The 56,248-nt window shown below is 70.1% G+C and carries 54 protein-coding genes and 1 pseudogene (1 of these 55 cut by a window edge); 39 read left to right on the top strand and 16 right to left on the bottom strand.

The features are described 5' to 3' along the window. From AB0I98_RS28155 to AB0I98_RS28145, 3 genes and pseudogenes are all read left to right on the top strand, one after another. A protein-coding gene (locus AB0I98_RS28155) for a sensor histidine kinase (protein WP_362946648.1) crosses the window boundary here: on the top strand, window positions 1–94 show its final stretch. Its footprint begins 1,121 nt before the window's first position; 94 of the gene's 1,215 nt are visible here — the last part of the coding sequence; its start codon lies beyond the left edge, outside the window; its stop codon occupies window positions 92–94. Between the two features lie 102 nt (window positions 95–196). Continuing rightward, window positions 197–871, top strand: a complete 675-nt coding sequence (locus AB0I98_RS28150; protein ID WP_328359579.1) for a response regulator transcription factor — start codon at window positions 197–199, stop codon at window positions 869–871. 1 nt (window position 872) lies between these two features. After that, window positions 873–1,212, top strand: a pseudogene (locus AB0I98_RS28145) (ATP-binding protein); the annotation flags it as partial. A gap of 12 nt (window positions 1,213–1,224) precedes the next feature. Here AB0I98_RS28145 and AB0I98_RS28140 read toward each other — a convergent pair. Continuing rightward, complete coding sequence (locus tag AB0I98_RS28140; protein ID WP_362946646.1) at window positions 1,225–2,325, bottom strand: DUF5937 family protein; 1,101 nt, start codon at window positions 2,323–2,325, stop codon at window positions 1,225–1,227. A gap of 157 nt (window positions 2,326–2,482) precedes the next feature. Here AB0I98_RS28140 and AB0I98_RS28135 point away from each other — a divergent pair, with 157 nt between their 5' ends. Then, a complete protein-coding gene (locus AB0I98_RS28135) occupies window positions 2,483–2,695 on the top strand; it encodes a hypothetical protein (RefSeq protein ID WP_362946643.1) in 213 nt (70 codons plus the stop codon). Here the strand turns inward: AB0I98_RS28135 and AB0I98_RS28130 are convergent. Then, complete coding sequence (locus AB0I98_RS28130; RefSeq protein WP_362946640.1) at window positions 2,688–3,881, bottom strand: beta-eliminating lyase-related protein; 1,194 nt, start codon at window positions 3,879–3,881, stop codon at window positions 2,688–2,690. The two genes, AB0I98_RS28135 and AB0I98_RS28130, sit on opposite strands and share 8 nt — an antisense overlap. A 207-nt stretch (window positions 3,882–4,088) precedes the next feature. Here AB0I98_RS28130 and AB0I98_RS28125 point away from each other — a divergent pair, with 207 nt between their 5' ends. From AB0I98_RS28125 to AB0I98_RS28080, 10 genes are all read left to right on the top strand, one after another. Beyond that, a complete protein-coding gene (locus AB0I98_RS28125) occupies window positions 4,089–5,018 on the top strand; it encodes a DUF2520 domain-containing protein (protein WP_362946637.1) in 930 nt (309 codons plus the stop codon). Beyond that, entirely contained in the window at window positions 5,015–6,043 is a 1,029-nt protein-coding gene (gene panC / locus AB0I98_RS28120; protein ID WP_362946634.1) for a pantoate--beta-alanine ligase, read from the top strand. The genes AB0I98_RS28125 and panC overlap by 4 nt, the downstream gene beginning before the upstream one ends. Then, the gene (locus tag AB0I98_RS28115) at window positions 6,040–7,770 is read left to right on the top strand and encodes an L-aspartate oxidase (RefSeq protein WP_362946631.1); all 1,731 of its coding nucleotides are present in this window, start codon (window positions 6,040–6,042) and stop codon (window positions 7,768–7,770) included. Before panC ends, AB0I98_RS28115 begins: the two co-directional genes overlap by 4 nt. Before the next feature lie 5 nt (window positions 7,771–7,775). After that, entirely contained in the window at window positions 7,776–8,753 is a 978-nt protein-coding gene (gene nadC, locus AB0I98_RS28110) for a carboxylating nicotinate-nucleotide diphosphorylase (RefSeq protein ID WP_362946781.1), read from the top strand. Between the two features lie 3 nt (window positions 8,754–8,756). Then, complete coding sequence (locus AB0I98_RS28105) at window positions 8,757–9,554, top strand: type III pantothenate kinase (RefSeq protein WP_362946629.1); 798 nt, start codon at window positions 8,757–8,759, stop codon at window positions 9,552–9,554. Between the two features lie 486 nt (window positions 9,555–10,040). Beyond that, on the top strand, window positions 10,041–10,739 hold the full coding sequence (locus AB0I98_RS28100; RefSeq protein WP_362946779.1) for a hypothetical protein: 699 nt from the start codon (window positions 10,041–10,043) through the stop codon (window positions 10,737–10,739). A 79-nt stretch (window positions 10,740–10,818) separates the two neighbouring features. Further along, a complete protein-coding gene (locus tag AB0I98_RS28095) occupies window positions 10,819–10,998 on the top strand; it encodes a hypothetical protein (protein ID WP_362946626.1) in 180 nt (59 codons plus the stop codon). 137 nt (window positions 10,999–11,135) lie between these two features. Beyond that, window positions 11,136–11,588 (top strand): BlaI/MecI/CopY family transcriptional regulator, encoded by a 453-nt coding sequence (locus AB0I98_RS28090; RefSeq protein ID WP_362946623.1) that lies wholly within the window; start codon window positions 11,136–11,138, stop codon window positions 11,586–11,588. Window positions 11,589–11,597: 9 nt separating this feature from the next. After that, window positions 11,598–12,131 carry an amino-acid N-acetyltransferase gene (locus AB0I98_RS28085; RefSeq protein WP_301983040.1) on the top strand — a complete coding sequence of 178 codons (534 nt, stop codon included), beginning with the start codon at window positions 11,598–11,600 and terminating at the stop codon, window positions 12,129–12,131. Between the two features lie 225 nt (window positions 12,132–12,356). After that, entirely contained in the window at window positions 12,357–12,692 is a 336-nt protein-coding gene (locus AB0I98_RS28080; RefSeq protein WP_210577987.1) for an Lsr2 family protein, read from the top strand. A 21-nt stretch (window positions 12,693–12,713) separates the two neighbouring features. Here AB0I98_RS28080 and AB0I98_RS28075 read toward each other — a convergent pair whose 3' ends face one another. Continuing rightward, a complete protein-coding gene (locus AB0I98_RS28075; protein WP_362946620.1) occupies window positions 12,714–13,358 on the bottom strand; it encodes an SCO3374 family protein in 645 nt (214 codons plus the stop codon). A 432-nt stretch (window positions 13,359–13,790) separates the two neighbouring features. On the opposite strand from AB0I98_RS28075, the gene AB0I98_RS28070 reads away from it, so the two are divergent. Further along, window positions 13,791–16,316, top strand: a complete 2,526-nt coding sequence (locus AB0I98_RS28070; RefSeq protein WP_328359543.1) for an ATP-dependent Clp protease ATP-binding subunit — start codon at window positions 13,791–13,793, stop codon at window positions 16,314–16,316. On the opposite strand, the gene AB0I98_RS28065 is transcribed toward AB0I98_RS28070, so the two are convergent. Then, the gene (locus AB0I98_RS28065) at window positions 16,219–19,509 is read right to left on the bottom strand and encodes an NACHT domain-containing protein (RefSeq protein ID WP_362946617.1); all 3,291 of its coding nucleotides are present in this window, start codon (window positions 19,507–19,509) and stop codon (window positions 16,219–16,221) included. The genes AB0I98_RS28070 and AB0I98_RS28065 overlap by 98 nt on opposite strands. Before the next feature lie 80 nt (window positions 19,510–19,589). Continuing rightward, window positions 19,590–20,219, bottom strand: a complete 630-nt coding sequence (locus tag AB0I98_RS28060; protein WP_362946614.1) for an HAD family acid phosphatase — start codon at window positions 20,217–20,219, stop codon at window positions 19,590–19,592. Between the two features lie 433 nt (window positions 20,220–20,652). Between AB0I98_RS28060 and AB0I98_RS28055 the strand changes: the two genes are divergently transcribed. Then, window positions 20,653–21,240 carry a M23 family metallopeptidase gene (locus AB0I98_RS28055; protein WP_362946612.1) on the top strand — a complete coding sequence of 196 codons (588 nt, stop codon included), beginning with the start codon at window positions 20,653–20,655 and terminating at the stop codon, window positions 21,238–21,240. Here the strand turns inward: AB0I98_RS28055 and AB0I98_RS28050 are convergent. Continuing rightward, window positions 21,237–21,833: a TetR/AcrR family transcriptional regulator gene (locus AB0I98_RS28050; protein WP_362946610.1), complete on the bottom strand. Its 597-nt coding sequence runs from the start codon at window positions 21,831–21,833 to the stop codon at window positions 21,237–21,239. The genes AB0I98_RS28055 and AB0I98_RS28050 overlap by 4 nt on opposite strands. Before the next feature lie 122 nt (window positions 21,834–21,955). On the opposite strand from AB0I98_RS28050, the gene AB0I98_RS28045 reads away from it, so the two are divergent. The 3 genes from AB0I98_RS28045 (at window position 21,956) to AB0I98_RS28035 (ending at window position 24,567) form a co-directional block, all read left to right on the top strand. Continuing rightward, window positions 21,956–23,530 carry an MDR family MFS transporter gene (locus tag AB0I98_RS28045; protein ID WP_362946608.1) on the top strand — a complete coding sequence of 525 codons (1,575 nt, stop codon included), beginning with the start codon at window positions 21,956–21,958 and terminating at the stop codon, window positions 23,528–23,530. 74 nt (window positions 23,531–23,604) lie between these two features. Further along, window positions 23,605–24,036 (top strand): helix-turn-helix transcriptional regulator, encoded by a 432-nt coding sequence (locus AB0I98_RS28040; protein ID WP_362946605.1) that lies wholly within the window; start codon window positions 23,605–23,607, stop codon window positions 24,034–24,036. A gap of 57 nt (window positions 24,037–24,093) precedes the next feature. Further along, the gene (locus tag AB0I98_RS28035; protein WP_362946603.1) at window positions 24,094–24,567 is read left to right on the top strand and encodes a VOC family protein; all 474 of its coding nucleotides are present in this window, start codon (window positions 24,094–24,096) and stop codon (window positions 24,565–24,567) included. Here AB0I98_RS28035 and cseC read toward each other — a convergent pair. The 5 genes from cseC to AB0I98_RS28010 form a co-directional block, all read right to left on the bottom strand. Further along, window positions 24,549–25,892 carry a two-component system sensor histidine kinase CseC gene (gene cseC, locus AB0I98_RS28030; protein WP_210577996.1) on the bottom strand — a complete coding sequence of 448 codons (1,344 nt, stop codon included), beginning with the start codon at window positions 25,890–25,892 and terminating at the stop codon, window positions 24,549–24,551. The two genes, AB0I98_RS28035 and cseC, sit on opposite strands and share 19 nt — an antisense overlap. 8 nt (window positions 25,893–25,900) lie before the next feature. Continuing rightward, a complete protein-coding gene (gene cseB / locus AB0I98_RS28025; RefSeq protein WP_362946600.1) occupies window positions 25,901–26,605 on the bottom strand; it encodes a two-component system response regulator CseB in 705 nt (234 codons plus the stop codon). A 162-nt stretch (window positions 26,606–26,767) separates the two neighbouring features. After that, entirely contained in the window at window positions 26,768–27,331 is a 564-nt protein-coding gene (locus AB0I98_RS28020; RefSeq protein WP_362946776.1) for a hypothetical protein, read from the bottom strand. Window positions 27,332–27,432: 101 nt separating this feature from the next. Beyond that, window positions 27,433–27,990, bottom strand: a complete 558-nt coding sequence (locus tag AB0I98_RS28015) for a SigE family RNA polymerase sigma factor (RefSeq protein ID WP_362946597.1) — start codon at window positions 27,988–27,990, stop codon at window positions 27,433–27,435. 244 nt (window positions 27,991–28,234) lie between these two features. Beyond that, the gene (locus AB0I98_RS28010) at window positions 28,235–29,170 is read right to left on the bottom strand and encodes an A/G-specific adenine glycosylase (protein WP_362946595.1); all 936 of its coding nucleotides are present in this window, start codon (window positions 29,168–29,170) and stop codon (window positions 28,235–28,237) included. Window positions 29,171–29,374: 204 nt separating this feature from the next. Between AB0I98_RS28010 and AB0I98_RS28005 the strand changes: the two genes are divergently transcribed. After that, complete coding sequence (locus AB0I98_RS28005; protein ID WP_362946592.1) at window positions 29,375–30,217, top strand: hypothetical protein; 843 nt, start codon at window positions 29,375–29,377, stop codon at window positions 30,215–30,217. 106 nt (window positions 30,218–30,323) lie between these two features. Here the strand turns inward: AB0I98_RS28005 and disA are convergent, their stop codons facing one another. Then, the gene (gene disA, locus AB0I98_RS28000) at window positions 30,324–31,448 is read right to left on the bottom strand and encodes a DNA integrity scanning diadenylate cyclase DisA (protein ID WP_362946588.1); all 1,125 of its coding nucleotides are present in this window, start codon (window positions 31,446–31,448) and stop codon (window positions 30,324–30,326) included. Between the two features lie 82 nt (window positions 31,449–31,530). Further along, window positions 31,531–32,940 carry a DNA repair protein RadA gene (radA, locus tag AB0I98_RS27995; RefSeq protein WP_362946586.1) on the bottom strand — a complete coding sequence of 470 codons (1,410 nt, stop codon included), beginning with the start codon at window positions 32,938–32,940 and terminating at the stop codon, window positions 31,531–31,533. Window positions 32,941–33,136: 196 nt separating this feature from the next. On the opposite strand from radA, the gene AB0I98_RS27990 reads away from it, so the two are divergent. Further along, a complete protein-coding gene (locus tag AB0I98_RS27990) occupies window positions 33,137–34,870 on the top strand; it encodes a hypothetical protein (RefSeq protein ID WP_362946583.1) in 1,734 nt (577 codons plus the stop codon). A 45-nt stretch (window positions 34,871–34,915) separates the two neighbouring features. On the opposite strand, the gene AB0I98_RS27985 is transcribed toward AB0I98_RS27990, so the two are convergent. Next, on the bottom strand, window positions 34,916–35,773 hold the full coding sequence (locus tag AB0I98_RS27985; protein ID WP_362946581.1) for a hypothetical protein: 858 nt from the start codon (window positions 35,771–35,773) through the stop codon (window positions 34,916–34,918). An 83-nt stretch (window positions 35,774–35,856) separates the two neighbouring features. On the opposite strand from AB0I98_RS27985, the gene AB0I98_RS27980 reads away from it, so the two are divergent. The 4 genes from AB0I98_RS27980 (at window position 35,857) to ilvD (ending at window position 40,372) form a co-directional block, all read left to right on the top strand. Beyond that, on the top strand, window positions 35,857–36,789 hold the full coding sequence (locus AB0I98_RS27980; RefSeq protein WP_362946579.1) for a Ppx/GppA phosphatase family protein: 933 nt from the start codon (window positions 35,857–35,859) through the stop codon (window positions 36,787–36,789). A 135-nt stretch (window positions 36,790–36,924) separates the two neighbouring features. After that, on the top strand, window positions 36,925–37,749 hold the full coding sequence (locus AB0I98_RS27975) for a sugar phosphate isomerase/epimerase (RefSeq protein WP_362946576.1): 825 nt from the start codon (window positions 36,925–36,927) through the stop codon (window positions 37,747–37,749). Further along, window positions 37,746–38,351 carry a TetR family transcriptional regulator gene (locus AB0I98_RS27970; protein WP_362946573.1) on the top strand — a complete coding sequence of 202 codons (606 nt, stop codon included), beginning with the start codon at window positions 37,746–37,748 and terminating at the stop codon, window positions 38,349–38,351. The genes AB0I98_RS27975 and AB0I98_RS27970 overlap by 4 nt, the downstream gene beginning before the upstream one ends. Window positions 38,352–38,518: 167 nt before the next feature. Continuing rightward, window positions 38,519–40,372: a dihydroxy-acid dehydratase gene (ilvD, locus tag AB0I98_RS27965; RefSeq protein WP_362946571.1), complete on the top strand. Its 1,854-nt coding sequence runs from the start codon at window positions 38,519–38,521 to the stop codon at window positions 40,370–40,372. Window positions 40,373–40,486: 114 nt separating this feature from the next. On the opposite strand, the gene AB0I98_RS27960 is transcribed toward ilvD, so the two are convergent. After that, on the bottom strand, window positions 40,487–42,580 hold the full coding sequence (locus AB0I98_RS27960; protein WP_362946568.1) for a serine/threonine-protein kinase: 2,094 nt from the start codon (window positions 42,578–42,580) through the stop codon (window positions 40,487–40,489). A gap of 180 nt (window positions 42,581–42,760) precedes the next feature. On the opposite strand from AB0I98_RS27960, the gene AB0I98_RS27955 reads away from it, so the two are divergent. The 14 genes from AB0I98_RS27955 (at window position 42,761) to AB0I98_RS27890 (ending at window position 54,551) form a co-directional block, all read left to right on the top strand. Beyond that, window positions 42,761–43,081, top strand: a complete 321-nt coding sequence (locus AB0I98_RS27955) for an SH3 domain-containing protein (RefSeq protein WP_362946566.1) — start codon at window positions 42,761–42,763, stop codon at window positions 43,079–43,081. Window positions 43,082–43,158: 77 nt separating this feature from the next. Beyond that, complete coding sequence (locus AB0I98_RS27950) at window positions 43,159–43,440, top strand: SH3 domain-containing protein (RefSeq protein ID WP_362946774.1); 282 nt, start codon at window positions 43,159–43,161, stop codon at window positions 43,438–43,440. Between the two features lie 43 nt (window positions 43,441–43,483). After that, window positions 43,484–44,011: an EamA/RhaT family transporter gene (locus tag AB0I98_RS27945; protein ID WP_362946563.1), complete on the top strand. Its 528-nt coding sequence runs from the start codon at window positions 43,484–43,486 to the stop codon at window positions 44,009–44,011. Window positions 44,012–44,140: 129 nt separating this feature from the next. Further along, a complete protein-coding gene (locus tag AB0I98_RS27940; protein ID WP_362946560.1) occupies window positions 44,141–44,905 on the top strand; it encodes a class I SAM-dependent methyltransferase in 765 nt (254 codons plus the stop codon). 340 nt (window positions 44,906–45,245) lie between these two features. Then, window positions 45,246–46,055 (top strand): ABC transporter ATP-binding protein, encoded by an 810-nt coding sequence (locus tag AB0I98_RS27935; protein WP_362946557.1) that lies wholly within the window; start codon window positions 45,246–45,248, stop codon window positions 46,053–46,055. Continuing rightward, window positions 46,052–46,840 (top strand): ABC transporter permease, encoded by a 789-nt coding sequence (locus AB0I98_RS27930; RefSeq protein ID WP_362946555.1) that lies wholly within the window; start codon window positions 46,052–46,054, stop codon window positions 46,838–46,840. Before AB0I98_RS27935 ends, AB0I98_RS27930 begins: the two co-directional genes overlap by 4 nt. A gap of 112 nt (window positions 46,841–46,952) precedes the next feature. After that, complete coding sequence (gene proC / locus AB0I98_RS27925; protein WP_362946552.1) at window positions 46,953–47,765, top strand: pyrroline-5-carboxylate reductase; 813 nt, start codon at window positions 46,953–46,955, stop codon at window positions 47,763–47,765. A 215-nt stretch (window positions 47,766–47,980) separates the two neighbouring features. Next, window positions 47,981–49,075, top strand: coding sequence for a Gfo/Idh/MocA family oxidoreductase (locus AB0I98_RS27920; protein ID WP_362946549.1), 1,095 nt, complete (start codon window positions 47,981–47,983; stop codon window positions 49,073–49,075). Then, on the top strand, window positions 49,072–50,025 hold the full coding sequence (locus AB0I98_RS27915; RefSeq protein WP_362946547.1) for a PmoA family protein: 954 nt from the start codon (window positions 49,072–49,074) through the stop codon (window positions 50,023–50,025). Before AB0I98_RS27920 ends, AB0I98_RS27915 begins: the two co-directional genes overlap by 4 nt. Further along, a complete protein-coding gene (locus AB0I98_RS27910) occupies window positions 50,019–50,753 on the top strand; it encodes a cupin (RefSeq protein ID WP_362946771.1) in 735 nt (244 codons plus the stop codon). The genes AB0I98_RS27915 and AB0I98_RS27910 overlap by 7 nt, the downstream gene beginning before the upstream one ends. Window positions 50,754–50,843: 90 nt before the next feature. Then, window positions 50,844–52,124, top strand: coding sequence for an ABC transporter substrate-binding protein (locus tag AB0I98_RS27905; RefSeq protein ID WP_362946544.1), 1,281 nt, complete (start codon window positions 50,844–50,846; stop codon window positions 52,122–52,124). Next, a complete protein-coding gene (locus AB0I98_RS27900; protein ID WP_362946541.1) occupies window positions 52,121–53,071 on the top strand; it encodes a sugar ABC transporter permease in 951 nt (316 codons plus the stop codon). Before AB0I98_RS27905 ends, AB0I98_RS27900 begins: the two co-directional genes overlap by 4 nt. Window positions 53,072–53,181: 110 nt before the next feature. Beyond that, entirely contained in the window at window positions 53,182–53,958 is a 777-nt protein-coding gene (locus AB0I98_RS27895) for a carbohydrate ABC transporter permease (protein ID WP_362946768.1), read from the top strand. Then, window positions 53,955–54,551 (top strand): hypothetical protein, encoded by a 597-nt coding sequence (locus tag AB0I98_RS27890; protein WP_362946538.1) that lies wholly within the window; start codon window positions 53,955–53,957, stop codon window positions 54,549–54,551. Before AB0I98_RS27895 ends, AB0I98_RS27890 begins: the two co-directional genes overlap by 4 nt. A 48-nt stretch (window positions 54,552–54,599) precedes the next feature. On the opposite strand, the gene trpS is transcribed toward AB0I98_RS27890, so the two are convergent. Next, window positions 54,600–55,598 (bottom strand): tryptophan--tRNA ligase, encoded by a 999-nt coding sequence (gene trpS / locus AB0I98_RS27885; protein ID WP_362946535.1) that lies wholly within the window; start codon window positions 55,596–55,598, stop codon window positions 54,600–54,602. Window positions 55,599–56,248 lie beyond the last annotated feature (650 nt).

Raw genomic sequence — 56,248 nt, 5'->3', positions numbered from 1 at the left:
GGTCGGTATGGTCGGCGGCACCCTGGACGCGGGCCCGCGCCCGGGCGGCGGCTTCCGCATCAGTGTGCTGCTCCCGCTCAAACCAGCGCACTGACACCGACGCACGCCCCCTGTTGACACCTGTCACGCCCTGGCAGACGCAGACACAGACCCGACGAGACTTCAGACGAGACAGACGAGAACGGAAGAGGCCCCGATGACGACGATCCGCGTGATGCTCGTCGACGACCAGGTGCTGCTGCGCACCGGGTTCCGGATGGTGCTGGCCGCCCAGCCGGACATGGAGGTCGTCGCGGAGGCGGGCGACGGTGTCGAGGCGCTTCAGGTGGTGCGTTCGACCCCCGTCGACGTGGTGCTGATGGACGTACGCATGCCGAAGCTCGACGGCGTCGAGGCCACGCGCCGCATCTGCGCCGAGCCCGATCCGCCGAAGGTGCTGATCCTGACCACCTTCGACCTCGACGAGTACGCCTTCTCGGGGCTGAAGGCGGGCGCGTCCGGCTTCATGCTCAAGGACGTGCCGCCCGGGGAGTTGCTGACCGCCATCCGGTCGGTGCACAGCGGCGACGCCGTCGTGGCCCCCTCGACGACCCGGCGCCTGCTCGACCGGTTCGCGCCGATGCTGCCCAGCGCCGGCAAAGAGCCGCAGCACAAGGCGCTGGAGCGGCTCACCGACCGCGAGCGCGAGGTCATGGTGCTGGTCGCGCAGGGGCTCTCCAACGGGGAGATCGCGGCCCGGTTGGTGCTGTCCGAGGCGACCGTCAAGACCCATGTGGGCCGCATCCTGACCAAGCTGGGGCTGCGGGACCGGGTCCAGGTGGTGGTCCTGGCGTACGAGACGGGGCTGGTGCGGGCCGGCGGACACGGCTGACCGGGGGGACTTCCAGGACTTGACGTCCTGGTGGTAGGGCGTCGTCGAGACCCTGGATCTCGCTCTCACCAAGCACGACGGCGTGGTGATCGCGCCCATGACGGTCACCGACTCCGGCTACTTCGGCGAGAGCGTCGGCCGACTGCGGCGGAAAGAACGTCCCCCTGCGCAGGGAGAGTTGGGCGGTACGGAAGCTCAACCACTGCCTGGAGCAGCTGCGTGAGCCGGAGTTCGCCGAGCATCTGTGGACGGACCACTCGCCCGTGCCCAAGACCGAGGGCCCGGTGCGGACGCGGCTGAGGCAGGCGCGGGTCGGCATCAGGCACATCCGGTTCGACTGACGCGTCCGGCGGCTACCTGAGCAGCGCCTCCAGGAAGTCGCTGCCGAGCCGGGCCATCGCCGTGACGTCCAGCTGGTACAGGACATAGCGCCCACGCCGACGGGTGGTGATCAGGCCCGCTTTCTTCAGCACGCTGAGGTGCCGGGATATCTCGGGGGCCGTCATGCCGTGGATCTGTACGAGTTCGCTGGTGGTGTACGTGGTGCGGGCCAGGTTCCGGCACAGTTGCATGCGCACCGGGTGGGACAGCGCGGTCATCCGCAGGGTCAGCTGCTCGACCGAGGGTGGCGCGGCGAGTTCCGGGGAGCCGACCGGGTAGTGCAGGACCGGCTGCCAGCCGTACCGGTGCAGCACCTGGAGATGCGGCCAGCCCAGGCTCGTCGGCACGAGCAGCAGGCTCCGGTCGCGGATGTGGCTGTGGCGGAGCTTGTCGATGGTGATGCGTCCGGCGGCCTCGTCGAGCACCACCGCCGGGGACACCGCGGCCAGCGCCTGGCCCAGCCCCTTGTGCCGCAGCAGATCGGTCTTGTGGCGGGCGTCGGCCGTGAGCTGGTGGCGCAGCCGGGACCAGGTGTCCGCGAAGAACGCCTCGTCGCAGTCCTGAAGGAACTGGCGCAACCAGGCCCGGATCCGCGGCGGATCGTCCAGCAGCCGTCGGCTGAACCGCAACTGGCGCGGCCCGCGCGCGGCGGCCAGCTCCAGGGCCCGGCGGCGCGACTCCGCGTCGGCGAGCACAGGCGGGCCCTGAACCTCGTACGGCAGCGCACAGGTGAACTCCAGCGCCGCGTCCACGAACTGCTCGTCCGTCAGCTTGTCCAGCAGGTCCAGTTCCTCGGCGAGCGTCGCGCCGGGGAGCGTGGCGCCGCCCGGGATGCCCGCATAGGGCAGGAAGAGGTCCGAGAACGTCGTCCGCCACAGGAAGTCGGCCTCGCACATCCGGTCCGCCAGATGCGAGTCGAGCCGGGCGGTCACGCTCGTCACCCAGCCCTGCAGGCCCGGATGGTGCCCCGGCTCGGACAGCGCGTGCAGCGCCATGCCGAGCTCGGCCAGGGGTGAGGGGACGACGGCGACCCTCTCCGGCCGCAGCCCCGCGATGTCGATGCTCACGCTCATGCCCTCATGGTGCACCCCGCCACTGACAACGCGGCCTCCGATTGACGGCGGCCGTCAATCGACGCGACGTCATGGTGGCGGCGACGCAACCTGGGACATCCGGGGCAGCCGCGGAGCCCGATTCCCACGTCCTGAGAACCCGAGAAGGCGATCCGCCATGAGCATCACCCAGTACCACGTCCTCGACACCTACCGCGCCCGGCAACTCGGCGAGCCCGACCCGCCCGCGCCCGGCGCGCACGACTGGCAGGTCATCCGCGAACTGCGCGACCACCGGCACTTCCGCGCGGTCCTCGCGGGCCGCCCGGCCCACGGCCGGCTACGGCAGGCACTGGGCCGGTGGCTGCGGCGGCGCCCGCGCTCTACCTGACCCGCGCGATCAGCCGGGCGCTGAAGTCGGCGACCGCCGCCTTCACGTCCTCGGCCGTCCACTCCAGGCCCGCGGCCCGTACGTCGATCTCCGTGACGGCGAGCCCCGGGCCGGAGGCTTCCCAGGGCCGGGCGAAGAGCAGTGTCCTGGTCTCCTCGGCGTGCCGGACCGCGACATCGGCGACGACATCGGCGTCGTACGGCAGCCAGACCTGGAACTCGTTGGTGTGCGGCTCCTCGGGGTGGACGCGCGTCCAAGGCACCCCGGCTGCCGCGAAGCCCTCGCGCAGCGCGGCGGCGACCACGCGCGCGTGCCGGACGTACTCGGGAAGCCGGGGCAGTTCGCGCTCCAGCCCGGCGAGGGCCGACAGCACGGTCGGGAACTGCTGGAAGACGGTGCCGCCGTACCGGTGCCGCCAGGCCTTGGCCTCGTCCACCAGCGTCCTGGGGCCGGCGAGGGCGGCCCCACCGAAGGCGTTCAGGGACTTGTAGAACGACACGTAGACGCTGTCCGCCAGGTCCGCGATCTCGTGCAGGGGGCGGCCGAAGTGGAGGGTGGTCTCCCACAGGCGCGCGCCGTCGAAGTGCACCACCGCGTCGCGCTCCCGCGCCGCCTCGACGATCTCGGTGAGCTCCTGCCAGGAGGGCAGCACGAAACCGGCCTCCCTGAGGGGCAGTTCGAGCATCAGCGCGCCGAAGGGCTCCTCGAAGTCGCGCACCTCGGTGGCGGTCGGCAGCCGGGGCTCGCTCGTCACCCGGACCGGGCGCAGGCCGCTGACCTCGCGAAACGCATTGCGCTCATGGACCTCGGGGTGGGCGAGCGCGTGCAGGGCGACCACGGGGCTGCCGGTGCGGCCCGCCCAGCAGCGCAGGGCGACCTGCTGCGCCATCGTGCCGGTCGGGAAGAACGCGGCGGCCTCCATGCCGAGCAGACCGGCGACCTTGTCCTCCAGGGCCTCGACGACGCCGTTGCCGTACATGTCCACCGTCTGGTCGAGGTCGTACACCTCATCGGCGGCCTCCAGGACCGTCAGGCGCTCCCGGAGCGTGCTGAGCACGCTGGTGCGCGCGAACACGCGCTCCGCGCCCCGGTAGGCGCTGATGCGCCGCTCACGGCGTCGCTTGCGCAGCTCGTCGTCCGACTCCGGTGTGACTTGTCGCGTGCCCTGCTCCGCCGTATCGCTCATGCGACGGATCATGCCGGTCGGCGATTCCTGCGGGCACCCACTTTTCCGCAGCCGCCCTTCCGGACCCGCCCTCGGGCAGCCGATGCGACGTGACGTGTGGCCGCCCACAGCCTGTGGACAACCGGACGCCCCGGCAACCGATCGCGTTAACATGACGAGAAATCGTCCGGTACCCAGAGCGGACTGGAACGGGAAGGCCTCCGTCGCGTGAGTACAGTCCAACAGCCAGACCCCAAGGACCGCCCCGCGCGGCTCACCGTCGGCGTCGTCGGCGCCGGTCGCGTGGGACCCGCGCTGGCCGCGTCCCTCCAACTCGCCGGACACCGCCCGGTAGCCGTCTCCGGAGTCTCCGACGCCTCCAGGAAGCGGGCCGCGCTGCTGCTGCCCGACGTGCCGCTCGTACCGCCCGCCGACGTCCTCGAACGCGCCGACCTCGTCCTGCTCACCGTCCCGGACGACGCCCTGCCCGCGCTCGTCGAGGGCCTCGCCGAGACCGGCGCCGTACGGCCGGGGCAACTGCTCGTGCACACCTCCGGGCGGTACGGCGCGAAGGTGCTGGACCCCGCCCTGCGGGCCGGCGCGCTGCCGCTGGCCCTGCACCCCGCGATGACCTTCACCGGCACTCCTGTGGACGTCCAGCGCCTCGCGGGATGCTCCTTCGGCGTGACCGCACCCGACGAACTACGGCTGGCCGCCGAGGCCCTCGTCATCGAGATGGGCGGCGAGCCCGAGTGGATCGCCGAGGAGAGCCGGCCGCTCTACCACGCGGCCCTCGCGCTGGGCGCCAACCACCTGGTCACGCTGGTCGCCCAGTCCATGGAGCTGCTGCGCGCGGCCGGCGTCGGGGCCCCGGACCGGATGCTCGGCCCGCTGCTCGGCGCCGCGCTCGACAACGCCCTGCGCTCCGGCGACGCCGCCCTCACCGGGCCCGTCGCGCGCGGGGACGCCGGTACGGTCGCCGCGCACGTCAGCGAGTTGCGCAGGCACGCCCCCCAGGCCGTCGCCGGATATCTGGCGATGGCCCGCGCGACCGCCGACCGGGCGCTCGCCCACGGTCTGCTGAAGCCGGAGCTGGCCGAGGACCTGCTGGGGGTACTCGCCGACGGGACCAACGGGACCGAAGGGGACGCCCGATGACCACCGCCCTGCTGCGCACCTCCGCCGAGCTGCACGCACGCGCGCGTGAAGGCCGTCGCGCCGTCGTGATGACCATGGGCGCCCTGCACGAGGGCCACGCCACCCTGATCCGCACCGCGCGCGAGATCGTCGGCCCGGAGGGCGAGGTCGTCGTCACCGTCTTCGTCAACCCGCTGCAGTTCGGCAAGGGCGAGGACCTCGACCGCTACCCGCGCACCCTGGACGCCGACCTCAAGCTCGCCGAACAGTCGGGCGCGGACGCCGTGTTCGCCCCCTCCGTGGACGAGGTCTACCCCGGCTGGGGGTCCCCCCGGACGAAGTCTGGGGGAGAACCCCAGGTCCGCATCAGCGCGGGCCCCATGGGCGAACGCCTGGAGGGCGCCTCCCGCCCCGGCCACTTCGACGGCATGCTCACCGTCGTCGCCAAGCTGCTGCACCTCACCCGCCCCGACATCGCCCTGTACGGCCAGAAGGACGCCCAGCAACTCGCCCTGATCCGCCGGATGGTGCGGGACCTGAACTTCGGCGTCGAGATCGTCGGCGTACCCACTGTGCGCGAGGACGACGGCCTGGCCCTGTCCAGCCGCAACCGCTATCTGTCGCCCCAGGAACGGCGCACGGCCCTCGCCCTGTCCCAGGCTCTGTTCGCGGGTCTCGACCGGCATGCGGCGCAGGAGGCGCTGCGCGCGCGGGCTCGCGAAGTGCCCGCCACGCGCGCGCGTGCCGAGGCACTCAGCGCCATAGGGGAGTCCCGCGCGGCGGCCGACGCGCACGCGGTCGCCAAGGCCGTGCCGGGTGGCCCGTCGGCCGTGCGCGCCGCAGCCCGCCTGGTCCTCGACGAGGCGGCCCGCCTCAACCCGCCGCTCCAACTGGACTATCTGGCCCTGGTCGACCCGTCCGACTTCACCGACGTCGAGGACGACTTCACCGGAGAGGCCGTCCTCGCCGTCGCCGCCCGGGTCGGGACGACCCGGCTGATCGACAACATCCCCCTCACGTTCGGAACCTTCGGAGCCGCCTCGTGAACAGCACCGGCATACGCCTGCACGCCCCCGCCCCCGGCTGGTCCATCTCCGCGGACGTGGTGGTCGTCGGATCCGGCGTCGCCGGCCTCACCGCGGCCCTGCGCTGCGAGGCCGCCGGCCTCACGACGGTCGTCGTCACCAAGGCCCGCCTCGACGACGGCTCCACCCGCTGGGCGCAGGGCGGCATCGCCGCGGCCCTGGGCGAGGGCGACACCCCCGAGCAGCACCAGGACGACACGCTCGTGGCGGGCGCGGGCCTGTGCGACGAGCAGGCCGTACGGATCCTCGTCACCGAGGGCCCGGACGCCGTACGGCGGCTCATCGAGACGGGCGCCCACTTCGACGAGTCCTCCGAGGGAGAGCTGGAACTCACCCGCGAGGGCGGCCACCACCGCCGCCGTATCGCGCACGCCGGGGGCGACGCGACCGGCGCGGAGATCTCCCGGGCGCTCGTCGAGGCCGTACGCGCGCGTGGGCTTCGTACGATCGAGAACGCGCTCGTGCTCGACCTGCTGACGGACGCCGACGGCCGTACGGCCGGTGTCTCGCTGCACGTCATGGGCGAGGGCCAGCACGACGGCGTGGGGGCCGTGCACGCCCCCGCGGTCGTCCTCGCGACCGGCGGCATGGGACAGGTCTTCTCGGCGACCACGAACCCGTCCGTGTCGACCGGCGACGGCGTGGCGCTCGCCCTGCGCGCGGGCGCGGAGGTCTCCGACCTCGAATTCGTGCAGTTCCACCCCACCGTGCTGTTCCTCGGCCCGGACGCGGAGGGCCAGCAGCCCCTCGTCTCCGAGGCGGTACGCGGAGAGGGCGCCCACCTCGTCGACGCCGGCGGCGTGCGCTTCATGACCGGACAGCACGAGCTGGCCGAACTGGCGCCCCGGGACATCGTCGCCAAGGGCATCACGCGCCGCATGCAGGAGCAGGACGCCGAGCACATGTTCCTCGACGCCCGGCACTTCGGCGCCGACATGTGGGAGCACCGCTTCCCGACGATCCTCGCCGCCTGCCGCGCCCACGGCATCGACCCCGTCCACGAGCCCATCCCGATCGCCCCGGCCGCCCACTACGCCTCCGGCGGCGTCCGCACGGACGCCCACGGCCGTACGACCGTCCCCGGGCTGTACGCGTGCGGCGAGGTCGCCTGCACCGGCGTGCACGGCGCGAACCGGCTCGCGTCCAACTCCCTCCTGGAGGGCCTGGTCTACGCCGAGCGCATCGCCGAGGACATCGCGGCGAGCCACGCGGAAAACGGCCTCCACGCGCGCGTGCCCCACCCGGTGCCGTACCCCGAGGTCCCCGAACACCCCCTGCTGGAGCCCGAGACCCGGTTCGCGATCCAGCGGATCATGACCGAGGGCGCGGGCGTCCTGCGCTCCGCCGACTCCCTCGCCAAGGCCGCCGAACAGCTCCAGCAGTTGCACGCCGACGCCCGCGACGCCCTCCACGAGAACGGCAAGACGGCCGAGCCCGGCGTCGACACCTGGGAGGCCACCAACCTCCTGTGCGTGGCCCGCGTCCTGGTCGCCGCCGCCCGGCAGCGCGAGGAGACCCGTGGCTGCCACTGGCGCGAGGACTACGCCGAGCGCGACGACTCAGCATGGCGGCGCCACATCGTCGTACGGCTGAATCCGGACCGCACACTCGCCGTACACCCCACCGATACCGCAGACTTCCCCCCGACCCGGCAGCACCATCCGGCGCAGCGTCCCCAGGAGCAGTGACAGCAGTGGATACCCCCGACCTTCCCCTCGCACAGGACGACGGCTGCGGCGACGGCTGCGCCTGCGGTGCGGACACCGGCGACGAGTACCTGGAGTGCGGGCTCGATCCCGCACTCGCCGAGCTCCTGGCCGAGGCCGGACTCGACCCCGTGGAGGTCGAGGACATCGCGAACGTGGCCATCCAGGAGGACCTCGACCACGGGGTGGACGTGACGACGGTCGCGACCATCCCCGAGGACGCCGTCGCCACCGCCGACTTCACCGCGCGCGAGGCGGGCGTCGTGGCGGGCCTCCGGGTCGCCGAAGCGGTGCTCTCCGTGGTCTGCGAGGACGAGTTCGCCGTCGAGCGGCATGTGGACGACGGCGACCGGGTGGAGGCCGGGCAGACACTCCTGTCGGTCACCACGCGCACGCGTGACCTGCTGACGGCCGAGCGCAGCGCGCTGAACCTCCTGTGCCGTCTGTCGGGCATCGCGACCGCCACGCGCGCGTGGGCGGACGTTCTGGAGGGCACTAAGGCGAAGGTCCGCGACACCCGGAAGACGACGCCGGGGCTCCGGTCGCTGGAGAAGTACGCGGTGCGGTGCGGCGGCGGCGTGAACCACCGGATGTCGCTGTCCGACGCGGCCCTGGTCAAGGACAACCACGTGGTCGCCGCGGGCGGTGTCGCGCAGGCCTTCAAGGCCGTACGGGAGGCCTTCCCGGACGTACCGATCGAGGTCGAGGTCGACACCCTGGACCAGCTGCGCGACGTCGTGGACGCCGGCGCCGATCTGATCCTGCTGGACAACTTCACGCCGGGCGAGTGCGAGGAGGCGGTGGCTCTCGTGCACGGCCGGGCCGCCCTGGAGGCCTCCGGGCGCCTCAGCCTGGAGAACGCGAAGGCGTACGCGGACACCGGCGTGGACTACCTCGCCGTCGGAGCCCTGACCCACTCCTCGCCGATCCTGGACATCGGCCTCGATCTCCGTGAGGCGGAGTAAGTCATGCTCCTCACGATCGACGTCGGCAACACGCACACCGTCCTCGGCCTGTTCGACGGCGAGGACATCGTCGAGCACTGGCGGATCTCCACGGACGCGCGCCGTACGGCCGACGAGCTGGCGGTCCTGCTGCAGGGCCTCATGGGCATGCATCCGCTCCTCGGGGACGAGCTGGGCGACGGCATCGACGGGATCGCGATCTGCGCGACCGTGCCGAGCGTGCTGCACGAGCTGCGTGAGGTGACGCGGCGGTACTACGGCGATGTGCCGGCCGTACTGGTCGAGCCGGGCGTCAAGACGGGCGTGCCGATCCTCACCGACAACCCCAAGGAGGTCGGCGCGGACCGGATCATCAACGCCGTGGCGGCGGTCGAGTTGTACGGCGGGCCCGCGATCGTCGTGGACTTCGGTACGGCGACGACGTTCGACGCGGTCAGCGCGCGCGGGGAGTACATCGGCGGGGTCATCGCGCCCGGTATCGAGATCTCCGTCGAGGCGCTCGGCGTCAAGGGGGCGCAGCTCCGGAAGATCGAGGTGGCGCGGCCGCGGAGCGTGATCGGCAAGAACACGGTCGAGGCGATGCAGTCGGGGATCGTGTACGGGTTCGCCGGGCAGGTGGACGGTGTGGTGAACCGGATGGCTCGGGAGTTGGCCGAGGATCCGGATGAGGTGACGGTGATCGCCACGGGTGGGCTGGCGCCGATGGTGCTGGGTGAGTCCTCGGTGATCGATGAGCATGAGCCTTGGCTGACGCTGGTCGGGCTGCGGCTGGTCTACGAGCGGAACGTCTCACGCATGTGACCCGCGTCCGGCGTACCCCAGAGTTTCCTCGCCCCCGCCGCCCCTACCCGTCCCATCCCTGGGGGCTGCCGCCCCCAGACCCCCGCTTCGGCCTGAACGGCCTCGTCCTCAAACGCCGGACGGGCTGGAATGTGCGGGCCGGCGTCGAGAAGTGAGGTGTCCCCAGCGGGTGGGTGGGGGTTGGGGATGGCGGTTCTCGTCCTCAAACGCCGGACGGGCTGAAATGCGTGGACCGGCACCGAGAAGCGAGGCGCCCCCAGGGGGGTGGGGGTTGGGGATGGCCGCGCTCGTCCTCAAACGCCGGACGGGCTGGATGATGCGGGTCGGCGCCGAGAGAAGCCAGCCCCGGGACAAAGGCCGGGCGGGCGGGATGGCTGTCGCGGCCGGGTGGGTGGCTCTTGCGCCACACCCGGGGGATGTGGCCGGGTTTGTCTGATTAGCGCGTATCGTCACCTCATGCCCACGCCATACGGATACCGCGGCGGCATGGCGTTCGGTGTGGAGGAGCTGCGTGTGCTCCGCCGCGCTCTCGCCCTCGCCCTTCAGCCCAGCCCCGTCTCGGCCGAGGACGTCCAGGACTGCCTCCGCCTTGCCGAGTCCCTCGACGAGGCGATGCGTGAGGGGGCACGGATGCGGGCCTTCCTGGTGGCCGACGTCGCCCGGTACCGCACCGCCCTTCCCGGCACCGCCACCGGTTATCTCGCGCTGCTTGGGGAGGCGCTGAGCGCGGGGTACCGGCCCGTCCCCGACGACCTCACCGCACTCCGGGCGCTGAGCGGCAACCCTGCCGCGGCCGCCCTCCTCGACCGCTGTCGAAATCTCGCCGGTCGGGAGCAGCGGGACCGGTGGGGCCAGCAGGACCGGCGGGATGAGCCGGGTGGGACGGGCGTACGTGCCCGTCTCGCGCCCCGTGCGGGGCGATCCGCGACGCGCTTTACACCCGGCGCCCCAGCCTCCCGCACGCGCCTCACAGCCCTTCCCGGCGGTCTCGCTGCGGACGCCGGCGAGGAGCCCGGACGTAAGCCCGAGAAGAAGCCCGCCGAGAAGCCGGCTCCCAAGCCCGCCCCCGCCCCGGCCGCCCCGAAGCCCGGTCGCCCCATCCCCACCCCCGGCGAGGTCTTCCCGCGCCGTAAACCCGCCCAGCCGCCCGCGAACCCGTCACGGCAGCTCGTCGTCGCAGGTTGAGCGGCGCGCTTCGGTGCAGGCGGACGAAAACCCTCAACCCGGCACCGTCCGCTCCACGCCCCGTGGCTACCCTGGTCGCATGGACTATGTCTCCGCGCTGCTGCCCCCGGCCGTGATGGCCGTGTTCTTCATCGGTGTGATCCGGGTGATCGTGAGGAGCCAGGGCGGGGCCAACAAGGCCAAGGAGGACGCGGCCGTCGAGGCCGCCATCGCGCGCGTGGAGGGCGCCCGCCAGACCCCCTCCGGCACCGACGCCTGACGTACGGCGTACGGCTCCCGTGCCCCTCGGGCACTTTCGAGCCGTACGCCCTTTTTGTTCCTGTTTGTTCTCCCTGCGCCTGCCCCGGACGCCAATACGGAGATCTCCCACTATTGTGTCGAGTTGTGCCTCGCCCATTGGGAGAACTCGAAGACGCGGTCATGACGCGGGTGTGGAAGTGGAACCGCCCGGTGACCGTTCGAGAAGTCCTCGAAGATCTTCAGCAGGAACGGTCCATCGCCTACACCACGGTGATGACCGTTTTGGACAATCTCCATCAGAAGGGCTGGGTGCGCCGCGAGGCGGAAGGCCGGGCCTATCGATATGAGGCGGTCTCCACCCGGGCCGCCTACGCCGCCGCGCTGATGAACGAGGCCTGGTCGCAGAGCGACAACGCGGCCGCCGCTCTCGTCGCCTTCTTCGGGATGATGAGCGACGAACAGCGGCAGGCCCTGCGGGACGCCATCCGCGTCGTCGGAGACCCGGAAGAATCACCTGAACCCGCCGAAGAGGCCGGCGCCACCGATAGCGCCGAACGCGATACCGGCGGGGAGAACCCCGGCTCGGCGCCTGAGGCGGGCGGGCGATAGCGTCCGCTCATGTCAGCAGAGCGTCCCGAAGTCACCGCAAAAGCCATCACCGTCCGCCGGGCCCGCACCCGCGATGTACCGGCGGTGCGTCGACTCCTCGACACCTACGTCCGCGACCGGATCCTGCTCGACAAAGCCACAGTGACCCTTTACGAGGACATCCAGGAGTTCTGGGTCGCGGAACGGGACGACAACGCCGACGTGGTCGGCTGCGGCGCCCTGCATGTGATGTGGGAAGACCTCGCCGAAGTGCGCACTCTCGCGGTGAAGCCCGGACTGAAGGGTGCCGGTGTCGGGCATCAGTTGCTGGAGAAGTTGCTGCACACCGCGCGCTGGCTCGGCGTTCGCCGCGTATTCTGCCTGACCTTCGAAGTGGACTTCTTCAGCAAGCACGGCTTCGTCGAGATCGGCGAGACACCTGTTGACACCGACGTCTACGCGGAGCTGCTGCGTTCCTATGACGAGGGCGTCGCGGAGTTCCTCGGTCTCGAACGAGTGAAACCGAACACCTTGGGCAACAGCCGGATGCTTCTGCATCTGTGATCGCCAACGAGATTTCAAGCGGACTGCGCTGCCCAGGTTCCCTATGTCCGAAACGCGCATGTTTCCGGACCAAGGATGACCTGTGGGTCTCTCCCGGGGGTTTGTGTTTTTCCAGCAAAAGCGGTTTGCTTTCCGATGTACTGCAGTACTGCATATAACAGGGGACGGCGAAACGGCGGACGCCGCAGACCCCAGGCCCTCAAGTTATCGATGAAAGGAAATCCGGTGGCACAGAAGGTTCAGGTCCTTCTTGTCGACGACCTCGACGGCGGCGAGGCGGACGAGACCGTGACGTTCGCGCTGGACGGCAAGACGTACGAGATCGATCTCACGACCGCCAATGCGGACAAGCTGCGCGGCCTTCTCGAGCCTTACGTGAAGGGTGGTCGTCGTACCGGAGGCCGTGCTTCGGGTGGACGCGGAAAGGCGCGTGCCGCTTCGGGTGGCAGCCAGGACACCGCGCAGATCCGCGCCTGGGCGAAGGAGAACGGTTACGAGGTCAACGACCGCGGCCGTGTTCCCGCGACCATTCGCGAGGCATACGAGAAGGCGAACGCCTGATCGCGAGGCCTTTGGCAAGGCCTATGACAAGGCCGACGGCTGAGCGCAAGCGCGCCGCAGCCGCAATCGGTGGCAGTGCGTTGCCACCGTGTGCACAAGTCGCACGAGATCGGGGGCGTCTCCACCGCCCCCCAGAGCCGACAGCGTCGGCAGCGAGGCTTCGACCTCGCATCCCGGCTCGGGGGGTCGCAGCCACACGGCGGCCCCCCGGAGGGCTGCGGCCCCGGTCGACGGCGGCCGGGCTCCCGTGATGGAGCACCGTCCCGGAGGCGCGGGTGCGTCCATGAGGCCGCCCTCGCCGATCGCCATCAGGTCGAGCGCCAGCGTGCCCCACTCCAGCCAGTCCAGCAGCCCGGGCAGCTCTTCTGTGCTGCCCGCGGCCACCAGCAGCCGCATCCGGTCGCCCTGTACGGCCACCGGGGAGCCCGGCGCCAGGTGGCGCAGCGCGGACCGGCCCGCCTCGGCCGGCACGTCCAGGACGTCGAAGCGCAGGCCCAGCTGAAGTCGTACGGGAATCCCGGGCACCGTCGCCCATCCCAGTTCGTTCTCGTACCACCGGCGGACCTGATCGCTCGGATCGAGCGGCCGCCGGGGGAAAGGGACCGCTGCGGAAACGGTGGAGGCGGTGGAGATTGCGGGCGAAGTCGAGCGGCCGGTGGCAACCATGCCAAGCGCAACTGCCGGAGGACCGTGCGAGTTACGCTGGGTGTTCAAGTGAGTGCGCAGCGTGCTGGAAGAGGGGGCGTGCGGGGGTGTGGGGTCGTGCAAGGTTGTTCGCCCGTAGCGGAGGGAACCCGTGCACGCGGCATGGACTGTCGGTGCGAGCGGGTAAGACATCCCTAGTGAGAGGGGGCGACACGCAGGACAGGGCGTCTCACGTTCGCCATCGGCGTACTGATGGTGAGGGTAACCACCTGGCCTGCGGGAACATCGTCTCGCACCATCGGGTTGGAGCAGATGTCGGCGTTAGCGGGGTCAGGAGGCCATCGACGGTGTCGGCAGTTGGAATGAGCGGTCCCCGCTTGCGGGACTAAGCTGCGGAAGGACAGGGAGGGGAAGTTCCCCCCACTGCCTGACCGCTCTGAGGAGCGATTAACGATGTTCGAGAGGTTCACCGACCGCGCGCGGCGGGTTGTCGTCCTGGCTCAGGAAGAAGCCCGGATGCTCAACCACAACTACATCGGCACCGAGCACATCCTCCTGGGCCTGATCCACGAGGGTGAGGGTGTCGCCGCCAAGGCCCTTGAGAGCCTCGGGATTTCGCTCGAGGCGGTCCGCCAGCAGGTGGAGGAGATCATCGGCCAGGGCCAGCAGGCCCCGTCCGGGCACATCCCCTTCACCCCCCGTGCCAAGAAGGTCCTGGAGCTGTCGCTCCGCGAGGCCCTTCAGCTGGGCCACAACTACATCGGCACGGAGCACATCCTGCTCGGCCTGATCCGTGAGGGCGAGGGCGTCGCCGCCCAGGTCCTGGTCAAGCTGGGCGCTGATCTCAACCGCGTGCGGCAGCAGGTGATCCAGCTGCTCTCCGGTTACCAGGGCAAGGAGACCGCCACCGCCGGCGGGCCTGCCGAGGGCACCCCCTCGACGTCCCTGGTGCTCGACCAGTTCGGCCGGAACCTCACCCAGGCCGCTCGTGAGTCCAAGCTCGACCCGGTCATCGGGCGCGAGAAGGAGATCGAGCGGGTCATGCAGGTGCTGTCCCGCCGTACCAAGAACAACCCGGTTCTGATCGGTGAGCCCGGCGTCGGCAAGACCGCCGTCGTGGAGGGCCTCGCCCAGGCCATCGTCAAGGGCGAGGTGCCCGAGACCCTCAAGGACAAGCACCTCTACACCCTGGACCTCGGCGCGCTGGTCGCCGGCTCCCGCTACCGCGGTGACTTCGAGGAGCGCCTGAAGAAGGTCCTCAAGGAGATCCGCACCCGCGGCGACATCATCCTGTTCATCGACGAGCTGCACACGCTGGTCGGTGCGGGTGCCGCCGAGGGCGCCATCGACGCCGCTTCGATCCTGAAGCCGATGCTGGCCCGTGGTGAGCTGCAGACCATCGGTGCCACCACGCTCGACGAGTACCGCAAGCACCTGGAGAAGGACGCCGCGCTCGAGCGCCGCTTCCAGCCCATCCAGGTCGCCGAGCCCTCGCTCCCGCACACGATCGAGATCCTCAAGGGTCTCCGTGACCGGTACGAGGCCCACCACCGCGTCTCCATCACCGACGAGGCGCTGGTGCAGGCCGCCACCCTGGCCGACCGGTACATCTCGGACCGCTTCCTGCCGGACAAGGCGATCGACCTGATCGACGAGGCCGGTTCCCGGATGCGCATCCGCCGGATGACCGCGCCGCCGGACCTGCGCGAGTTCGACGAGAAGATCGCCGGTGTCCGCCGCGACAAGGAGTCCGCGATCGACTCGCAGGACTTCGAGAAGGCCGCCTCCCTCCGCGACAAGGAGAAGCAGCTCCTGGCCGCCAAGGCCAAGCGGGAGAAGGAGTGGAAGGCCGGCGACATGGACGTCGTCGCCGAGGTCGACGGCGAGCTGATCGCCGAGGTCCTCGCCACGGCGACGGGCATTCCGGTCTTCAAGCTCACGGAGGAGGAGTCCTCGCGCCTGCTCCGCATGGAGGAGGAGCTCCACAAGCGGGTCATCGGCCAGACCGACGCCGTCAAGGCGCTGTCGAAGGCGATCCGCCGTACGCGTGCCGGTCTGAAGGACCCGAAGCGTCCGGGTGGTTCGTTCATCTTCGCGGGCCCGTCCGGTGTCGGTAAGACGGAGCTGTCCAAGGCCCTGGCCGAGTTCCTCTTCGGTGACGAGGACGCGCTGATCTCCCTCGACATGTCGGAGTTCAGCGAGAAGCACACGGTGTCGCGTCTCTTCGGCTCGCCCCCCGGCTACGTGGGCTACGAAGAGGGCGGCCAGCTGACCGAGAAGGTCCGCCGCAAGCCGTTCTCGGTGGTCCTCTTCGACGAGGTCGAGAAGGCTCACCCGGACATCTTCAACAGCCTGCTGCAGATCCTGGAGGACGGTCGACTGACCGACTCCCAGGGCCGGGTCGTGGACTTCAAGAACACGGTCATCATCATGACGACCAACCTCGGCACCCGGGACATCTCCAAGGGCTTCAACCTGGGCTTCGCGGCCTCTGGCGACAAGAAGACCAACTACGAGCGCATGAAGAACAAGGTCTCGGACGAGCTCAAGCAGCACTTCCGGCCCGAGTTCCTCAACCGCGTCGACGACGTGGTCGTCTTCCCGCAGCTGACCCAGGACGACATCCTCGCGATCGTCGACCTGATGATCGGCAAGGTCGACGAGCGCCTCAAGGACCGGGACATGGGCATCGAGCTCTCCCAGTCCGCCAAGGAACTGCTCTCGAAGAAGGGTTACGACCCCGTGCTGGGCGCGCGTCCGCTGCGCCGCACCATCCAGCGCGAGATCGAGGACTCCCTCTCCGAGAAGATCCTCTTCGGCGAGCTGCGCCCCGGCCACATCGTGGTCGTGGACACGGAGGGCGAGGGCGAGGCCAAGACCTTCACCTTCCGGGGTGAGGAGAAGTCGGCACTGCCGGACGTCCCGCCGATCGAGCAGGCGGCCGGTGGGGCTGGACCGAATCTGAGCAAGGAGGCGTAACCCCTCCGGGGTGAGCCTGATCCGGGTGGGGCGTCACCGTGAGCTTCATATGGGCGGGGAGGGCGTCCGGGTTGGTGAGGGTCCGGGCGTCGGTGACGTTGACCGTGTGCAGGTGAGGGTGGGCCGCGAGGGGCGCGAGGTCGACGGACGCGGGGGCCCAGGCAGTGAAGTAGCGCGCTGAAGGGAAGACCATTGCCGCCTGCTCGGTGTCGACGTGGCGGTCGATGCCGTAGACGAAGACGTAGGTGATCGCGGGCAGGGTGATGCCGGTCGCGGCGAGGTCGACCAGTTCCCGGGCGTTCAGAGTCAGCGAGGACAAGTTCCGCAGCTGTGCGACGGACTGCCAGTCCTCGGGGGTGAGGCGCATGTCCAGGTCGAGGCCGAGTTGGCGGACACCGGAGAACTCGGGGAGCGCGGACAGGCCCGAGGCGTTCGGGGGCAGGAAGAGCACCTCCAGCGGATTGCGTCGGGAGACGGATTCCAGGGGCGACGTCCCCCGGATTCCGCGCAGGTTGAGCAATTTCAGGCCGGTCAGCTCGCGCAGCGGGGAGAGGTCCCGCACCGGCGAACTGCCCAGGACCGCCAGGTCCGTCAAGGACAGGCCCGCGAGCGGTGCCAGGGAGTGGACGGCCGAGCACTCGTAGAGCACGAGCCGGCGCAGATCCGGGAGCCGCCGCACCCAGTCGAGGTCGTGCAGGACCGTGTTCTCCGCCAGTCTGATCCGTTCGACGGGGTGGTCGCCGAAGTTCTCCAGGATCTGGTCGGCGGTGAAGTCACCGATGAGGTCGACGTTGTCGTGGCCGCCGAGGTGGTTCAGGGCCGTGAGTTCCTTCGGCGAGTGGACGGTGATGGCGATGTCGGGTTTGTAGCGCAGGCGGTCGATGATCTCCCGCGCATAGGTGTCGGTGTCGAACTTGGACCAGAACTGGCCCAGTTGGGCGTCGACGCCGCGAGCGCCGGTGTCCCGGTACTTCACCATGAGCGGCAGCGCCGCGTCGCCGCCGATGAGACCGGCTGCATGGACGACGTAGGCGCGCTGCTCGGGGTCGGGCACCTCGTCGGGGTCCGGCAAGAGCTCCAGGACGATGGGGCCGAGGTCGGCCAGCTCGCGGGCATCGGGGAAGCTCTGGGGCGGGATCAGGCAGGCCGCCCGCCGCTCCACCTCCGCCCGCACCCGCGGATCCAGCTTCGCCGCGTGTTCCAGGCAGGCCATGGCCAGGAGATGGAGGCGCTTGCGGTGCTCGGGTTCCCGGTCGCCACGCTCCATCAGTCCGCGGAGCAGCCGGGCCCGTTCGTCGGGGCGGGCGTGGGCCACCGCCATGCGCATGACGTCCTCCCACTGGTCCAGGTGGGCGTGGCGCAGCAGGAGGTCGAAGTCGCGCTCCTCCACGGCTGCGCGGGCGCCCAGATAGTCCTGGAACGTTCGGTGGACGAAGTCGATGGAGCCGGTGGCCGGTTCGCGCAGCAGGCCGGAGCGGGTGAGGAGATGGCGCAGGATCGCATCGGCGGGGCCCTGCCGGGCGACGTAGGGCATGGCGGGCAGCAGGCGTTCGAGCTGGGCGATCGCGTCGGGTCTGGACATCTCCGAGCGGCCGTTGCGGATCAGCCAGTAGGCGAGCTTCTGGAGGAGCTCGGTCTGGGACTCCTCGTCGAGGTCGAGGCCGGCGCCGGGCATGTCGCGTTCACGGTCGCGGCGTTCCAGGAGCATGGAGAGCGCGGCGTCGTACAGCGCCTTGCGGCCGCGCGGCAGGAAGCCGCGGCGTTCGCGGTGCAGGGCGCAGATCAGGGCGCACATCAGGGGGTTGGTGGCGAGGGCGCCCAGGTCCTGCTTGGTGCGGATCGCGTCCAGCAGGGCGGTGCCGAGGGCCGGGTCGGCGTTCGCCGCCTCGTGCCAGCGGTGGACGAAGACGGCGATGTTCTCGCGGCTCATCCGGGAGAGCGTCAGCTCGGTGAAGTCCTCGGTGCCGAGCCAGTCCTTGCGTACGGCGGAGGGGCGGGACGTGACCAGGCAGAGGTTGTCCGGGTAGGCGGACAGCAGATCGCAGAGCCAGCCGCGGGTGCGGGTTCGCTCCTGGTCGGGGACCTCGTCGATGCCGTCGATGAGCAGCAGCGCGCGGCCCGCGGCGAGGACGCGGTCCGCCCAGCCCGGCGGCTGCGCGCCGGCCACCGGCGAGCCGACGGCCCGCAGGAAGTCGGCGGGCAGCGGCAGGCTCGCGCCTTGGCGGGTGAGCGTGCGCAGCGGCAGGACGAACGGGATCCGGCCGATGAGGTGGGCGAGCTCCCCGGTGAGACGGCTCTGCCGGGCCGTGGTGACCGCGAGCCACTGCACGAGCGTGGTCTTGCCCGAGCCCGCGACGCCGCGCAGGAGCACCCGGGCGTGGCCGGAGAGGGCCTTGTCGACGGGCTGGGCGAGGGGGTGTGCCCAGCCCTCGGCGAGCATGAGCGCGCTGTTGTGGGGCTCGTCGGGTGCCGGCTCGTAGGCGTGCTCGACGTGGTGGGTCGCGTGCAGGCTGAGGTAGGCGGTGTCCAGCGGCCACTGGCGGCTTTCGGCGAGATCGATGCCGTAGATGGTGAGGCTGCTGTGCTTCCTGGCGATGTGTGCGGCGTACCGCTTCTCGAAGCCGGCGTCCTCGGCGGGCTGCGAGCCGAGGCGCTCGATGAGGATGTCCGTACGGTCGATGAGATCGCGCAGCCGTCGGCTCTGCTCGACGAGCGTGCGCGCCACGAACGGCGATCGCTGGGTGAAGAAGTGCAGGATGTGGACGCAGGCGCTGTCCAGGAGACGGGAGTAGAGGGCCGCCGCGTCCTGGCTGAGGAAACGCACCAGGCGGGGGCCGCCGGCCTGTTCGTAGAGGCGGGCGGCGAGTTGTTCGTGGCCGAGGTCGACGGCCTGTACGTCGTCGAGGTCCAGGTCGCCCAGGGCGTACAGGGTGAGTTCGAGGGCGTCGGCGACGGCGTCCCGCTCCTCTGTCATCAGCCCCTGGTCGGTGCGCCGTACGAGTTCGCGAACCAGGCGGTGCAGTTCTTTGGGGGTGAGCGTGCGCTGCTCGCCCTTGAAGCTCACCAGAGCGGACAGCCGTACCGGCTGTGTGGTGAGGCCGGCCCCCGGCCCCGGCTGCGCGAACAGCTTGCGTATGAGGGGCGCGATGGCGCTCGACGCGACACGGACCCCCACCGTTCCCGGATCGACCATGGTTCGAGGGTACGGGGCAACGCGCTTGACGATGGCGGGAGTTGGCGGGGCCCGCGCGTCGGCGCGGGCCCCTGGAGCGGCTACGACAGCTGGCCGTCGTAGTCCGGCAGCTTGTACGTCTTCTCGGCGTGGCCGCCGGAGAGGTCGGTGGGGGTGTTGCCTATGTTCGCGATGATCGTGTAGCCCTTGGCCTCGATCTCGGCGCGCTTGGCGGTCTTGTACTCGGCCTTGTCCCTGAAGAGATCGCCGAAGTTGCGGACATAGAGCCCTGACACCTTGTAGCCCACGTGCTTGAGGTTGTAGTCGGTCACGGAGCCGATGATGTCCGGGCGCGCGGTCACGAAGAAAAGGGCGACGCGGTGGTCCTGGGCGTACTTGGCGACTTCGAGGACGGGCGCGTTCGCCGGGGACGGGTAGCTGAAGCCGAAGTCCGTCTCCAGCGTGGTGTTGTCGATGTCGAAGACGATCGCCTGCTTCTCGCCCGGCTTCGTGGCGGCGATGCGCTGCTTCAGGTACGGCATCGCCTGGTCCATCACCGCCTGGCAGTCCCGCTGCCAGGTCGCGTAGTCGACGTCCTCGGCTGCGGCGGCGCTGACGGACGTGCTCGTGGCCGTCGTGGCCTGGGCGCCGGCGGGGATGGCCATCGCCGTGACGGCGACGGTGGCGACGGTGGTCATGCCGATACGGCGCGTCCAGGTGCCTCTGCTCATGGGGGTGGGGGTCCTCTCACGTCACACGTGCGCTGCCGGTTGTCGCGTGCATGCTCGTCGGCGGGGGTGGCGCGAGGGGAACGAAGTGGTTACTTGACGGTAACTCCACGCGAGATGCGGGTCACACCGCGGGTGGTCGCTCGGTGACAAGCCGCACAGGCGATTTGCCCGGTACTAGAGGGAATAGTGGAAACCGCCGGTTGGGCAAAAGGGATTATTCGTGCGGAGGAGTGGTGGGATTACGCCCTCATTGGTCGATTTGAGGCTGATGGTTGCTCTGTCAAGAACCGGGAAGTTTTGCGGTGAAGTACTAGATTCCGTCGTAGATCGGGGGTTTGGGGGTCTCTGGGCGGTGGGGGTACCAAGGGGTGTCCCATCCGGCGGCTGCCTGTGCGCCGGGTGGTTTTCTGTCCCCTTCCCCCGTGAGGTTCTGATGTTCCAGCGCGTCTCCGCTCGCTCTTCCCGTACGTCCCTGCTCCGCACCCGTGGGGCCGTCATGGCTGCCGCCGTCGGTGCCTCGGTCGTGCTGGGGGCCGGAGTCGCGACCGCCGCGCAGGGCACGGTCGCCAAGGCCGCGCCCCCCGCCGCGGCGAAGAAGGCCACGTCCTGGGTCAAGCCGGTCGCGAAGTACACCAAGTCCGCGAGCTTCGCGGCGAACGGTGCCATGTGGCAGTCCACCCACAGCGGGCAGGACTTCGCCGTGCCCAGCGGCACCGTCGTCAAGGCCGCGCACGGCGGCACGGTCGTCAAGGCCGGCGGCAACGGCGCCGGTGACGGCCCCGCCTACGGCAACGCCGTCGTCATCAAGCACGGCAATGGGACGTACTCCCAGTACGCCCACCTCTCGAAGATCAACGTCAAGGCCGGCCAGATCGTGAAGACCGGCCAGCGGATAGCCCTGTCCGGCAACACCGGCAACTCCAGCGGCCCGCACCTGCACTTCGAGGTCCGTACGACCGCGAACTACGGCTCCGCCATCGACCCGGTCGCCTTCCTGCGCGGCAAGGGCCTGGCGCTCTAAGCGTTCCGGCTCCCGGTGTGCGCCTGGGTCACCAGATCGATTGCGACCTCGAGGACGGCCTTGCGCTTGTCCTCGGGGTCGCCTTCGAGGTCCCGTACGGCGTACATCCCGGCGTGCATCGTGAACAGGGCGCTGATGCAGCGGACCTGGTCGACCAGGTCGGCGTCCGGATCGATGATGATGTCGCGCATGCCCATCATGCGGTTCTTGAACATCTCGCCGATGCTCAGTTCCCGTACGGTCGCCTGGTTCTCCTGCATGAACTGGAACAGCGGCGCCGCCTCGGACAGGATCTGGCTGTAGCGCCGTACGATCTCCTGCTTCGTCTCCAGGGTGTGCGGCTGCAGCCTGCCCCACTCGATCAGGTCCTCGATCGGCTTCGTCAGGTCCTCGAAGAGGCTGACGATGATCTCTTCCTTGGTCTTGAAGTGGTAGTAGAGCGCCGCCTTCGTGACATCGAGACGCTCGGCGATCTCCCGCAGGGAGGTCTTCTCGTAGCCCTGCTCGGCGAAGAGTGCGAGGGCAATGTCCTGGATGCGCTGGCGGGTGTCCCCGCGGCGCCGGTGCTTGGTGCCGTCCATGGTGCCGCCCATCCTCGTACTCCTCGGCTTTCCAGAAAACTTACTTGACGCCCGGCTAGTTACGCCTCTACCTTCCGAGTGTAGACAACTAGCCGGGCGGCAAGTAAGTAGCGGTTGCCGGGGGAGTGGGAACGATGGTGGCGACAGAGACAGTCACAGACGAGGCGGGCGGTCGGCCCAGGAGCGTGCGGGTCGTGCTCTTCGCGCTCATGATCGCGATGATGCTGGCGATGCTCGACAACATGATCATCGGCACCGCGATGCCGACGATCGTCGGTGAGCTGGGCGGGCTCGAGCACCTGTCGTGGGTGGTGACGGCGTACACCCTGGCGACCGCGGCCTCCACCCCGCTGTGGGGCAAGCTCGGCGACATGTACGGCCGCAAGGGCATCTTCATGAGCTCGATCGTGCTCTTCCTGATCGGCTCCGCGCTCAGTGGCATGGCCCAGGACATGGGGCAGCTGATCGGCTTCCGCGCCGTGCAGGGCCTCGGTGCCGGTGGGCTCATGGTCGGCGTCATGGCGATCATCGGTGACCTGATACCGCCCCGCGAGCGCGGCAAGTACCAGGGCATGATGGCCGGCGTCATGGCGCTCGCGATGATCGGCGGTCCGCTGGTCGGCGGCACCATCACCGACCACTGGGGCTGGCGCTGGGCCTTCTACATCAACCTGCCGCTGGGCATCGTCGCGCTCCTCGCCATCAGCGCCGTACTGCATCTGCCGAAGAAGCGGGCGCAGACGCAGATCGACTATCTGGGCGCGGGCCTGCTGACCGTCGGCATCACCGCGATCGTGCTGGTCACCACCTGGGGCGGCACGGAGTACGCCTGGACGTCCGCGCGGATCATGGAACTGATCGGCATCGGGGTCGCCGCGCTCGTCGGGTTCGTGTTCTGGCAGACCAAGGCCGCCGAACCGGTGCTGCCGCTGCACATCTTCCGCAGCCGGAACTTCACGCTGATGTCGATCATCGGCTTCATCGTCGGGTTCGTGATGTTCGGCGCCACGCTGTTCCTGCCGCTCTACCAGCAGTCCGTGCAGGGCGCGTCCGCGACCAACTCCGGGCTGCTGCTCCTGCCCATGCTCGGCGCGATGCTGGTGACGTCGATGGTCGCGGGGCGGGTGACCACCAACACCGGGCGGTACTACGTCTTCCCGGTCGTCGGCAGTGCGCTGATGGCGGTCGGGCTGTATCTGCTGTCGACGATGGACACCGGGACCTCGCGGGTCACGTCCGGCGTGTTCATGGCCGTCGTCGGGCTCGGCATGGGCTGCCTGATGCAGATCACCATGCTGGTCGCGCAGAACAGCGTGGAGATGAAGGACATGGGCGTCGCGTCCTCGTCCACCACCCTCTTCCGCACCCTCGGCTCCTCCTTCGGCGTCGCGATCATGGGCGCGCTGTTCAACAACCGGGTCCAGGACGTCATGGCCGACCGGGCCGGCGCGCTGGGCTCCAAGGTGACCGAGCAGTCCGCCCAGCTGGACGCGGCGAGCCTGGCGAAGCTGCCGGACGCGGCGCGCGAGGCCTACCAGCACGCGGTGTCGGCGGGCACCCACTCGGCGTTCCTGCTGGGAGCCGTGGTGGCCGTGATCGCGCTGGTCGCGGCGGTGTTCGTCAAGGAGGTGCCGCTGAAGGGGGCGGGGCCGAAGGAGGACTCCCCGGGCGGTACGGCGGTGCGGGCGCCGGCGACCGAGACGGTCTGAGCGGGCGGTGAGTGAACGGCCCCCGGGGTGTGGACCCGGGGGCCGTTGTCAGTGCCGCGTGCCACCATCGGGCCATGGACACGATGCGGCCGCTGCGCCTGGCCAAAGACGCCATGGACCGCGACTGGGCCGAGCCGTCCCTCGACCTGGACGCGGTGGCGGCGCATGCCGGGTACTCGCGCTATCACTTCATACGGGCTTTCAAGGCGGCGTACGGCGAGACGCCCGGCCAGTATCTGACGCACCGCCGCATCGAGCGGGCCGAGGATCTGCTGCGCACCGCGAATCTGACGGTCACGGAGATCTGCCACCTCGTCGGCTTCAGCAGCCTGGGTACGTTCTCGACCCGGTTCAAGGCACTGACCGGGCTGACGCCCACCGAGTACCGGACGAAACACCTGGGACGCGGTACCGCCCTCATACCGGGCTGCTACGTCATGCACTGGGCCGGAGGCTTCCGGCCCGTCGCCCCCGGACCACAGCGCAATTCTGAAGAAGCGGGCTGACGGCGCCGTCTCCTACGGTGACAGGGCAGGCACGACAGCAGCCGACAGGAGCGCGCCATGATCAAAGGTCTCAAGATCGCGACCGTCTGGGTCCTCGACCAGGACCGGGCCAAGGAGTTCTACACCGAGAAGCTGGGCCTCGAGGTCCGCACGGACATGACCATGGGCGAGGGCGGCATGCGCTGGCTCACCGTCGGCTCCCCGGAGCAGCCCGACCTCGAGCTCACGCTGATGGTGCCGGACGGGCCCGGCATGGACCCCGAGTCCGCCGAGATGATCAGGAAGCTGGTGGCCAAGGGGTCCCTCGGCGCAGGCGTGCTGACCACCGACGACATCCACGGCGACTACAAGAAGCTCAAGGACCGGGGCGTGGAGTTCCTGCAGGAGCCGCAGGAGCGTCCCTACGGCACGGAGGCGCTGTTCCGCGACGACTCCGGGAACTGGTTCTCCTTCACCAGCCGCGCGAGGGTGGACTCGACCTGGGCAAGGACTGGTCCTGCTGAGGCGGAGCCCTACGGCAACATCTGGTAGCTGCCCGTGCTCGTCGGCGCATGCTCCGGCAGCCACAGCACGGCCACCGCGCCCTCCGCCGGTACGTGCTCCGGCGCGCCCGCCGGGCGGATGTTGCGGAAGGTCAGCCGGGCGCCCAGGACCCGGGCCTGGCCGGCGGCGATGGTCAGGCCGAGGCCGTGGCCGTGGCCGGAGCGGTCGCTGCGGCCGGTGCGGAACCGGCTCGGGCCCTCGGCGAGGAGCTCCTCGGGGAAGCCGGGGCCGTGGTCGCGGACCCGGATGACCCGGCCCTCGACGGTGACCTCGATGGGCGGCTTGCCGTGCCGGGCGGCGTTGGCGAGCAGGTTGAACAGCACGCGCTCCAGGCGCCGAGGGTCGGTGGTGACCTCCGACTCATGGACCACACGCACCTCGATGGCCGGGTCCTTCGCCGCCACCCGCCGGCTGACGAACTCGCCCAGCATGATGTCCTGCAGCTCGGCCCGCTCCGATGCACCGTCGAGGCGGGCCACCTCCAGGACGTCCTCCACCAGCGTGCGCATGGCCTTCGCCCGGTCCAGGACCAGCTCGGTCGGCCGGCCCGGCGGCAGCAGCTCGGCCGCGGTCAGCAGCCCGGTCACCGGCGTGCGCAGCTCGTGCGCGATATCGGCGGTGACCCGGCGCTCGGCCTCCAGCCGCAGCTGCAAGGCGTCCGTCATGGCGTCCACCGCGCTGGCCAGGTCGTCGGTCTCGTCCCGTACGACACCGCCGATCGCGTCCCGCACCCGGACGTCCGTCTCGCCCTTGGCGACCTGGTTCGCCGCGGCCGCCGCCTTGCGCAGCCGACGCGACAGCTGTCCGCCGATGAGCACACCGAGCGCGCTGCCGCCGAGGACGACGGTGATGGAGCCGATGACGAGGGCCTGGTCGAGGTCGTTGAGGATGTCGGTGCTGCGGTCGGTGAACCCGGTGTGCAGGGACAGCACACGGCCGTCCGTGACCGGTACGGCGGCCCAGATGTCCGGCACGCCGCCCTTGTGGTCGGTCACATAGGTGGCCCGGCGGCCCTGCTCGACCTTCAGCCGCAGCTCGGGCGGCAGGTCCGGGTCGTTGATCTCGACGTTCGGGAAGTTCGGCCGTTTGGACAGCTCGTAGTTGCGCTGGGCGATCTGGATCCGTTCGTCGGCCAGCTCCCGGGCGTTGTCCAGCATCGAGACCCGGGCCGCGTTGTGCACGACCAGGCTCAGCGCGATCGCCACCAGCGCACCGACGAACGCGATCGCCGCGCTCAGCTTCCACCGCACGCCCGTACGGATGCCCGTGCGTGCCCATCGCGCCGGGAGCAGGCGCCCCAAGATCCCCCGCATACCCCTGCTCAGGCCTTCAACTTGTAGCCGAAGCCGCGAACCGTCTCGATACGGTCCTGGCCGATCTTCGTACGCAGCCGCTGTACATGGACGTCCACCACGCGCGTGTCACCGCCCCAGCCGTAGTCCCACACGCGCTCCAGGAGCTTGTCCCGCGACAGAACCGTGCCCGGCGCCGACGAGAACTCCAGGAGCAGCCGCATCTCCGTGGGCGTCAGCGCCACCGGCTGCCCGCCCTTGCGCACCTCCATGCCCTCGGTGTCGATCTCCAGCTCACCGAAGGTCAGCACGCCGCCGCCCGGCAGGGACTCGGGTTCCTCCGGCTGCCCGGCGCCGCCCGCGTGCCCGAAGCGGCGCAGCACCGCCCGGATCCGCGCGACCAGCACGGCACCGTCGAACGGCTTGGTCACATAGTCGTCCGCGCCGGCTTCCAGACCCAGCACGACGTCGATGGAGTCGGCCCGCGCGGACAGCATGATCACCGGCACCGTCGACTCGTCCCGGATACGGCGGCACAGGCTGACGCCGTCCAGGCCCGGGACCATCACGTCGAGCAGCGCGATGTCGGGGCGGTTCGCCCGGAACGCCTCCAGGCCGGACAGCCCGTCGGGCATCGCGGTGACCGCGAAGCCGTCCCGCTCCAGGGCGAGCTGCGTGGCCTCACGGATGACGTCGTCGTCCTCGACGAACAAGACGTGGGTCTGGTCTGCCATCCCGATGCTCTCTGTCCTCGTATGAGTCTCGTGGTGCGTTCACTGTGCTGACGTAGGAATCGTGCGAGCGGTTCATCGTGCTGGGCGGTTGGTCGTGCAGGCGGATCGTCGTGCAGGCGGTTCACTAGGGGATCGTCCCGGCCCGCCCGATCGGTTCACGCCTCAGCCGGTCTCCGGTGCGTCGGTGGGATCCCCGCCGACGCCGCTGCTGTAGTCGCTGCGTACGCGGCCCTCCTCGTTGAAGCGGCCCGACGCCAGCCAGCGGTACGTGATCACATCCTGGGCGGACGGACTCGACACCGGGTCACCCTTCTCGTACACCTGCTTGGTCACCACCAGGTCGCCGCGGTCTATCTCGGCGTAGACCGGCGGTTCCTCGGCCTTGAACACATTCTCGTACCGCCCGTCTTCCTCGCGATACACATACGAGCCGACTCCTACCGCATCTCCGCAGGTCAGCACATTGACGACGACATCGTTCGCCGGTCCTCCGGTCAGGTCGCCGTACGACACGTCGACCGGGTACTCGTCGCCGATACAGGGCTTCAACTCGCGTTTGACCCCGGCCGAGACGGCTGGGTCGTCCTGTACCAGCTTGACGGCGCCCAGGCTGTCCGGGGTCGCGGAGGGCGAAGCGGGAGGTGACACGCTCGCGCCCGCCACTGCCTCGGCGTGCGCGGGGCCCTCGTCACGGGCGCCGGTGCCGCCGGTGCCGCAGGCGGACATGAAAAGGCCGAGGGCGGCGAGCACGGCCACCGCCGTGAACGCCGCCTGCAAGGTGCCCCGACCCGCGGTGGCCCGTTGGCCCGCTTCGGGATCCGGGTCGGTCAAGCCGCGCACCGCTCCTGCTCCTCACGCTCCAGCGCGCGTGCGTCCAGATCGCGGCGCTCCAGCTCCTCGCGGAGCCGGGCGAGCGCCCGGTGCAGCGTGCTCTTGACCGTTCCGGCCGACATGCCGAGGGCGGCGGCCGTCTCCTCCGTGGACATCTGCTCCCAGTGTCGCAGCACCACGACGCTGCGCTGCTTGGGAGCCAGCACCTTCATGATGTCCATCAGCAGGGCACGGTCCGCGTGCTGCTCGGTGGCGTCGTCGACGCAGGCGTCCGGGAGCTGCTCGGTCGGCACTTCCTCCAGCTTGCGCGCCCGCCACCACTCGGTCCGCGTGTTGATCATCACGCGGCGCAGATAGGCGTCCGCCAGCCGCTTGTCGGCTATGCCCTCCCAGCGGCCGTACGTCCGTACCAGCGCGGTCTGGAGCAGGTCCTGCGCGTCGACCGGGTCCGGGACCAGGCGGCGGGCACTGCGCAGCAGCGCGTCCTGCCGGGTACGGACGTACTCCTCGAACTCGAGCACCTCGCCCACTGCGCCCACCTCGCCCTGCTCCATGATCGACCGCCTCCATCCCCGTGCTTCTGTAGCTGTGCCACCCCGTCGGGCACAGAAATGAAGCTACGGAGGCGTTGTCACGGCGCTGTGCGAAGCAGCCTGCGGCTAGCGCTCGGCTGTCCGTCGGTTGTGTAACAGAGGTAGGGCGGACGTAAACGTGCAGGTGGGATGGGTTGGGTATGGGGTGATTTGGGGGTGGGAGGGGCTGAGGTTTCCCTGTGTTGCGTTGTGACTCGGCTGTACGTCAGCTCAGCGGCAGCCGGTACAGACCCCCCGCCAGCGGCTCCACCAACCCGTCCGCGACGAGGCCGTCGAGGGCCCGGGCGCGCTGCACCGGCTCGTGCCACACCCGGTCCAGGACGGACTGCGGGACCGGCGCGTGGGCGTCGCGCAGCACGGCGAGGAGCTTGCCGCGTACCTGCCGGTCGGTGCCCGCGTACGTCTGCCCGCGGCGCGGCGGGCCTTCGTGCTCGGGCTTGCCCGCGAGCTGCCAGGCGCACTGGGCGGCGATGGGGCAGCGGTGGCAGGTCTCGTTCTTCGCGGTGCACACCAGCGCCCCGAGTTCCATGGAGGCGGCGGCCCAGCGGGCGGCGGTCCGCTCGTCCTCGGGCAGCAGCGCGCGGGCGAGCTTGCGCTCGGCGGCGGTGGTGGCGTTCGGCGCGTACTGGACGCCGGTGACCGCGCGGGCGAAGACCCGGCGGACGTTGGTGTCGAGCACGGCATGCCGCTGGCCGTACGCGAAGGAGGCGACCGCGGCGGCCGTGTACTCGCCGATGCCGGGCAGCGCCAGCAGCTGGGCGTGATCCGTCGGTACGTCACCGCCGTGCCGTTCCGTTATGGCGACGGCGGCGCCGTGCAGCCGCAACGCGCGGCGCGGGTAGCCGAGCCGGCCCCAGGCGCGGACGGCCTCGCCGGGAGCCTCCTTCGCCAGGTCGGCGGGGCGGGGCCAGCGGGCCAGCCACTGCTCGTAGACGGGCCGGACGCGGTTGACCGGGGTCTGCTGGAGCATGAACTCGCTGACCATCACCCCCCATGGCCCGGCTTCGGGCCGCCGCCACGGCAGATCGCGGGCGTGCTCGTCGAACCAGGCGATGACGGGGGAGTGCAGGGGCTCGCCGAGAAGACGGTCGGCGGCGGTACCGGCGCGGTGCGGGGGCTGGGGCATCGTGGGCGCAGTCATGGCCTTCCGATCCTGCCACGGCGTGCGGCGCTTGGGCTGCTTTGGCCACGGCCGGTCGGTGGGTCGCCGGTGTGACGGCGGTCGTGGGTGTGCGCCGCGTCCCTGTTGTTCGGTGGCGTCGGGCCGGGATGATGATCTGGAAAAGTTGACGCAGGGCGGCGGGTGGGGGCAGCGACGGCGCCGATCTCTCGTACAGTTTGCGCCGTGGGATCTCTGCGCAATCCGGTCGGGCCGCTTCCCTCCTCCATCTACTGGCGTCGGAGGGCCGTACTGCTGTCTGTGATCGCCCTGTTGGCCTTGCTGATCACCTGGATCGTCACCATGGGCGGAGGCGGCGGCAAGAACGGCGCCGACGGTGCCAACGGCGACGGAAGTCCCACGCCGTCCACCATCACGCCCGGACCGTCCGGCTCCGGCCCCGCGATCAGCCAGGCGCCGGGCGGGCGCGACGAGACGGGGGACGGGGACTCCAACGGGTCCTCCTCCGGGTCGGGTTCGGGCGGCGGGGACACGGGCGGAACCTCCGACGGGGCCAACGGTGACAGCGGGGGCGACGACGGATCCGCGGGTGGCGGGTCCGAGGGCGGTGCCGGTAGCGGTGGTGGTGTCGGTACGGGGGACACGCTCCCGGCCGGGTCCACGCTGCCCAACTGCACCACCGGAGCGGTGAAGTTGAGCCTGCGCAGTGAGCACAACGCGTACGGGCCGGGGCAGACGCCGACGCTGGTACTGACCGCGACGAACTCCTCCGCGGCCGACTGCAAGGTCGATCTCGGGCCTGAGAGCACGGTGTTGACGATCACTCAGGCGGGGGAGGACGACGATTTCTGGTCGTCCGAGGACTGCGTGAAGTCCTCCGGGAGCCTGTTGTACCGGGTGCCTGCCGGCAGCAGCATCACGTACACCGTGGAGTGGGACCGGAAGGGCAGCGCTCCAGAGTGCGCTACGCCTTCGGTGGGGGCGGCTGGGGCGGGGACGTATTTGGTGGAGGCTGCGGCGCCGGGGTTTGCGAAGGTGCAGACGTCGTTTGTGCTGGAGAAGGACTAAGCGCTTCGCGTGGGTGCCGCGATTGGTCGGTTGGCGTCTGCGGGTCCGTTGTGGCTGGTCGCGCAGTTCCCCGCGCCCCTAAAGGGGCGCTGCAGCGACTGCGTGACTAGACGTACCGTTCCAGGATTGACGACTCCGCCAGCCTCGACAGGCCTTCCCGCACGCTACGTGCCCTTGCCTCGCCTACGCCGTCGACCGTCTGCAAGTCGTCCACGCTTGCGGCGAGGAGTTTCTGCAGGCCGCCGAAGTGGTCTACGAGGCGGTCGATGATGGCGCCCGGGAGGCGGGGGACCTTTGCCAGGAGGCGGAAGCCGCGGGGTGATACCGCGGTGTCGAGGGCTTCGGGGGATCCGGTGTAGCCCAATGCCCGTGCCACCGTGGCGAGTTCGAGGAGTTCGGCGTGGGTGAGGGCGTCCAGTTCGAAGAGGGCTTCTTCGACGGTGCGGGAGCGTTTCGCGGTGGGCTCGGGGACGTAGTCCCGGACGACCAGCTCGCGCTCGGGCTCCACGCCGGCGATCAGCTCGTCGAGCTGGAGGGCCAGGAGCCGTCCGTCCGTGCCCAGTTCGACCACATACTCGGCGATTTCGGTGGCGATGCGGCGCACCATCTCCAGGCGCTGGGCGACGGCGGAGACGTCCCGGACCGTCACCAGGTCCTCGATCTCCAGCGCTGACAACGTTCCCGCGACCTCGTCCAGGCGGAGCTTGTACCGCTCCAGGGTCGCCAGCGCCTGGTTCGCGCGGGACAGGATCGCCGCCGAGTCCTCCAGGACGCGGCGCTGGCCGTCGACGTACAGCGCGATCAGGCGCATGGACTGGGAGACGGAGACGACGGGGAAGCCGACCTGCTTGGAGACCCGGTCGGCCGTGCGGTGCCGGGTGCCGGTCTCCTCCGTCGGGATCGTCGCGTCGGGCAGGAACTGCACACCCGCCCGCAGGATCTTCGACAGGTCGGAGGTGAGCACGATGCCGCCGTCGAGCTTGCACAGCTCGCGCAGCCGCGTCGCCGTGAACTCGACGTCCAGCACGAATCCGCCCGTGCACATCGCCTCGACGGTCTTGTCGAAGCCGAGCACGATGAGTCCGCCGGTGTTGCCGCGGAGCACCCGCTCAAGGCCGTCGCGCAGGGCCGTGCCGGGTGCCACGGCGCTCAGTGAGGCGCGCATCAGGCCATCGGCACCGGAACTCCCGCCGGACTTTCCGGGAGCTGCCGCCCGGTCGTTGGCTGCCACTGCACTCCTCCGGTCGCAGGTACTTCTGGCGCTCCCGTTTCGCACACTCGGTTCGTACGCACGGGCGAGACCAGGGCAAAGTCTACCGGCGGTCCTCCTCGTCCCGTGGGGCCTCTCGGCGACGCGAGCGCGGAAGGACTCTCAGAGCGTCCCCTATGTCGGCCACTTCCAGGACCTTCATACCGGCGGGGATCTTGCCGGGATCGCCCGGCACGAGCGCGTGCGTGAAGCCCAGGCGGTGTGCTTCGGAGAGCCTGCGCTGCACGCCCGTGACCCGTCTGACCTCGCCCGCGAGCCCCACTTCGCCGATCGCGACGAGGTTCTTCGGCAGGGGGGTGTCGCTCGCGGCGGACGCCAGGGCGAGGGCGATGGCCAGATCCGCGGCGGGCTCGGAGAGCTTCACGCCGCCGACCGTCGCGGAGTAAATGTCTCGTTTGCCCAACGCGCTGATTCTGCCCCGCTGCTCCAGGACGGCCAGCATCATCGAGACGCGGGAGGTCTCCAGGCCGGATGTGGTGCGGCGGGGGGAGGGGATCTGGGAGTCGACGGTCAGCGCCTGGACTTCGGCGACCAGGGGGCGGCGGCCCTCCAGCGTGACGGTCAGGCAGGTGCCGGGCACCGGCTCGGCCCGCCTGGTCAGGAACAGGCCGCTCGGGTCGGTGAGGCCGGTGATGCCCTCGTCGTGCAGCTCGAAGCAGCCGACCTCGTCCGTGGTGCCGTACCGGTTCTTGACGCCTCGTACGAGCCTGAGGCGCGCGTGCCGGTCGCCCTCGAAGCTCAGGACGACATCCACGAGGTGCTCGAGGAGCCGGGGTCCCGCGATGGCGCCGTCCTTGGTGACATGGCCCACAAGGAGCGTGGACATGCCGCGCTCCTTGGAGGCCCGGATCAGCGCCCCGGCCACCTCGCGCACCTGCGCCATGCCGCCGGGTGCGCCGTCGATCTCCGGGGAGGCCACCGTCTGCACGGAGTCGAGGATCAGCAGGGACGGCTTCACCGCGTCCAAGTGGCCGAGCACGGCGGCCAGATCGGTCTCGGCGGCGAGATAGAGGTGGTCGTCCAGGGCCTTGATGCGGTCGGCGCGCAGCCGGACCTGGCTCGCCGACTCCTCGCCCGTGACGTAGAGCGTGCGGTGCTCGTCGCTCGCCGCCTTGGCCGCCACGTCGAGCAGGAGCGTCGACTTGCCGACGCCGGGCTCGCCCGCGAGGAGCACCACGGCGCCGGGGACCAGGCCGCCGCCGAGCACCCGGTCCAGCTCGGGCACGCCGGTGGAGCGGGCGGTGGCCTGACGGCCGTCGACCTGGCCGATGGGGAGCGCTGAGGTGGTGACGCGCCCCGGTGTCGTCGTACGGACCGCGGGCGTGCCGTACTCCTCGATCGTCCCCCACGCCTGGCACTCGGGGCACCGACCGAGCCACTTCGCCGTCTGCCAGCCGCACTCCGTGCAGCGGTAGGACGGGCGGTCCTTGGTGGATTTCGTACGGGCAGCCATGCGGAGAACCGTAGCCGGGAGCACTGACAACCCTGCCGCCGGACGTGTGACGCCCGGCACCATCGCCGCCGCGTTGGGCGTCCAGAACCATGGAATCCTGCGTTCCTGTCCCCTTATGAGGGATCGTTTCACCCGTATGGATTAAAAGTGCTCAAGGGGCGAGAAGCCGCCAACCCCCGCCGCCTACGGTCCACGGGTGATGAGCAGCAGTTCGGAGACCACGACCCGCACCACCGGCGCACACAAGGCGCACCGGGAGGCGCGTGACCGTGCTGCCGCGCGCACGCTGGCGCAGCGGCCGTCCGCGCGCTACGAGCCCTACCTTGACGGCCTGTTCACCTACTGCCTGTCCGTGCTGTGCGACCACGACGCGGCCACCGCCGCCCTCGGAGACGTCCTCGTGCTGGCCGAACGGCGTGGCCGGCGCGGCCCGGACGCGGCCGGCGACCGCAGGGCCTGGCTGTACGCGCTGGCCCGCTGGGCCTGCCTGCGCAAGCTGGCCGAGGCCAAGCAGAAACGTCATGCCACCCACGCCGCGGGACGACATACCGGCGACCGGCGGCGCACCGAGGAGTCCCCCGCGCCGCCCGTCTCCCCGCAGGTCCAGGAGCAGCGCCGGTGCGAACTCTCCCTGCTCGCCTGGCCGGAGGCGGCCGGCACCACCCCGGAGCAGCGCGAGGCGCTCGAACTCGCCGTGCGCCACCACCTCGCCGCGCACGAGGTCGCCGCCGTCCTCGGCCTGGACCTGGCCGCCGCCCGCGAACTGCTCGCCTCCGCCGCCTGCGAGGTGGAACGCACGCGTGCCGCCCTCGCCGTCGTGGAGACCGGCGGCTGCCCGGGCGTCGCCCGCCTCACCGGCGACAACCAGCTGGTGCTCAGCGCCGCCGTCCGCCGTGAGCTGGTGCGGCACGTGGACGACTGTCCGCGCTGCCGCCGTACCGCCGAGCGCGCGATCCCCGGCCGCTGGCCCGGCGCGAACGCCACCACCGCCGAACTGCCCGTCCTGGAGGCGCCCCGCGCGGAGCTGCACATCGCCCTGGCGCACGGCCCGCGCGCGCGGATCGCCGCTCCCCGCTTCGACCGGCGCGGCTTCCCGATGGACCCCAAGGACCGCGCGGCCCGCAGAGACCGGCTACGCGCGCGTGCCCTCACGACCACGGTGGTCGCCACCGTCGTGGCCGCACCCGTGCTCGCCCTGTGGGCGGCCTACCGCGGCACACCGGCCGCCGAGGGCCAGGAGGGCAGCTCTGCCACCGCGAGCGAGGCGCACGGCCCTGGCGGCCTGGACGGCGAGACGGCGGACGGCGGCTACGAGCACGCCGGCAACGCCCGCACCAGGCCCGGCACGCGCTTCGCGACGGGCGGCAGGCCCGACGTCTCGGTGGAGGTCATCAGCGTCACCGGCGCCGCCCAGAAGGCCCGCCTCGAGGTGACGGCCGGCCACAGCGGCGACACCACGCTCCTCACCCTCACCGCGACCGGCTCCGCGCCCGTCCGCTGGTCCGCGACCACCGCCGCCCCCTGGCTCTATCTGAGCCAGTCCGCGGGAACCCTCGCCCCCGGCGACTCGTTGACGATCAAGGTGTACGTCGACCATCTGCGCGAGCCGTCCGGGCCCTGGAGCGCGCGCGTGGCGATCTCACCGGCCGGCGCCGTCGTCTCCATCGAGGGCTACGGCACCGCGCCCACCCCGTCCCACCCGGGACCCGCTCCGGGCACCCCCGGCAACCCGCCCCCGTCGACCTCAGACCCCACTCCGACCCCGCCCGACCCGACCCCCACCGAGCCCACGCCGAGCGACCCGCCCCCGACCTCGGCAGACCCGAGCCCGACCCCCACCGAGCCGTCGCCGACCGATCCGGGGGACCCGTCAGGTCCGCCGCCTCCGTCGCCGAGCGACACCGGGGCCCCGAGCGCGCCCCCGTCGTAGCGGCTCAATCAACGAGCCGTCCGACCCACCGCGATCCGCAGCGGCTCACTCCACCGGATCCGCCGGATGCGGCGCCAGCAACGGCAGCTGCGACGCCAGCCGCTCCTCGCACAGCTCGACCAGCCGGTCGTAGCCCGCCTTGCCCATCAGCTCGGTCAGCTCCGCCCGGTACGACACATAGACGGGATCGCCGGCACCGTGCGCCGAGGTCGCCGAGGTGCACCACCAGTGCAGGTCGTGGCCGCCCGGACCCCAGCCCCGGCGGTCGTACTCACCGATGGACACCTGGAGCACGCGCGTGTCGTCGGGCCGGTCGATCCATTCGTACGTCCGCCGGACCGGCAGCTGCCAGCACACGTCGGGCTTGGTCTCCAGCGGCTCGCGGCCCTCCTTCAGGGCGAGGATGTGCAGCGAGCAGCCCGCGCCGCCGGCGAAACCGGGCCGGTTCTGGAAGATGCACGAGCCTTGATACGGGCGGGTCTGCCGGTCGCCGTCCTCGTCGACCGACACCCAGCCGGTCTGGGTGCCCACGTCATGGTGCTGCCAGATTTCCGGCGTGAGCCTCGCCACATGCCCGGCGACCCGCTTCTCGTCGTCCTCGTCGGAGAAGTGCGCGCCCAGCGTGCAGCAGCCGTCGTCCGCGCGGCCGGCCTGGATGCCCTGGCAGCCGCTGCCGAAGATGCAGTTCCACCGCGAGGTCAGCCAGGTCAGATCGCAGCGGAAGAGCTGCTCTTCGTCCGCCGGATCAGGAAATTCCACCCATGCGCGTGCGAAGTCGAGGCCCTTCTCGTCGCTCACGCGCGGGACCTTCGGCTGCTCGGCCGCCTTCGCCTGCGAAGAACCCTTGCCGGATTTGACCTTCTTGGCCGACTTTTCGTCCTTCGTCTTTTTCGTCTTTGGCACGGGACCAGGGTAAGTCGCCCGGAACCCGTTCCGGGACCGCCGAGGTGGCGGTGCAGGTCTTCGCTGGCAGTAGCGTTCTGTACATGAGACTCGGTGTCCTCGACGTGGGATCGAACACGGTGCACCTCCTGGTGGTGGATGCGCACCCCGGCGCGCGCCCCCTGCCCGCCCACTCGCACAAGGCGGAACTGCGCCTTGCTCAACTCCTCGACGACGACGGAGCGATCGGCCCCGACGGCGTCGACCGGCTGATCGGCGTCGTCCGCGAGGCGCTCCAGGCCGCCGAGGACAAGGGCGTCGAGGACCTGCTGCCCTTCGCCACCTCCGCCGTGCGCGAGGCCACCAACGCCGACGACGTCCTCGCGCGCGTGCACGCCGACACCGGCGTCGAGCTCCAGGTCCTCACCGGCGCCGAGGAGGCCCGCCTCACCTTCCTCGCCGCCCGCCGCTGGTTCGGCTGGTCGGCGGGAAAGCTGCTGGTCCTGGACATCGGCGGCGGCTCCTTGGAGATCGCGTACGGCATCGACGAGGAGCCCGACGCCGCCGTCTCCCTCCCCCTCGGCGCCGGCCGCCTCACCGCCGCCTGGCTCCCCGGCGACCCGCCCGACCCCGAGGCGATCCGCACCCTGCGCCGCCATGTCCGCGCCCAGATCGCCCGCAGCGTCGGCGAGTTCACCCGCTTCGGCCCCCCGGACCACGTCGTCGGCACTTCGAAGACCTTCAAGCAGCTGGCCCGCATAGCCGGCGCCGCCCGCTCCACCGAGGGCCTCTACGTCCAACGCGACCTCAAGCGCGAGTCCCTGGAGGCCTGGGTTCCACAGCTGGCGGGGATGACCGCGGCTCAGCGCGCGGAACTCCCGGGGGTCTCGGAGGGACGCGCGGGCCAGCTCCTGGCCGGCGCACTGGTGGCGGAGGGCACGATGGACCTGTTCGGCGTGGAGACGCTGGAGATCTGCCCGTGGGCGCTGCGGGAGGGCGTGATCCTGCGGCGACTTGATCACATGGGCTCCGCATAAGCGCCCCGATAGGGGCGCGGGGAACTGCGCGAGCAACCACCGACAACCCGCACTCGCACACGATGAAGCCGCACAACGGCGAATAGGCGAACACCAACCCCGACCCACCCCCGAGAGACACGTACCCTTTCCCTCGTGGCAAACCCAGCCGTACGGATCCCGGACGCGAAGGTCGCCCTCTCGACCGCCTCGGTCTACCCGGAGTCGACGGCGACGGCCTTCGAGATCGCCGCACGCCTCGGGTACGACGGGGTCGAGGTCATGGTGTGGACCGACCCGGTCAGCCAGGACATCGAGGCCCTGCGCCGCCTCTCGGACTACCACCGCATCCCGATCCTGGCCGTGCACGCCCCCTGCCTGCTCATCACGCAGCGCGTCTGGTCCACCGACCCCTGGGTCAAGCTCCAGCGCGCCCGGGCGGCGGCCGAGAAGCTGGGCGCGAGCACGGTCGTCGTACACCCCCCGTTCCGCTGGCAGCGTCAGTACGCCCGTGACTTCGTCGCCGGGATCTGGCGTATGGCCGACGAAACAGATGTGCGGTTCGCGGTGGAGAACATGTACCCCTGGCGCTACCGCGACCGCGAGATGCTCGCGTACGCCCCCGACTGGGACGTCACCAAGGACGACTACCGCCACTTCACGATCGATCTCAGCCATACGGCGACGGCGCGCTCGGACGCGATCCAGATGGTCGACCGCATGGGGGACCGGCTCGGCCATGTCCACCTCGCGGACGGCCGGGGCTCGGCCAAGGACGAGCACCTCGTGCCGGGCCGCGGCACCCAGCCCTGCGCCGAGCTGCTGGAACGGCTCGCCCTGACCGGCTTCGACGGCCACGTCGTCATCGAGGTCAACACCCGGCGCGCGATGTCCAGCGCCGAACGCGAGGCCGACCTCGCGGAAGCGCTCGCCTTCACCCGCCTCCATCTGGCGTCGGCCGTGCAGGCGCCCCGGCGATGACCGACGCGACCGCCCGAAGGCGCGGCAGACCCCGTCGTACGGAATCCGCCGACACCCGCGACCGCATCCTGAACGCGGCCCGCGAGGAGTTCTCCGAGCGGGGCTACGAGAAGACGTCCGTGCGTGCCATCGCCAAGGCGGCCGGAGTCGACTCGGCGCTGGTCCACCACTACTACGGCACCAAGGAGCAGGTCTTCGAGGCGGCCGTCGAGGTCGCCTTCGCGCCGGCCCTTAAGGTGCGTGACGTGGTCCTCGAGGGTCCGCTCGACGACGTCGGGGAGCGCATGACCCGGGTGATCTTTGGGCTCTGGGAGAACCCGGTCACCCGCGCACCGCTGCTCGCGATCGTGCGGTCCGCGGTGAACACCGAGGCCGCGGCGGCCGTCTTCCGCCGACTCGTCTCCGCGCAGCTGATGCGCCGCATCGCCGGTGAGCTCGACGCCCCGGACGCGGAGCTGAGGGCCGAGCTGGCGGCGGCGCAGCTCGTCGGCGTCGCGATGATGCGGTACGTGATCAAGATCGAGCCGGTGGCGTCGGTGGACGTGGAGCAGATCATCACGCGGGTGGCGCCGGTGGTGCAGGGACACCTGACGAATCCCTGAAGCCAGGCGCGTGGCCCAGACGAATCCCTGAAGCCAGGCGCGTGGCCCATCCGAATCTCTGAGACGCGCATCCCGCATTCCGGACGTGGTGTCCGGCTGTCAGTGCCCCGGCGTACGCTCGAAGCAATCAATATTCTCGGCAGAATTCTCCGAAGGAGCGAGCGACGATGCCCGAGCTGAGGTCCCGCACAGTCACCCACGGCCGCAACATGGCGGGCGCCCGCGCCCTTATGCGCGCCTCCGGTGTACCCGGTGCGGACATCGGCCGCAAGCCGATCATCGCGGTCGCCAACAGCTTCACGGAGTTCGTGCCGGGCCACACCCACCTCCAGCCGGTGGGCCGGATCGTCAGCCAGGCGATCGTCGAGGCGGGCGGCATCCCGCGCGAGTTCAACACCATCGCGGTGGACGACGGCATCGCGATGGGCCACGGCGGCATGCTGTACTCCCTGCCCTCCCGCGACCTGATCGCGGACTCGGTCGAGTACATGGTCGAGGCCCACTGCGCCGACGCCCTGATCTGCATCTCCAACTGCGACAAGATCACCCCGGGCATGCTGAACGCGGCCCTGCGGCTGAACATCCCCACGGTCTTCGTCTCCGGCGGCCCGATGGAGTCCGGCCGCGCCACGCTGGTCGACGGCACGGTCCGTACGCTCGACCTGGTCGACGCGATCTCCGACGCCGTGAACGACAAGATCTCGGACGAGGACATCCTCCGTATCGAGGAGAACGCCTGTCCGACCTGCGGCTCCTGCTCCGGCATGTTCACCGCCAACTCCATGAACTGCCTGACCGAGGCCATCGGCCTCTCGCTGCCGGGCAACGGCTCGGTGCTCGCGACCCACACGGCCCGCAAGGGGCTGTACGAGGCGGCGGCCCGCACGGTCATGGACATCACCCGGCGGTACTACGAGCAGGACGACGAGACGGTCCTGCCGCGCAACGTCGCCACCTTCGCCGCCTTCCAGAACGCGATGGCGCTGGACATCGCGATGGGCGGCTCCACCAACACGATCCTGCACCTGCTGGCGGCGGCCCAGGAAGCGGGCGTCCCGTTCGGCCTGGAGGAGATCAACGAGGTCTCGCGCCGCGTGCCCTGCCTGGCGAAGGTCGCTCCGAACGTCGCCAAGAACCGCACGTACTACATGGAGGACGTGCACCGCGCCGGCGGCATCCCCGCCCTTCTCGGCGAACTGCACCGCGCGGGCCTGCTGAACGAGGACGTGCACGCCGTGCACAGCCCGTCGCTCGCGGACTGGCTCAAGACGTGGGACGTGCGCGGCGGCTCCCCGTCGGCGGAAGCTCTCGAACTGTGGCACGCGGCCCCGGGCTGCGTCCGCTCCGCCGAGGCCTTCTCCCAGTCCGAGCGCTGGGAAGCCCTGGACGAGGACGCCGAGAGCGGCTGCATCCGCTCCGCCGAGCACGCGTACTCCAAGGACGGCGGCCTGGCGGTCCTCAAGGGCAACCTGGCGGTCGACGGCTGCGTGGTGAAGACGGCCGGCGTCGACGAGTCGATCTGGACCTTCGAGGGTCCGGCGGTCGTCTGCGAGTCGCAGGAAGAGGCCGTAGAGAAGATCCTCAATAAGCAGGTCACCGACGGCGACGTCGTCGTCATCCGCTACGAGGGCCCCAAGGGCGGCCCCGGCATGCAGGAGATGCTCTACCCCACCTCCTTCCTCAAGGGCCGCGGCCTCGGCAAGACCTGCGCCCTGATCACCGACGGCCGCTTCTCCGGCGGCACCTCCGGCCTCTCCATCGGCCACGCCTCCCCGGAGGCCGCGTCCGGCGGCACGATCGCCCTCGTCGAGGACGGCGACCGCATCCGCATCGACATCCCCAACCGAACCATCGAACTGCTCGTGGACGACGCCGAGTTGGCCCGCCGCGAGCAGGCCCTGAATGGGGTGTACGCCCCGAAGAACCGGGACCGCAAGGTTTCGGCGGCGCTGCGGGCGTATGCGGCGATGGCCACCAGTGCGGACAAGGGTGCTGTGCGGGATGTGTCGATGCTGGGCTGAGGGATTGGGCTTTTGACGGCCTGAGGCTTTGGGGGCCTGAGGTCTTGAGCGCCCGGGGTTTGAGGGCCGCCTCCGCGGGGGCGGCCCTTTCGTGTGCGACCTGGGCTGCCTGTGCTACCAGGTGGACGGATCGCGTGCGTCGAGGGCGAAGACGGTGCCGTCGGGGGCGGCGGCGTAGATGTGGCCGTCGGTGAGGACGGGCTGCGGCGGTGAGGTCGTGACCACCTCCGAGTTCGCCCCGAGGCGCGGCGGTGTCTGCCCGACGAATCTGCCCTTCCGGGCGTCGATGGCGAGCAGTCGTCCGTCGGCGGCGGTGAAGTACACATGGCGGCTGTCGACGACCGGCGTCGAACTGCGGCTCGCGGAGGTTTCGAGATGCCACAGCGGCTTCCGTGCCTCCATGCCGACGGCGTCGAGCGAACCGCCGGCGGCCAGCACGTAGACGTTGTTCCCGTGCACGGTGGCCTCGGCGGCCGTGCGCGGGACGGGCAGATCGACCCGGCGCGCGGCACCGGACTCAGGGGTGTAGCGCACCACCGCTCGGGCATCCCCGGTGGCGCTGTCGAGGGAGAGGAAGAACACGGATCCCCCGCTGGTGCCGATGGGCTTCAGGATCCCGTTCAGCCGGGTCTCCCATCGAACGGCACCTGTGTCCGGGTCCACCCCGGCGACCCGAGTGCTGGACCCGTCGAGGGAAGGGCTGGCCGCATAGGCCACCGGGTCACCGGCGAACGACGCGAAGGTCGGGCTGCTCTGGCCGGCTATCGAGTGGTTCCACTTGGTGCGGCCCGACGCGCTGTCGACGGCGGTGACCGTGCCGTCGGCGCCGGTGAGCAGCAGCATGCTGCCGGTGTAGTCCACGGCGCTGTTGGCGGGCACGTTCTGCTGCCAGCGCAGTGTGCCCGAGGCGGGATCGAGGGCCTTCAGGCGTCGGTCCCCGTTCGTCAGGAGCTGTACCAGACCGCCCGACAGGACGGGTGGCCCGCTCTTGCGCACATCGGCGACGGGCCGACGCCACAGCAGGCTGCCGTCGGACGGATCGAGAGCGAAGACCAGCCCGGGTCGTGCACAGAACAACTTGCCCGCTCCGTACGAGCATTGGGACATACCGGCGCCATTCGCCTGCGGCCTGGCCTCCCACGAGCTGAACTCGGCCGACGTGGTCCGGGGTGCGGCGTCCTGCGGCGTGGAGTTGTCGCCGAGTAGTTGGGCCGAGGCGAACCCACCGCCGACGACGAGGCCGAGGACGCCGGCCGCGATGCCAACCCGTCTGCGAAGACGTCTCCCGAACCGTCGTTCTGGCTTCTCGGCGCGAGGTTCGGGCCTCGGGGCCGTATCGACAGTTCGCTGCGTCGGTATGAACGCCTGTGTGTCGTACGACGCTGCCACCGACCGCAGTTCCCGCATGAGCTCGTCCGGCGTGATCCGATCCTCAGGCTCTTTGGCGAGGCAACGCAGCACCAGTGGCGCGAGATTGTCCGGCACGTCCTTCAGATCCGGCTCATCGTGTACGACCTGGTAGGCGACGACGTACGGGCTGTCGGAGTCGAACGGGCCGCGTCCGGTCGCCGCGTGGACCATCACGGAGCCGAGGGCGAAGATGTCGGCGGCGGGTCCGACCTCCCTCGGCCGCCGGAACTGCTCGGGTGCCATGAAGGGCGGCGTACCGATCAATTTCCCGGTCTCGGTGCGCAGTTCGCTGTCCTTGGGCCGAGAAATACCGAAGTCGATGACCTTCGGACCGTCCTCGGCGAGCAGCACATTGCTCGGCTTCAGATCGCGGTGCACGACCCCGACGCGGTGAATGTCGCGCAGCGCCTCCGCCAGCCCGGCCATCAACCGACGTAGCTCGGCAGGGGCCAGAGGGCCGTTCCGCTTCACCTGGTCGGCCAGCGTCGGACCGGGTATGAACAGCGTGGCCATCCAGGGGCGTTCGGCCTCCGGATCAGCGTCGACGACGGGTGCGGTGAAGGCACCGCTGACCCTCCGCGCCGCTGCCACTTCTTGCCGGAACCGCCCTCTGAACTCAGGGTCCTTGGCGAATTCGGCATGTACGACCTTCACCGCGAGCTTCAGTCCCGAGGTGCTCCGCGCGAGGTGCACCACACCCATGCCGCCCGACCCCAGACAGGACTCCAGACGGTAGTGGCCGGCGTACTCGGGAAGGTCCGCTTCCGCGCCCGCTCCGGCGTTCCGCTGTGGCGCCATGGGACCACCCCCGTGCTGTTCGTCGGCGCGCGCGACGCACGGAGCCTAGTCGATGACTCGTACGAGACAGAGGCGACTTGCTAGCCTCCGTGTGCGAGTTACGTACATGTGTTTCTTGACTCGTTTTGAGGGAATCAACGGGGCCCATGGAATGCATGGGTGCAACGGGGGAGGTTTTCCATGGCTCTTGACCATGTCGAAGAGGCCCAGGGCGGCGAGGGGGAGGCCGTCACGACGGCCGCAGCCGCGGCCGTGCGCTATTACTCGGTCGCCCCGGGCGTCCGCCTGAATGTCCGTAGCGGTCCTGGCACCAGCTACACCATCGTGCGTGTCCTGCCGGCAGGCTCCCGCGTCCCGATCTTCTGCCAGACGCCGGGCTCGACGGTCACGGGCCCGTACGGCACGTCGAACATCTGGGACAACATCGCCAACGGCGAATTCGTCTCGGACGCTTATGTGAACACCGGCAGCGACGGCTACATCGCGTCGCGCTGCGACTGACCCCTCTCGGAGAGAGAACGATGACATCCCGAAGACGCAGATCCATCATGCTCGCAGGCGCCACGGCGGCCTTTCTCATGGCGCTTACGCCTGTGGCCGAGTCCGCGACCCTGCGCTACTACCCGGTGGCCGAGGACGTCCGGCTGAACGTCCGGAGAGGACCCGGCACCAACTACGCCATCGTCCGCGTCCTGCCCGAGGGAGCCATGGTCCCGATCTTCTGTCAGACGCCGGGTACGACAGTGACGGGCCCGTACGGTACGTCGAACATCTGGGACAACATCGACGACGGCGAGTTCGTGGCGGACGCGTACGTGAACACGGGCAGTGACGGTTACATCAAGCCGCGCTGCTCCTGATCCCGCCAGGAGCCCGCGGCCACCCCGGCGCCATAATCGACCCGTGAGCGACGATTCCGGCACCCCGGCCACCCCCGCGGGCTCCCACGGCACCCCCGACACTCCGGCCCCCCGCCCCGAACCCATCCGCTTCTTCGGCACGACCTGGGTGAACCACGACAAGGGCTACACGACCCGCCGTATCGCAGCCGCCGCAGGCTCCCTCGCGACCACGGTGGCCGCCTGCCTCGTCCTCCGCTTCGCCTACGAGGGCCTCCAGATCGCCGACACCGGCAGCTTCGTCAACCTCCTGGTCGTCGCCATGTTCGCCGTCTGCACGGCACTCGCCTTCCGGCACACCTGGGACGCCTTCGGCAACCGCCCCGACCCCGACCGTCAGTCCTCCCTCCGCGGCCTCCTGGCCATCGGCTTCGTCGGCTCCCTCCTCGCCTACTTCATCCGCTCCCTCGTCGAGGCCCCCGGCGAGAGGCTCCACCGTAAGGAGTACGCAGCAGCCCGAGAGCGCCACGAGAAGCGGACGACACGCCGCTCGGGCAACCCTTCGAAGAAGAAGCGGCGCGGGAAGGGCTAGAACCGGGCTTGGCCGAGGGTGGTCTGAGGGCGGTCGCGGCGGTGCACTGGTCGCGGGGTTGAGCGCGCCCCACATCGCTCTTACCGGAATCTCACCGCTGCCGCCCCGACCCCCATCCACCATGTCCCTATGACGGCTTCCTCCCACCTCACCCGAGCCCTCTCCTTCAACGCAGCCGCAGCCCAATACGCCGCCAACCGCCCCTCCTACCCGCCCGCCCTCTTCGACGCGATCGAGGATCTCGCCGCCCGCCCGTTCACCGGCGCCCGCGTCGCAGACATCGGCGCCGGCACCGGCATAGCGACCGCCCTCCTGCACGCCCGCGGCGCGGACGTGATCGGCGTCGAACCGGGCGACGGCATGGCGGCCCAGTTCCACCGCACCAACCCCGGAATCCCCCTCGTACGAGGCACCGGCAACGCCCTCCCCCTGGCCACCGCCTCCGTCGACTTCCTCACCTACGCGCAGGCATGGCACTGGACCGACCCGGACCACTCGGTCCCGGAGGCGCTCCGCGTCCTGCGCCCCGGCGGCGCACTCGCCCTGTGGTGGAACACGTACGCCCTGGACGTCCCCTGGATCGCCGCCCAGGTACGCCGCATCGGACACGCCTTCGGCACCGACCCGGTCGTCGATACGAACGGTGCCAGCACCCGCGCCGCCGACCCCTCCGGCCGCCTCGACTTCACCCGCCGCATGGTCCGCTGGAGCCGTCGCGTCCCCATCGACACCCACCTGGCCAACATCGGCAGCCACTCGATCTTCCTGGTCCAAAGCGACGAAACCCGCATAGCCTTCCTGGCCGAGGAGAAGCAGCACCTCCTGGCCCTCTTCCCCCACGGAACCGTTGAGGAGACCTACGACGTGGACCTCCTCGTCGCCAGGCACCCCTGACCCCGCATCGCACGTCCGCACAACCGCCCCCGTCCCCGTCCCCGCATAGCGGCGGCGCAACGAGGAACCCGCGGGGGCAAGGGGCACCTCGCGCAGAGCGCCGAAGATGCACGGCACGCCCCTCGCCCCAAAGGCGCCCGCGAGGGAGACGCGCGCCCTCGCCTCAGGAGCAGACAGCCCGGAGCCCCAACCGGAGCCCGCGCCCCTACGCAAACCCGCCCGCCCGCACACACCCCTGCGCCAACATGTCCTCCCACCTCGACGCGGCTCCCCAACACACATCCACCCCCAACACCCCTCCACCTTGACGCCCACCCCCCACCGGAGCATTATTCACCGTATGATGAATTACACGTCCGGCCCACCCGCACCCACCCCAACCCCGAAGCCGCCCACGATCCAAGCCACCGACCTAACCGTCATCCGAGGCCCCCGAACCGTCCTGCGCAGCCTCGACTTCACGGTCCCCCCGGGCCAGATCACCGGCCTCCTCGGCCCCTCCGGATGCGGCAAGTCGACGCTCATGCGGGCGATCGTCGGCACCCAGGCCAAGGTCACGGGCACCCTGGAAGTCCTGGGCCGCCCGGCCGGCCACCCCACCCTCCGGACCCGCATCGGCTACGTCACCCAGGCCCCGTCGGTTTACGACGACCTCACCGTCCGCCAGAACCTGGCCTACTTCGCGGCGATCCTGAACCCGGCCCGCGCAGCCGCAGAGCACCGGCACGAGGACGTCACCCGAGTCATCTCCGAGGTCGACCTGACCAGCCACGCCGACGTCCTGGCAGGCAACCTCTCCGGCGGCCAGCGCAGCCGTGTCTCTCTGGCCGTAGCACTCCTCGGCACTCCGGAACTCCTGGTCCTGGACGAACCGACAGTGGGCCTGGACCCGGTGCTCCGCCGAGACCTCTGGAACCTCTTCCACGACATCGCGGCCACACGCGGCGCAACCCTCCTCATCTCCTCCCACGTCATGGACGAGGCCGAGCGCTGCCACCGCCTGCTGCTCATGCGCGAGGGCGAGATCCTCGCCGACGACACCCCGGACGCCCTCCGCACCCGTACCGGATCCGAGACGGTGGAGGCGGCCTTCCTGCACCTGGTGGACGAGGCGGTCGCGGCCGCCCGCACGAAGGAGACGACGCGATGAGTACGACCACGACGCGTACGACGATGAGGCCCACCCCCACCAGCGCCCTCAACGTCTCCCGCACCACCGCCACCGCGGCACGAGTCCTCAGCCAGCTCCGCCACGACCCGCGCACGATCGCGCTGATGATCCTGGTCCCGTGCGTGATGCTGTTCCTGCTGCGCTACGTGTTCGACGGCAGCGCGCGCACCTTCGACAGCATCGGCGCGTCACTCCTGGGGATCTTCCCCCTGATCACGATGTTCCTGGTCACGTCGATCGCCACGCTCCGCGAACGTACGTCGGGCACGCTGGAACGCCTCCTCGCCATGCCCCTGGGCAAAGGCGACCTGATCGCGGGCTACGCCCTGGCCTTCGGCACGCTGGCGATCATCCAGTCGGCGCTGGCGACGGGGCTGGCGGTCTGGTTCCTGGGCCTGGACGTCACCGGCTCCCCGTGGCTCCTCCTCCTGGTGGCCCTCCTCGACGCGCTCCTGGGCACAGCCCTCGGCCTCTTCGTCTCGGCCTTCGCGGCCTCCGAGTTCCAGGCAGTCCAGTTCATGCCGGCGGTGATCTTCCCCCAACTCCTCCTCTGCGGCCTCTTCACCCCCCGCGACAACATGCACCCCGCCCTCGAGGCCATCTCCAACGTCCTCCCCATGTCCTACGCCGTCGACGGCATGAACGAAGTCCTCAAACACACCGACATGACAGCCAACTTCATCCGAGACACCCTCATCGTCGCCGGCTGCGCCCTCCTGGTCCTCACCCTCGGCGCAGCAACCCTCCGCCGCCGAACAACCTGACACCCCCGCCTCACCCGCCCCACAACATCCCGCCCACCGGACACCCACCCCCGCCCCCCACCCCAAATGCGAGGATGACACCGGACGACAACCCCCGGAGGGCACCCCAGCCATGACCCAGAAAGTCGCAGTCCTCGGCACCGGCAAGATCGGCGAAGCCCTGCTCAGCGGAATGATCCGAGCCGGCTGGAGCCCGGCCGACCTCCTCGTCACGGCCCGCCGCCCGGAACGAGCCGAAGAACTCCGCACCCGCTACGGCGTCACCCCCGTCAGCAACCCGGAAGCCGCCAAGACCGCCGACACCCTCATCCTCACGGTCAAACCGCAGGACATGGGCACCCTCCTCGACGAACTCGCCCCGCACGTCCCCACCGACCGCCTGGTCATCAGCGGAGCCGCCGGCATCCCCACCTCCCTCTTCGAGGCCCGCCTCGCCACCGGCACCCCGGTCGTCCGCGTCATGACGAACACCCCGGCCCTGGTCGACGAGGCCATGTCGGTCATCTCCGCCGGCACGCACGCCAGCGAAGCCGACCTCGCCCACGCCGAGGAGATCTTCGGCGCCGTCGGCAAGACCCTCCGCGTCCCGGAGTCCCAGCAGGACGCCTGCACCGCCCTCTCCGGCTCGGGACCGGCGTACTTCTTCTACCTCGTCGAAGCGATGACGGACGCCGGTATCCTCCTCGGCCTGCCCCGCGACAAGGCCCACGACCTGATCGTCCAGTCCGCCATCGGCGCCGCGACGATGCTCCGCGACAGCGGCGAACACCCGGTCAAGCTCCGCGAGAACGTCACCTCCCCGGCCGGCACCACCATCAACGCCATCCGCGAACTCGAGAACCACGGCGTACGAGCCGCCCTCATCGCTGCCCTCGAAGCCGCCCGCGACCGCAGCCGCGAACTGGCCTCCGGCAACAACGCCTGAGCCGATGGTCTCCGGCAGCAATGCCGGAGCCGAGCCGCCCAGCACTCCGTCGCCTCACCACCACCCAACCCTCCAGCACGCGGAAATCCCCTCCCGTGTTGGAAGTTGTTGATCACTGATCGCGACGCGCGTCTTGTCCCACCCTCAGGTGCGTGCCTAACGTCGGACGCAGCAGCGGAAAGCGCTTTCCCTCCGGCCTTCCTGAGGTGCCCTCTATGCCATCCAGCTCCACATCCCCCCTCCGGGCAGCAGTCGTCGGCACCGGCGCCATCGTCACCGGCAGCCACCTCCCCGCCCTCCGCGCCCACGCCGACCGCGTCGAACTCGTGGCCGCAGTCGACGTAGACGCCACCCGCCTCACGGAATTCCAGAAACTGGCCGGTGAGCGGGTCACCGGCTACCACGACCTGCCCACCATGCTGGACACCGAGCACCCCGACCTCGTCCTCATCGGCACGCCACCCGCCCTCCACCAGCAGCAGACCCTCGCCGCCCTGAAGTCAGGCGCCTGGGTCCTGTGCGAGAAACCGCTCACCCTCTCCCTGGCCGAGTACGACGAACTCGCCGCCGCCGAGGAAGCCACCGGCGCCTACGCCTCCGTCGTCTTCCAGCACCGCTACGGCTCCGGCGCCGTCCACGCCCGCGATCTCATCCAGAACGGCACCCTCGGCACCCCGCGCGTAGCCCACTGCCAGACCACCTGGCACCGCGACGCCGCCTACTACGCCGTACCGTGGCGCGGCCGCTGGGCCTCCGAGGGCGGCGGCCCCACCATGGGCCACGGCATCCACCAGTACGACCTCCTCCTGCACCTCCTCGGCGACTGGACCGAGATCCGCGCGATGGCCGCCCGCCTCGTCCACGCCACCGAGAGCGAGGACGTCTCCACCGCCCTCGTCCGGTTCGCGAACGGCGCTCTCGCCACCGTCGTCAACAGCGTCCTGTCGCCCGACGAGGTCAGCCGCATCCGTATCGACTGCGACCGCGCCACCGTCGAACTCACCCACCTCTACGGTCACTCCAACACCGACTGGACCTACACCCCCTCTCCCGGCTCAACTCCCATTCCACCACCCACCACTGACACTCCCAGCTCCCACAAGGCCCAGCTCGGCGCCCTCCTCGACGCCCACGACCAGGGCGTACGTCCCCCAGGCAGCGGCCCCGAAGCCCGCCGCACCCTCGAATTCGCCGCCGCCCTCTACAAGTCGGCCTTCACCGGCGCGACCGTCCGGGCCGGCGAGATCGCGCCCGGCGACCCGTTCTACTCCGCGATGCACGGCAACCACCCGGAATGGAGCCCCAAGTGACCGCCCCCCACACCGCCGAGCCGCAGATCCAGGTGACCCACGTCCACGGCGAACGCATCACGGTCGCATCCGGCGATGTCCAGTTGATGGAGTACGTCTACAAGCCCGACCCCGATCCCTACGAGTCCCGCAAGCCGTACATCCACCCCCTGCGCACCCTCGCCGGCCACCCCGTCTCCGGCTACCGCCCCAACGACCACCGCTGGCACAAGGGCGTACAGATGACCGCCAGCCACCTCTCCGGCCAGAACTTCTGGGGCGGCCACTCCTACATCCACGGCGAGGGCTATCTCCCCCTCCGCGACCGCATCGGCTCCATGCGCCACGACGGCTTCGACACCCTCGACGTCTCCGCCGACCGCCTCGCCTTCACCGAGCGCCTCACCTGGATCGAGAACCAGGGCGCCGAATGGGCCCGCGAAACCCGCACGGTCACCCTCCACGACGTAGACGAGGATTCCGGATCCTGGGCCCTGGACTGGTCCATCCACCTGACCAACACCCGCGTGGACGGCGAGCCCCTCACCTTCGGCTCCCCGACCACCGCCGGCCGCGAGCACGCCGGCTACACCGGCCTCCACTGGCGCGGCCCCCGCGACTTCACCGGCGGCCGCGCCTTCGGCCCCGACGGCCCGGACGACCGCGACGCGTCCGACGACCTCATGGGCACCCACACTCCCTGGCTCGCCTTCACCGCCGAACACGACGACATCGACGGCCACTCCACCCTCGTCTTCGCCCACGCCCCCGAGAACGAGAACTCCATCCACCCCTCCCACTGGTTCGTCCGCTCCGAACCCATCCCCACCGTCGCCTTCTCCTGGGCGTTCCACGAGGAGTTCACGCTCCCGCCGGGGGAGTCCTTCTCGTACCGCTACCGGATCCTCGTCGCCGACGGCGCCTGGGACACCGCGCGCGTGGCGGCCCGACTGAAGGAGCTGAACTGGTGACCCTCCCCAGCACACCCCCACTCCCCGGCGGCATCGCCCTCTCCCATCTCTCTCCGTACGACTGGCAGGCCGCCGACGGCGTCTGCGGCGGCAGCCCTCATCTCCACCTGGTCTGCACCGAGGCCTACGTCGTCACCGGCGGCACCGGCAGCGTGCAGACCCTCAGCCCCGACGGCTACCGCGAACTCCCGCTCCAGGCAGGCACGGTCGCCTGGTTCACCCCCGGCACCGTCCACCGCATGGTTCAGGGCGAGGACCTCCGCATCACCGTCCTGATGCAGAACAGCGGCCTGCCCGAAGCCGGCGACGCCGTCTTCACCTTCCCTTCCGACTACCTGGACGACCCCGACCGCTACGCCGCCGCGGCCACCCTCCCGCCCCTCGACAGCCCCGACATCGAGGCCGCCGCCCGCAAACGCCGCGACCTCGCCGTCGAGGGCTACCTCACCCTGCGCGAGTCCCTCCGTGCCGGCGACCCCGTCCCATACCGCGCCTTCCAGGAAGCCGCAGCCCGCCTGGTCGCCCCCAAAGCCGCCGCCTGGCGCGGCATCTGGGAACGCGGCGCCCTCGCCGCCGCCCAGCAAACCGGCACCCAACTCGACGCCCTGGCCACCGGAACCGGGGGCGACTACCTCGCCACCGCCACCGCCCTGAGCACCGACCCCCTCCGCCTCGGCGGCTACGGCATGTGCGGCCGCCGCGACGAATACCAACTCCCCAGCGGCTGACAGCCCGAGCCCCTCCGGGACGCGCAGCCCCCCATCCCCACACGCTCCGCGCCCCGCATCCCCCACCTCCGAGAGGAGACTCGACACCCCATGCCCGGCAACAGGACAACGAGGTCCTGGGCTCTGGCCCTCACGCTCGCACTCAGTGCCCTCGGCACCGGCTGCAGCGGAGGGTCGGACCAGGCAACCGGCGACAAGACCGTGCTGCGCTACACCTGGTGGGGCAACCCCGACCGGGCCGAACGCACCGAGAAGGCCATCGCCCTCTTCGAAAAGCAACACCCCCGCATCGACATCCAGACCTCCTTCGCGGGCTACGAGGCCTACAAACAGAAACTCGCCACCCAGGCCGCCGGCGGCGACGCCCCCGACGTCATGCAGCTCGACTACCGCCAGATCGACCAGTACGCCCAGGGCGGCATCCTTCTCGACCTCGGCACCCAGTCCACCGTCCTGGACACCAGCGACATCGACCCCGGCCTCCTCGCCACCGGCAAGGTCGACGACACCCAGTACGCCATCCCACAGGGCCGCGGCACCGAGACCTTCGCCTACGACGCCCAGCAGTGGAAGAAGGCAGGCGTCGACCTCCCGGCCAACGGCTGGACCTGGGACGATTGGGCCAACGCCGTACGCACCGTCTCCGAGCGCACCGGCAAGCCCGGCTCCGTCGACCCCGGCCAGAGCGAGGACGTCTTCGAGGCGTGGCTGCGCGGCCAGGGCAAGTCCCTCTACACCAGGGACGGCGACCCCGGCTTCACCGCCGACGACCTCACCCGCTACTGGATCTTCACCGACGGACTGCGCCGCGAGGGAGCCGTCTCCGCTGCGGAGGACACCACCCAGGTCGACGGCACCGTCGAGAACACGCCCCTCGGCCGCGGCACCGCCTCCGGCGACTTCAACTGGGACGCCCCCACCGCCGGCTTCGTCCCGATCCTCGGCGACAACCTCGTCCTCGGCCCCCTTCCCGCCGGCCCCGCCGGCGTCGGTCAGTACTTCAAGCCCTCCATGTTCATGGCCGTGGCCGACTCCACCGGCCACCCCAAGGAAGCCGCCGAGTTCATCGACTTCATGGTCAACGACATCGACGCGGCCCGCATCCTCGGCGCCACCCGCAGCATCCCGGTCAACGACACCGCCCGCGACACCGTCGTCCCCGAACTCACCGGCATCGACAAGCAGATCGCTGACTTCCAGCAGTCCGTCGAAGGCGAACTCAAACCGCCACCCCAGGCACCGCCCTCCGGCGACAGCGGACTGCAGACCACCTTCATGCGCGACTACGACCAGGTGTCCTTCGGCAAACTGTCGCCCCGCGAGGCGGCCGAGAACTACCTCACCGAGGCGAAGGCGGAGCTGAGGCAATGACCACCACCGAAACCCCTGTCGCCCGCACCGCCCAGACCGACAAGGCCCCCGCCCCGCGCCGCTCCCGACGCCGCCGCGAAGGAGCCGCCTGGGTCTTCCTCTCCCCATGGGTGCTCGGCGCGAGCGTGCTCACCCTGCTCCCGATGGCCGTGTCGCTGTACCTGTCGTTTACCGACTACGACATGTTCACCGCCCCCCGCTGGATCGGCCTACGCAACTACACCCAGATGTTCACCGAGGACCCCCGCTACTGGCGCTCCGTCCTCGCCACCCTCACCTACGTCGTCATAGCCGTCCCCCTCCAGCTAGCGCTCGCCCTGGCAGTGGCCCTGGCCCTGAAATCGATGCGCCGCGGCAAGGCCTTCTACCGCTCCGCCTTCTACGCCCCCTCCCTCCTCGGCGCCTCCATGTCCATCGCCCTCGTCTGGCGGGCCCTGTTCAACGACGGCGGCACCGTCGACCGCATCCTCGGCACCGGCGGCTGGGTCAACCGCCCCGACTGGGCCCTCCTGGCCGTCGCCCTCCTCACCATCTGGCAGTTCGGCGCCCCCATGGTCATCTTCCTGGCCGGGCTCCAGCAGATACCCGCCGAGCTGTACGAGGCGGCCGCAGTCGACGGCGCCGGCACCTGGCGCCGCTTCACCTCGATCACCATCCCCATGCTGTCCCCGGTGCTCTTCTTCAACCTGGTGCTCCAGACCATCCAGGCCTTCCAGGTCTTCACCCCGGCCTTCGCCATCAGCGCCGGCAAGGGCGGCCCAGCCGACTCGACGCTCTTCTACACGCTCTACCTCTACGACCGCGGCTTCGTCGCCTCCCACATGGGCTACGCCTCCGCCATGGCCTGGGTCCTGCTCGCCGCCATCGGCCTGGTCACGGCCATCCTCTTCAAGACCTCACGCAGCTGGGTCTTCTACGCCAACGAGACCGAGGGAGGGGCCCGATGACCCTCGCCACCGACGCCCCCCGCAAAGCCGACTCCAGCCCGGACGCACGGCGACGCCTGCCGCTGAACCGCATCGCCCTGCACATCGGCTGCCTCGCCGCCCTGCTGGTGATGCTCTACCCGCTGGTCTGGCTGCTCGCGACCTCGCTCAAGCCCGCCGACGAGGTGATCGCCAGCCTCAAGCTGCTGCCGTCCCACCTGGAGTGGTCCAACTACAGCATCGCGCTGGACGGCGTGAACGACGTCTCCATCAGCCGTCTGCTGTTCAACTCCCTGCTCGTCGCAGGAGGCGCGGTCCTCGGCAACGTCATCAGCTGCTCGCTCGCCGCATACGCCTTCGCCCGGCTGAAGTTCCGTATGCGAGGGCCCCTGTTCGCCTTCATGATCGCCACGATCATGCTGCCGCACCACGCCGTACTGATCCCGCAGTACATCGTCTTCAACCAGCTCGGCATGGTGAACACGTACTGGCCGCTGATCCTGCCGAAGTTCCTGGCCACAGAGGCCTTCTTCGTCTTCCTCATCGTCCAGTTCATGCGCGGTCTGCCGCGAGAACTCGAGGAAGCGGCGACGATCGACGGCTGCGGCCCCTTCCGCACGTTCTTCTCGGTCATCCTCCCGCTGACCCGCCCCGCCCTGATCACCACCGCCATCTTCACCTTCATCTGGACCTGGAACGACTTCTTCACCCAGCTCATCTACCTTTTCACCCCCGAGAAGTTCACGCTCACCCTCGCCCTCCGCCAGTTCGTCGACGCCTCCAGCCAGTCCTCCTTCGGCCCCATGTTCGCGATGTCGGTGATCGCCCTCCTCCCGATCGTCCTGTTCTTCCTCGCCTTCCAACGCTTCCTCGTCGAAGGCATGGCCTCCTCGGGGGTCAAGGGATGAGCACGACACCCCACCGCGAGCCCGGCGAACTCTTCGGCCCGCGCGCCACCCTCTTCGCCGACGTCCTCAGCATCGGCCTGGCCACCACCCTCACCTGCCTCCCCCTGATCACCGCACCGGCCGCCCTCTCCACCGCCTGCGCCGTACTCAGAGGCGCGGCCAACCACGAACCCTCCACCGCTGGCCGCTACTTCGCCCTGCTCCGCCAACGCCTGCGCCCCGGTGACCTGGCCGCGGGCGCACTCGCCCTGGCCGCCACCCTGCTGGTGATCGCGGACCTGGCCCTGGCAAGCGCGGGCCTGCCAGGAGCACGGCTGTTCGCGACAGCGGCCACAGCACTCACAGCAGTGGCCCTCACCATCGCCCTACGGGCCTGCGCCCGCCCCGAGTCCCTCACCGACTGGCGGGCGGCACTCCGCGCAGCCGCGACCGACACAGCACGTGACCCCGCGGGCAGCGCCCTGGTCCTGCTCGCGGTGGCCACGGCTGCACTCTGCGCCTGGATGATGCTGCCGCTCGCCCTCCTGACCCCGGGCCCCCTCGCACTCGCCCTGGCCGGAGTGGCAAGGCGAAGGGAGACAGCCGGGACGTAAAGGACGGGACCAGAAGGACGGGACTAGGACGACAGCCGCCTGGCTATCTCAGGCAGGCGGCAACAGCCCGATCGCGCGATAGGCGGTATCCACAGTTGGCCGCGCCATCGCCCGTGCCTTCTCAGCCCCATCCCGCAACACCCCCTCCACATGACCAGGATCCGCGCACAACTCCTTGTGCCTCTCCTGTACGGGCCTGAGGAACTCCACCACGGCGTCAGCGGTGTCCTTCTTCAACGCGCCATACGACTCATATACACCGCTCAAGCCCTCCGGGTTCCCACCCGTACAGGCCGCAAGGATCTCCAGCAGATTCGCGACCCCGGGCCGCCCCTCCCGGTCGTACACGACCTCATGCCCGCTGTCGGTCACGGCCCGCATGACCTTCTTCCGCACCACGTCAGGCTCATCCAGCAGATAGACGATCCCCGGCCCGACGTCCTCGCTCTTCCCCATCTTCGACGTCGGCTCCTGCAGGTTCATCACCCGCGCCCCCACCTTCGGATACGTCGCCCGCGGCACCACGAACGTATGCCCGTACCGCTGGTTGAACCGCACAGCCAGATCCCGCGCCAGCTCCACATGCTGAACCTGGTCATCCCCCACAGGCACCTCATCGGTCCCATACGCCAGGATGTCCGCCGCCATCAGCACGGGATACGTCAGCAACGACAGCCGCACACTCCCGCCCCGCTCGCGCTCACGCGCCGCCTTCTCCTTGTACTGGATCATCCGCCGCATCTCACCGTCGGTGGCCACGCACTCCAGCACATACGACAGTCGCGCATGCTCATCCACATGGCTCTGCACGAATACGGTGCACAGCGCCGGATCCAGCCCCGCAGCGAGCAACAGCGTCGCCGCCTGCCGACTGAGCCGCCGCACCCGCGCCGGATCGTGGTCCACGGTCAGCGCGTGCAGGTCGACGACGCAGAACAGCGCATCCGCCTGATGCTGATCGACCGCGGCCCACAGCCGCATGGCCCCCAGATAGTTCCCCAGCGTCAGATGCCCGGTCGGCTTGACCCCACTGAAGACCCGCGTCATCTCTCCACCTCCTGGTCGAGACCGCCGCACCCGGCCGGCCGACCCTCCCGGAGGGAGATACGAGAACGGCCGCCGAAGCGGCGGCCGTTGGTTGCATACGTGAGTACGGCCGCCGTCAGGCGGCCCACCACAGCTGGGTACACGTACGCGTCGTCATGCAGGCCAGGCTACGCCTCCACGGCCCCCAGCGGACCCAAGTTGACACTCCCAGACCCGGTACGTACTGTTCTCCGAGTTGTCCGACGTGAGCGCCGACTCCGGTCGGTCCCCGGACAGCCAATCCGTAAGTACCAACCACTACTCGACGAGCAGTGATCATTCTGCTGTCGCGTCATTGGTATGCGTATTTACGGAATGAGGAATCCGCGATCGAGAGACCGCAGCCCCCGATTAGCTCGGGAGCAAGGAATCCGCTAAAGTCTCACTCGTCGGAACGGCCCAACGGCCGGGAAGGCAAACCCCGCTGACTGGGGATCAGGTCGAGAAAAGGTCTGGTAGAGTCGGAAACGCAAGACCGAAGGGAAGCCCGGAGGAAAGCCCGCGAGGGTGAGTACGAAGGAAGCGTCCGTTCCTTGAGAACTCAACAGCGTGCCAAAAATCAACGCCAGATATGTTGATACCCCGTCTCCGACCGTTCGGTCGGGGCGAGG

Origin of the sequence: Streptomyces sp. NPDC050211, from assembly GCF_040656035.1 — a bacterium.
GTDB lineage: Bacteria > Actinomycetota > Actinomycetes > Streptomycetales > Streptomycetaceae > Streptomyces.
The sequence above is the reverse complement of the archived record's forward strand: the minus strand, read 5'-3'. Positions and strand labels throughout refer to the sequence as shown.

Excerpts from the sequence above, each read along its gene's own strand:
- AB0I98_RS27955 (WP_362946566.1), top strand. The coding sequence starts at position 42,761 with ATGGCTCTTGACCATGTCGAAGAGGCCCAGGGCGGCGAGGGGGAGGCC.
- AB0I98_RS28075 (WP_362946620.1), bottom strand. The coding sequence starts at position 13,358 with ATGGTTGCCACCGGCCGCTCGACTTCGCCCGCAATCTCCACCGCCTCC.
- AB0I98_RS27940 (WP_362946560.1), top strand. The coding sequence starts at position 44,141 with ATGACGGCTTCCTCCCACCTCACCCGAGCCCTCTCCTTCAACGCAGCC.
- AB0I98_RS28135 (WP_362946643.1), top strand. The coding sequence starts at position 2,483 with ATGAGCATCACCCAGTACCACGTCCTCGACACCTACCGCGCCCGGCAA.
- AB0I98_RS28140 (WP_362946646.1), bottom strand. The coding sequence starts at position 2,325 with ATGAGCGTGAGCATCGACATCGCGGGGCTGCGGCCGGAGAGGGTCGCC.
- AB0I98_RS27920 (WP_362946549.1), top strand. The coding sequence starts at position 47,981 with ATGCCATCCAGCTCCACATCCCCCCTCCGGGCAGCAGTCGTCGGCACC.
- AB0I98_RS28020 (WP_362946776.1), bottom strand. The coding sequence starts at position 27,331 with ATGTCCGCCTGCGGCACCGGCGGCACCGGCGCCCGTGACGAGGGCCCC.
- cseC (WP_210577996.1), bottom strand. The coding sequence starts at position 25,892 with ATGCGGGGGATCTTGGGGCGCCTGCTCCCGGCGCGATGGGCACGCACG.
- AB0I98_RS27930 (WP_362946555.1), top strand. The coding sequence starts at position 46,052 with ATGAGTACGACCACGACGCGTACGACGATGAGGCCCACCCCCACCAGC.
- AB0I98_RS28105 (WP_362946629.1), top strand. The coding sequence starts at position 8,757 with ATGCTCCTCACGATCGACGTCGGCAACACGCACACCGTCCTCGGCCTG.
- cseB (WP_362946600.1), bottom strand. The coding sequence starts at position 26,605 with ATGGCAGACCAGACCCACGTCTTGTTCGTCGAGGACGACGACGTCATC.
- AB0I98_RS27905 (WP_362946544.1), top strand. The coding sequence starts at position 50,844 with ATGCCCGGCAACAGGACAACGAGGTCCTGGGCTCTGGCCCTCACGCTC.
- AB0I98_RS28150 (WP_328359579.1), top strand. The coding sequence starts at position 197 with ATGACGACGATCCGCGTGATGCTCGTCGACGACCAGGTGCTGCTGCGC.
- trpS (WP_362946535.1), bottom strand. The coding sequence starts at position 55,598 with ATGACGCGGGTCTTCAGTGGGGTCAAGCCGACCGGGCATCTGACGCTG.
- panC (WP_362946634.1), top strand. The coding sequence starts at position 5,015 with ATGACCACCGCCCTGCTGCGCACCTCCGCCGAGCTGCACGCACGCGCG.
- AB0I98_RS28010 (WP_362946595.1), bottom strand. The coding sequence starts at position 29,170 with ATGACTGCGCCCACGATGCCCCAGCCCCCGCACCGCGCCGGTACCGCC.
- AB0I98_RS27935 (WP_362946557.1), top strand. The coding sequence starts at position 45,246 with ATGATGAATTACACGTCCGGCCCACCCGCACCCACCCCAACCCCGAAG.
- radA (WP_362946586.1), bottom strand. The coding sequence starts at position 32,940 with ATGGCTGCCCGTACGAAATCCACCAAGGACCGCCCGTCCTACCGCTGC.
- ilvD (WP_362946571.1), top strand. The coding sequence starts at position 38,519 with ATGCCCGAGCTGAGGTCCCGCACAGTCACCCACGGCCGCAACATGGCG.
- AB0I98_RS28095 (WP_362946626.1), top strand. The coding sequence starts at position 10,819 with ATGGACTATGTCTCCGCGCTGCTGCCCCCGGCCGTGATGGCCGTGTTC.
- AB0I98_RS28050 (WP_362946610.1), bottom strand. The coding sequence starts at position 21,833 with ATGGGCGGCACCATGGACGGCACCAAGCACCGGCGCCGCGGGGACACC.
- AB0I98_RS27960 (WP_362946568.1), bottom strand. The coding sequence starts at position 42,580 with ATGGCGCCACAGCGGAACGCCGGAGCGGGCGCGGAAGCGGACCTTCCC.
- AB0I98_RS27895 (WP_362946768.1), top strand. The coding sequence starts at position 53,182 with ATGCTCTACCCGCTGGTCTGGCTGCTCGCGACCTCGCTCAAGCCCGCC.
- AB0I98_RS28035 (WP_362946603.1), top strand. The coding sequence starts at position 24,094 with ATGATCAAAGGTCTCAAGATCGCGACCGTCTGGGTCCTCGACCAGGAC.
- AB0I98_RS28015 (WP_362946597.1), bottom strand. The coding sequence starts at position 27,990 with ATGGAGCAGGGCGAGGTGGGCGCAGTGGGCGAGGTGCTCGAGTTCGAG.
- proC (WP_362946552.1), top strand. The coding sequence starts at position 46,953 with ATGACCCAGAAAGTCGCAGTCCTCGGCACCGGCAAGATCGGCGAAGCC.
- AB0I98_RS28055 (WP_362946612.1), top strand. The coding sequence starts at position 20,653 with ATGTTCCAGCGCGTCTCCGCTCGCTCTTCCCGTACGTCCCTGCTCCGC.
- AB0I98_RS28070 (WP_328359543.1), top strand. The coding sequence starts at position 13,791 with ATGTTCGAGAGGTTCACCGACCGCGCGCGGCGGGTTGTCGTCCTGGCT.
- AB0I98_RS27970 (WP_362946573.1), top strand. The coding sequence starts at position 37,746 with ATGACCGACGCGACCGCCCGAAGGCGCGGCAGACCCCGTCGTACGGAA.
- AB0I98_RS27890 (WP_362946538.1), top strand. The coding sequence starts at position 53,955 with ATGAGCACGACACCCCACCGCGAGCCCGGCGAACTCTTCGGCCCGCGC.
- AB0I98_RS28130 (WP_362946640.1), bottom strand. The coding sequence starts at position 3,881 with ATGAGCGATACGGCGGAGCAGGGCACGCGACAAGTCACACCGGAGTCG.
- AB0I98_RS28045 (WP_362946608.1), top strand. The coding sequence starts at position 21,956 with ATGGTGGCGACAGAGACAGTCACAGACGAGGCGGGCGGTCGGCCCAGG.
- AB0I98_RS27900 (WP_362946541.1), top strand. The coding sequence starts at position 52,121 with ATGACCACCACCGAAACCCCTGTCGCCCGCACCGCCCAGACCGACAAG.
- AB0I98_RS28100 (WP_362946779.1), top strand. The coding sequence starts at position 10,041 with ATGGCGTTCGGTGTGGAGGAGCTGCGTGTGCTCCGCCGCGCTCTCGCC.
- AB0I98_RS28040 (WP_362946605.1), top strand. The coding sequence starts at position 23,605 with ATGGACACGATGCGGCCGCTGCGCCTGGCCAAAGACGCCATGGACCGC.
- AB0I98_RS28060 (WP_362946614.1), bottom strand. The coding sequence starts at position 20,219 with ATGAGCAGAGGCACCTGGACGCGCCGTATCGGCATGACCACCGTCGCC.
- AB0I98_RS28065 (WP_362946617.1), bottom strand. The coding sequence starts at position 19,509 with ATGGTCGATCCGGGAACGGTGGGGGTCCGTGTCGCGTCGAGCGCCATC.
- AB0I98_RS27950 (WP_362946774.1), top strand. The coding sequence starts at position 43,159 with ATGGCGCTTACGCCTGTGGCCGAGTCCGCGACCCTGCGCTACTACCCG.
- AB0I98_RS27980 (WP_362946579.1), top strand. The coding sequence starts at position 35,857 with ATGAGACTCGGTGTCCTCGACGTGGGATCGAACACGGTGCACCTCCTG.
- AB0I98_RS28085 (WP_301983040.1), top strand. The coding sequence starts at position 11,598 with ATGTCAGCAGAGCGTCCCGAAGTCACCGCAAAAGCCATCACCGTCCGC.